A 57,671-nucleotide genomic window follows, 5' to 3' on the forward strand; every position below is an offset into this window, starting at 1 on the left:
GTCTCCCCATGTGAGAGTAGGTCATTTCCAGACGCCAAATAAAACGAAAGCCCTAGCAGAAATGCTAGGGCTTTTTTATTTGGCGGAAATGACACTCTCACATGGGGAAATAGGAAAAGTACATGCAGAGCATGTTTCATACCAATCTGGAAAACTAATACCAATCTGGAAAACTAACTGATCAACTTTGCCCAATCTCTTGAACACATTTACGTGATCCTTTCGCCCTCTCGCTAAACGCATTTCAAGCATGATAAACACTATCAACAATGTCTTGGTAATCTTTGAAAAACCGATTAGCGAGACAATAGTCATCAAAATTGCTGACGCATTCAATCTCATACCTGCTCAATTGCATTAAGAACAAATGAATAAATGGTATGACTTTGGATTGGTTCTGGATTTAATCGATCATACAAGTGTCATGGAATGAGACTAAAATAAGATATTCATCTCAACAAGACCAGAGACAGAAGTATTATGAGTCATGAGGCACCAATGAATAGGGGCAGTATATTCTCTGTTTTTATGACATTTTTAAAACTGGGTTTGACTTCATTTGGTGGACCTATAGCCCATTTAGGCTATTTTCGAAAAGAGTGTGTGGTAAGGCAAGGTTGGGTGAATGATAGTCAGTTCAGCCAATTATTAGCCATATGTCAATTTCTTCCTGGGCCAGCCAGTAGCCAACTCGGTTTTGCTTTAGGTCTTATTCGTGCGGGATGGCTAGGGGCAATAGTCGCGTTTATTGCTTTTACGTTACCTTCAGTATTATTGCTACTTGGTTTTGCCACAATTCTGCCATTACTGTCCAATGTGGCTGGAGAAGCGATTATTCATGGGTTGAAGTTGGTAGCGTGTGTGGTGGTAGCTGATGCGGTGTTGGATATGGCTAACAAACTGTGTCCTGATTTAAGAAGAAAAATGATTGCGGTTTTCGCTGTCGTCAGTTTGATGCTACTAAATTGGATTGGGGCTCAATTAATTGTTGTTTTTGCTGGTGCAATAGCTGGGCTGCTTTTTTGTCGAGACGGGGCTATGACATCAGAATCAATTGTTCATGTCTCTTACGGCCGTTTTATGGGGCTATTTTTATTTTCAATCTTTCTTGTTTTATTTTTGCTGCTGACCGTATTTTCTCAGTCGACAATCTTAGGGCATATTGCTGCAGTATTCTATCAAGTTGGATCGATGGTGTTTGGTGGTGGTCATATTGTCCTGCCATTACTGGAGACTGGAGTTGTGAATACGGGCTGGGTGACAGAAGCTGACTTTTTGGCAGGTTATGGTGCTTCACAAGCGATCCCTGGCCCTATGTTTGCTTTTTCGGCTTATTTAGGCGCTATTATCCCCACAGCGTATTCACCATGGTTGGTGTCTTTTATAGCATTGCTATTTATTTTTTTACCGGGTTTTTTGCTTATTTCTGCTATTTTACCTTGGTGGCAGCGCCTGTGCCATTACCCTAATATTCATTATGGCGTGCAAGGTATTAATGCTGCGGTTGTTGGGTTGCTAGTTGCTGCGTTATTTGATCCTATTTTTATCTCTGGCGTGCAAACTAAAGTGGATTTTGCCATTGTGGTAATGGGCTTTACCCTATTAAGGTTGTTAAAATGTTCGCCTCTATATGTGGTGCTGCTTTGTGTGACATTGAGTCTGGGGATCACTCATATAATGGAATTGGTATGACTGGCTTGATAGGTGAAATAGAGGTTAAAAATCTCAGCTATCAGCAGACTGGCAAGGGGAAACAGCTAAAGCTTAAAAGACCAGAGACATTGGGCTGAATAAGATAATACTGTAACATGAACTCAGAATAATGAGTGCCAGATAGAGATTTAATGATATTTAAATATGGCACTTATTTTTATTTATTTTACTTTTTGCTAAGTGCCGATATTTATCGACACTGCTTAACCCGAGTTCAGGTTGATTATATTCTGCGTTTTTTAAAGGCATAAAGTCCGGCATTGAATAAAACGCTAAAAAAGGTTTTCCATTCACTGAGTTTAGGATTGGGCGGGTTACCTTTTGCCATTTGTGCGAGTTGTTGTTCATACCAAGTAATATTGAGCATGGCTATTTTGTCAATGGTAGGGATACCAGTCGTTAATCTTTTTAAGGCTTGCTCATGGTGTATATCGGACATTAATTTATGAGGGAAGTCAGGATCGATAGCGGTTGTACGTGCAAGTCCAATAAAATCAGTTGCTCCCGTATCCAATGCTGCCTGCATGCCTTTTGCTGAGCGAAAGCCGCCTGTTAATACTAATGGTGTGTTGGTGATCCGTCTGGCTTTTTCTATATAGTCGATAAAATAGGCTTCTCGAGCGTAGGTAGACGTTTTGGCCTTATGGCCCATCATTGAAGGGCTTTCATAGGTGCCACCTGAAATTTCAATTAAATCAATTCCAGCTTCTCCGAGTGCCTGAACAACAGTCATAGAGTCTTCTTCGGTAAAGCCCCCTTTCATGAAATCAGCTGAATTGAGCTTGATACCAATGGGGAATGTTTTTCCCACTTGCTCACGAATAGCCTGATAGACCGCCAATACAAAACGCATACGATTTTCAATTGTCCCTCCCCATTTATCTTGGCGTTGATTATGTTTGGGAGAAAGGAATTGACTGACTAAATAGCCATGGGCACCATGAATTTGTATGCCACTGAAACCAGCTTGTTTTGATAATGCAGCGCTTGTCGCAAACTTTTGGATAATACTCTGGATCTCTTTGTCAGTTAATGCTCTAGGGGTATTGAAGCCTTTTTCTAAACCTTGTTCAAGTGGGATAGCTGACGGGGCTACGGGGGTGTTACAGATAAATTTGGGGATTTGTTTACCTGGATGGTTTAATTGAGTCCACAATTGAGTATGGTGATTTTGCCCTGCTTTAGCCCATGCTTTAAAAGCTGAAAGATCAGATAGTTCATCCAGTACGACATTTTTAGGCTCACCTAATGCGGCCCTGTCGATCATGATATTGCCTGTTATCGCTAAGCCTATACCACCTTGAGCCCAGCGACGATAAAGTGTGTTTAATCCCGTCGTTGGGTTATGGGTGCTATTACCCAGTTGTTCACTCATGGCAGATTTAAACAATCGATTTTGAATGACTTGTCCGCAGTTTAATGTAAAAGGTGAGTTAAGTGTGAGTGGGGCTTGAGGGGAATTTGCCTTAATTGACTTAAGGCTGTTTAGCTCATGGCTGTTTATCGGCTCATGGCTGTTTATCGGCTCATGGCTGTTTATTCGCTCATGGCTGCTCACTTGTGTATTTTGCATTTTCACTCCATTTGAATGTGTCAAATTGTTATTGTTATAAGTGTGATAAGGCGGTCTAATGATCATGACTAAAAACAATAAACATTAGACCGGTCGTCTTTTAATTGGGTGATAAACAGTCCAAGATGTTTTTCAACCCTACTTTACTCGTTTAAAAAGATATTTCAGATTAAATACTTATGATATTAAAGAGTTGCATCATGCAATCTTTCGCTTCAGTTTTGTTTTTGGATATGCGCATTCTGATTAAAGTGCCTTGCCAACTAGACCAATAGAGGTTTGCTATTTGCTCGGCATGCAGATCTTGGCGGATAGTACCTTCTTCTTGGGCTTGCTTAAAAAGCCTACTAAATAGCGTTTGGCAACGTTCAATAGATTGGTTAAGTATTCTGAGAGATAGAGGTTGATTATGATCGATATCGGCTGAAATAGTGGCAATTAAGCAGCTATGAGTATAATGGACTTCTTCAAATTTATCTAAAGTAAACAGAGTGATGACTTTAAGTTTATCGAGTGTATTAGGTTCATTTCCCCCTGTTTGAACAAACTGAGTAATTTGAGCGATGAGATCCTGACTATAAGTCTGGATCAATTCAGCGACAAAGGCATCTTTGCTGCTAAAGAAATTATAAAATGAGCCTTTAGGTACCTTCACAATATCCAATACTTGTTTAATACCGGTGCCGTGATAGCCATAGGCTGATAGTTGAGTAATTCCTGTTTGAATTAATGCGTCTCGTGTTGAGTCACTACGTCTAGGTCTGGGCATGGAATAAAGTATATGACCGATCGTCTTTTAATGGAAGTCTTATTTTTTGTACTGTTATATAGTGCACTTAAATATCAAACTGATAGAACTTTACGATATAGGAATAAGCGTCACTCATTCCTCATTCCTTGTGTCTTGCTGCCATGTCTTTGCCCAATCACGCAAAGGATCTAAGGTGTGCATTAACGAATGCCCCAAAGGGGTTAATTGATAGCCAAGGGGGGTCGATGTTAACAGTTTTGCCTGTGTAAGCTGTTTTAATCTGTCATTTAATACTGAAGGTGACATGGTATCGCATTGGGCTTGTAATGCTCTAAAGTTGAGTGCTTGCTCACGGAGTTGCCATAAGATCCTCATATTCCATTTTCGGCCCAGTAGATCAAATAACGCCATGATGGGGGTACCAGAGCGGGAACCACGAACAGGCGTATTGGGAAGTGGAGTGGTTGTTTTTGTGATCATGAGTATTTTTTGAAATATATAAAAGAGAGTGATTGTAAATATTTTAACATTTTTGCTTCGAAAAAAGTAGCATTTAGGAGAAGGGGAATGTTATGCTTCTAAAATAGTAGCAGCATTGGTTGTGAAAAAGTGCTGTATAATATTCATTTAAAAAGGAAGTGCGAGATGTTTTTAGTTAGGGGCTGTTGATCTTTCGTGGTTAAATTATGTCCGGTATAAGCGTGTTTTAATCGCGGCGGGAGAGGTGACGCCTAGTCACTCTAAGCAAGCTTCTCTCAACAAAGAGTAAAACACGCTTAGACGGATCCTACGGACAGCGTTTGTGGTGCCTTTTTACAGCGTTATCGCTCATTTATGTAGAATAACTACACCGTATAAGCTCTGCCTTGTATAAAGATCCCACAAACTGCTGCAGAAATAATCACCAAAGTTCAACAGCCCCTATTTTAACAATGTGGAAGTAATAACCCCCGAATTAAGGCAACTGCACAGAAATTATCTTGCGCTTGAGTATGAAAAAAATCACTTAATTTTTGGTGGGAGAAAAATACCTGATACTAATGGCATTTTCGGTGGGATTATTATTTCTCAGCATGAAAGTCGTGAAGCACTAGAAAGCTGTCTAGCAGAAGATCCTTTTATCAAGAGCGGCAGTGCCAGTTACACAATAACTGAATTTATACCTGTTATGGCGGCGAATGACTATCGTCATATCTTAGGCGAAGTCAACGCATTGTCATGATAATAATAACAATTCTATTATCGCTAAATGAAACTAACTGAAATATTGCCAATAAGTTGATTTTTAATGATTTATTTGGTGCTTTACACTCATTAACCTGAACTCAGGTTGGTATAGCCTATAAACACTCGTTTTTTATCGAGTGTTTATAGGGATTGAAACTGGGCTTTCGTTAATAGTGAAATTCAATTTCACGCTGAGACAGAAAATCGGGTTTTTGGCTTTGTTTTAGCTGATAGATAACCCGATAACTCAATAATGCTTGAACATATTCACGTGTTTCTTGATAGGGAATGGTTTCAATAAAACTGACAGCATCAAGTTGGCCTTGAGATTGCTTAAGCCATTTTTTGACCCTGTGAGGACCTGCATTGTAACTGGCTGCGGCAAGGATCCTATTTTGGTCAAACGTCTTTTTCAACTTGGCGTAGTAAGCGCTACCTAGTTGAATATTGAATGCTTCATCATATAAAAGCGATTGTTTATAATTCACCTTTTCAGCTTTTGCCGTTGATTTAGCAGTGCCAGGCATTAATTGCATATAGCCTTTAGCACCAGCATGGGAGGTGGCATAGGGGTTAAATGCGCTTTCTCGGCGAGCAATGGCCCTAAGTTCATTAATGTTGATTTGTTGCGTTGTCGCCGCTTTTGAAAAATGAGGGCCTGCGGCGTAGGGGAAGCGCAAATTCATATCATTCCACACTTTTGCTTTGATGCTGGTTTCTATACTTAAATTAAACCACTCATTTTCTAGTGCGAAAAGGGCATATTCTTGTTGCATCGCTTGATTGTGTCGATTGAGCAGCATTAACCATTCGCTGCGAGCATCACGGCTATTATTCATGGCCATGAGTTCAGTGACTCTCGCGAGTCCCGGATCTTGAGATAATTTAGCCCTTAATTTTGGGAGGCTTTTTGTTGATTCATGTTGTAATTGAAAAGGTTTATTTTGCTGTAATGCTGAAAGGTAGCCATAGAAGTGGCGTTGTTGGCTGAGGTTGTCGAGGAGTTTTTTTGCCGTTTTGTCCTGGGCATTATGATATTGTAATAATCGTGCCCGCCAATAGGTCCATCTAGGACTGTTCTGCTTTGCTTGACTTAATAAGCCAATATATAAACCAACTTGTTGCCAATCTTTGTCTTTAATTGCCCAACGAATACGGCGTTCCAGTAAATCATCAATGATAGGATAAGACTGAGTATGCTTGTACTGTTCAGCTAAGACTGGGAGCTGTATATCGATATGCTCTTTTAAATTATCATTCTCAACAATGAGGGCTCGCTTTATTAATGAAAGTTGTAATTTGTGTGCTTTTTGTGCGGTAAAAGCCTGCTGTGCTTGATAGCGAGAAAAAAGCCATATAGCTTGATCTGTATGGTATTTCGACAGTTTTTGTAAGCCTAAATACAGAACGTCTTCATTTAAATAATTAATATCATTTAATGGTGTATCGAGTGAAAAAAATGCCGTGATTTGACTTGGACGTCGGTAGACATCCAGCAGTTGCTGAGCTTCACTTGGGTGCTTTGTGAGCTGTTTTGCTAAATACTGCAGTAAACTGTATTGACCCGCTGAAAACGCGAGTTTCATACGAGACCAAATTAACTCTTGTGTTAATTGACCTGCTTTTTTCCAATCAGAAAACAAAGGATCGCAAGCTTCAGGGCGAGACCGGCCCCATTGCCAAAGCTCTTTAGCACCAGTGTAGGCCACTTTTTTGTGGTTTGTCGCTAACTGTGCTCTAAAAAAATAGCATTGAAGAGTGATACTGTTGGGCGTTGTAGGACTAATAACTAAAAAATCAGCCCAACGTTGCTCCATTCCCACTTGTGATAAATATCGCCCTCTAGCGCGGTTGTATAAAGGCGTGTTTTTCCATTGATTGATAATGGTTAATGCTTTTTTACCAGATAATGTGCTTAAGGTGTTTCTTTGTGATTGATAATCTAAATAAATATGAAGGGGGTAGTTTTCAAGATTAGCTCGAAGCCTTTCATAACGCTTTTTTTGATTTTTTTCTAGGGCTTTTTGAGCCGCTAAATAATTATTTTGCTCGGGGGTGAAAGATTGAGCATAGCTGGATAAACTTAGCCCAAAGGTAAAAAAGAGACTCAATAACCGAATAAAAAACAGTTGTGTCATATTTTCTCCCTGTGATGATACGCTAATGTGAAGGAGCATAGATGATTGCATCAGCAACGCTATGACATCGAGTCATGAGTACCGCGTTTATTTGATGGCCACTGATGATTGAAAGACTCGCCCTGTTTGAGGAAGCTAACACTCTCTTTTATTGCCTTGCTTATACGTATAGACTGTTGCGCCACTTTTGTCTTGTTATTTTTTAATTGGGATGGCATGAGAGTTGATCATTTAAGTGATAGACAAATATGATAAACAAAAAATAGGCTTGTTTATCATATTTCCCGTATGTTGTTAACAATGCTTAATTATGCGTGTCATTTTCAGTGCTAATAAAAGCTTGGTCGAGCAATTGTGGGGCTAATTTCTTACTGGTTGGCACGCCTAATTGCTGCATTTGGTGTGCTTGACGGATCACATTGCCTTTACCAGAAGCAAGTTTATTCATGGCTTGATGGTAAGTTTTATCCGCATTGTCTAATGCTCGGCCGAGTTTTTCCATATCTTCTAAATAGCCGCATAACTTGTCATAAATTTTACCCGCTTGTTTGGCAATATTTTGTGCATTTTGATTTTGGTATTCATAGCGCCAAATGTTGTTAATTGTGCGCAGTGCAACTAATAGGTTCGTGGGGCTGACAAGCATAATATTATGTTCAAGCGCGTAATTAATCAGGCTGGGATCATGTTCAAGTGCCAATAAGAATGCGGGCTCTAAAGGCAAGAACATTAATACATAATCTAAGCTTTTTAAACCATGTAAGGTTTGATAGTCTTTTTGACTGAGTCCTTTAATGTGCTGACGAACAGCAATAATATGTTCTTTAATCGCTTGGTTTTGAATGGTTTCATCATCACTGTTGAAATAGCGCTCATAGGCAACGAGGGTCATTTTGGCATCAATAACCACATCTTTATTATCAGGTAAGTGCACAATAACATCGGGTTTGAAGCGTTTTCCTGATTCATTTTTTAAATCTTGTTGGGTGTGATATTCATGGCCTTCTCTGAGCCCACTGTCTTGTAAAATACGCTCTAAAATTACTTCGCCCCAATTGCCCTGTTGTTTATTATCTCCCTTTAATGCTTTGGTTAAATTAACAGCATCTTGACTCATTTTAACATTGAGTTGAGAGAGAGACTCAAGTTGGTGTTTTAAGGCATTTCGTTCACTTTGTTCATGGGAATAAGACGCTTGCACTTGTGCACGAAAACCTTCCAGTTGTTGCTTAAAAGGGGCCAGTACATGATTGAGCTGAGTATCATTATTTGTTTGAAGTTTCTCACTGCGTTCTTCAAATATCTTATGGGCAAGGTTTTCAAACTGCGTTTTTAACCTATGCTCAGCATTTTCCAGTAAAGCCACTTTATCGTGTAATGCTTGCTGCTCAGCCTCAAATTTAGCCGTTAATGTTTGCTGCATGGCGTTGGCTTTAGACAAACTTAATTGCGCTTCCATTTGTTTGCGTTGAGCATCGGTGATTTGTTGCTCTAAAGTGGGTACTCTTTCACTCAATGCATGGGCTTTTCCCAGTTCAGATAAATGCCATTCCAATTTATTTTGTTGTTGTTGTAACGTATTTTCTTTCTCGTTAATTGTTTGTTGATATTGGGTGATTTCATCTTGTAAGTCGGATTGTATTTTTTCCATGTCTGCTTGCATAGTCGCACGAACGGTTTCCCATTTTCGTCGAGTCTTAATTTGATTTAATAAAGCGCCAATCAATAAAGATAATAAAGCGGTAGCAACAAATGGGACGAACGCTAACAGTGCAGACAGGGTTATAGCAGGCATAAAAATCACTCTTTATATAGATAGGGGAATAGAGTGACATGGGCAGTAATGCTCTGCAAGCCTTTGGATAGATAATTGCTGCTCTCTTGAGCACTTTATTGTTAAATATTTGCAAGTAAGATGGAAAAATAAACCTGTGCTGAACAGAGGTATGAATACTTTTATCTAATTCGTCGGTCTATTGTTATAACGGGAATAGGATCCTCATGTATTAGGAGCGATGATGTTAATTAAAAAAAAACCTTTATGGGATAAATTCAGTCACAGTGATATCACGCCTGAGTCCGTTTACTTACAAAGGCGTCAGTTAGTCAAAAAGTTGGGTTTGTTGGGAACAGGGGCGTTATTGACAACACCTGCTCAAGCAGGTTTGTGGGATTTATTCAGTAATGAAAAGTCTAATACGGCTTTTAAACAAAGCTCACTGAATTTTGAACAACAGACAGAATATAATAAGTGGATTTATGGTGAGTCAACACCTGAAGCAAAAGTCATTTCACATAATAATTTCTATGAATTTGGAACCAGTAAAACCGATCCGATTGAACATGCCCAGTCTTTTAAAGTGAACCCTTGGCAGTTACGTATAGAAGGGGAAGTTGAAAGGCCTTTGGTACTGGATTATGATACTTTATTTAGCTTATTCCCGTTACAGGAACGTATTTATAATTTTAGATGTGTTGAAGCATGGTCTATGGTCATTCCTTGGATTGGTTTTTCATTAGCAGATATTTTAAAAAAAGCAGGGGTGACAAGCAAGGCGACACATGTGGCCTTTGAGACCTTATATGATCCCAATCAAATGCCGGGGCAAAAAAATCGCTTTGTTGGAGGCGGAATTGATTATCCGTATGTGGAAGGGTTAACGTTAGCTGAAGCGATGACAGATTTAACCTTTCTTTCAGTAGGATTATATGGAAAGACACTTCCTCCACAAAATGGCGCACCGATCCGCTTGGTTGTACCTTGGAAATACGGGTTTAAAAGTATTAAATCTGTGGTACGTATCAAGGTGATGGATAGACAACCTCCAACAAGTTGGAATCGTCTTGCCCCCAGTGAGTATGGTTTTTATGCCAACGTCAATCCAAATGTGGATCATCCTCGATGGTCACAAGCTACCGAAAGACGAATTGGTCAAGGTGGATTATTTTCGGCGAAGCGAATTAACACTCTGCCTTTTAATGGCTATGGAGACATTGTAGGGCCTTTGTACAAAGGGCTTAATTTAAAGGTGAATTTTTAATGCGTCTATCAACTAAGCAAATCATGCTGATAAAGTTAATAGCGCATTTAGTGGGTATTTTGCCATTGCTGTATTTGCTTGTGGAAGTATTGAATGGTAATGCCGGAGGAGATCCTGTTCAATATATTATTCACTTTACAGGAATGGGGGCTATTAATAGCTTAATATTAACGTTACTTATTTCCCCTGCGGCAAAGTTTTTTAAATTGGGAAGTTTATTAAGGATAAGGCGGTTAGTCGGGCTGTATACATTTAGTTATGCCAGCTTACATGTATTGGCATTTTTGAGTCTCGATTTACTGTTTGAATGGTCTTTATTTGCGAGTGAGATAGTGAAAAGACCTTACATAATTGTAGGGTTAATCGCCTATATCTTATTGATGGCATTAGCGTTGACATCTTTTACTTTGATACAAAAAAAAATGCGTCATTATTGGCAACGATTGCATAATTGGGTTTATGCCGTTGCAGCTTTAGTGCCCATTCATTTTTATTGGTCTGTGAAGTCTGAAATTATTGAGCCTAGTTTGTATTTATCAGGATTATTTTTTCTTTTATGTTTGCGCTATAAAAAATTTAATATACTGAGTATAAAAAAAGCAAGAGTACCAGATTAGTTCTTTATTGTGGTTGTTCATTTTATACACGGTAATCTTTAAAAACGAGGAGTTTATTTGAGTTACCAGGATAATTAATTATCATTAACTTAATCGCCACAACATGAGAATAAAGCTTTATTCTCATGTTTGAAAGCTACAGACGAGAGAGTGTCTATAATATAAAGCCTGCTATTATAATATGTTCCAAATACCATACTCATTTTAATGATAAAGAAAATGAAGTAATCAAAATGAGCTAAGTTCTCTTGATGGGCATTCGATAAAGAAGTTCAATATACTGACGCAGAATCCCTAAAACATATTGATTTAAATAAGCTAGTTAATGTGTTTCACCAAAGTTAACAGATAATGTTAGACACTTTCTTCTTGCTGTTTCATTATCAGAACAACTTGTTCATATGACAAATTGAGTTGGCGTGATAAGTTAATTATCTTGGTTTTGTAAGTTTGAATATTTTCTTGTTGTGCAATTTGCTCTTTTTCTTCTTCTACCAATTCATTTACTGAATCTTGTAATATCTGTAGTCGACGTAAATTAAAATCTAATGAAGAAATATATTTTTTCATTTGGGCTTTATTTCTAGCTTGTTCTAAATCACTAGTTCGTTTTTTATCGTAGTTATATTGATCTAATGCCGCGATAGCATCTTCTAAATCTAAATTATTGTTCATTTGGGATCACTTAACTTTAGGTGAATGTGTGGACGAGATAAAATTTCTCTCATTATAAAGGGTATTTTTCCATTCTTAAAGCCTTTCTTATTATCTTTTTAACAAGAAACTTCTTTTGATTCTTGTTTTGCGTTTAGACAAGGCGTAATCTGTTTGAAAATACCGCGAATGGATGCCTCAATGTTAGATTTGCTCCCTGATTTATTTGATCATTATTCTGATGGGCTAACGTTATTGCCAATAAGGTTCTTTTCTTACGGAAAGAAAGTCATTTTCTATGGTGAAGTGGTCACAGTGCAATGCATTGACGATAACTCTAAAGTGAAGTCGGTATTATCGAAAAATGGAAAAGGAAAAGTGTTAGTCGTGGATGGCCAAGGTTCATCAAAGGCATTACTAGGGGATATGATTGCAAAATCAGCGCTAGAAAATGAATGGGAAGGGGTTATCGTGAATGGCAATATTAGAGATGTGATGTGTATAAGAACATTGGATCTAGGCGTTCATGCACTAGGAACGCATCCGATGAAGACACAAAAACGAGGTAAAGGCGATATTAATGTTAGTTTAGAGATTGCGGGGATCAATATTCAGCCTAAAATGTGGGTATACGCAGATGCGAATGGTGTCGCATTATCACCAAGAGCGATAGACTTATCGGTACTGACTGAATAATTTTTTGTTTTTAATTGAATGGAACCTCTAATGAAAGTAATAAAATGGCTTGTTATTGCGTTATTTATTTTGTGTGTTGCTTTTGCAGCTTATATTAGTTTATTTTTCAATCCAAATGACTTTAAACCCCAAATCATCGAGTTTGTAAAAGAAAAAACCGGACGTCAGTTGAGCATTAAGGATGATTTAACTTGGACGTTTTTTCCTCATATGGGCATAAAGTTAGGTGGGATTAGTCTTTCTAACCCACAGGGATTTGAATACCCACAGATGTTACAAGTTCGCGAAGCTGTTGCAGATGTTGAGCTGTTACCTTTATTGCAAAAGGCCGTTATTGTCCAACAACTAAAACTGGATGGTTTGACTTTTATTCTAGAAACCCAAGCCGATGGGCATTCAGGTTTAGATGGATTAACCAGTACAAATGAAGCGCAGTCGGGAAGTACCGATACATCGTCAAAGGCCGATATGGCGGCGAATATATCGCGGTTAGAGATTGGTGGTATTGCCATCACAAATAGCCAAGTATTAATGGTTAATCAGCAAACAAACAGCGAACAAGTTTTTTCATTGAATGAATTGACCTTAGGTCGTTTCCAATTAGGTGAATTTGCGACCATTGATTATGAATTGACTGCAAAACTCCCTGATATGGTATTAAAAAGTGAAGGTCAAGGGGCTGTAAGACTTGATAAGCAGATGCAAAATGTGAAAGTGAAAGATCTGGAAATTAAGAATGAGATAAAGACAATAGGCAGTGATAAGCCCGCTTTTCCACTTGAGTTGATACTGCAAGTGGCTGTCGATTTAAAAAACAAGTCATTAAGCTTAGGAATGAATGATATTGCTGCCATGGATTTACATGGCTCGGCCAATATTGATGCTAATTATGGTAAAAAAATACCAGATTTGGCGATTAAATTAGACTTTGATGAACTGAATGTCGATACCTTATCTGCTGCGATGTCAGCCGACACGAAAAATGCATCTAAACAGTCAAAAGAAGCTCCTAAAGAACAGTTAAAAGAGCCTGATTTATCTGCTTTAAAGAAAGTGAATGTTAATGCCGAAGTGACTATCAAGTCAGTGAAGATGAATAATCTTAAATCGACTAATTGGAATATGAAGGCCCAATTACAAAATGGGATCTTGAATATGCGCTCTTTAACTGCTGATCTGTATAAAGGCCAGTTAGTGGCGAGCGCAAGCTTAGATGCCCAACAAGCAATACCGCGTTATTCTTTTAAGAAAAGCATTACAGGTGTTGAAATTAGACCATTGCTTCAAGATGCGGCGGATGTGGGATTATTAGCGGGATTAACAAATTTAAGCATTGAAGGGAAAGGCTCAAGCTTTATCCCTGATAATATTAAGCAGAATTTGATTGCATCTGGAAAATTTGAAGTCGTCGATGGTGCACTTTATGGTATTAATATCCCTCAAATGTTACGACAAGCTCAGGCTAAGCTCACTGGGGCTAATGTGACTGCCGGCAATGAAGAGAAAAAAACTGATTTTACTCGTTTAACAGGGAGCTTTAATATTGCTAAAGGGGTGGTGAGTAATGATGATTTAATCATGGCATCACCTTTAATTCGTATTAATGGACAAGGTAGTGTGAATATTGTGACACAGGCTTTGGATTATCAATTGTTGACTAAAGTGGTTGGTTCATTAGAAGGGCAAGGGGGCCAAGGAAGCAATACCTTAAAGGGGATTGATATCCCTCTTAAAATTACAGGTACTGTTAGTGCGCCTAAATTTGCATTAGACACCGATGCTTTGTTAAAAGGAAAGGTGAAACAGGAAGCCGACAAACTAGAAAAAAAATTAAAAGATAAATTGTTGGATAAACTAGGAGGACTGTAATGACAAAAAAGGCTTGGGTATTATTATGCTCATTATCCATGTTTGGATGTGCGCCAAGTATCAGTGATCCCATTTCTCAAGGAGGAGTGAGTGTGAGTAAACCCGATATGAAGGATAAATTGGCTTCGGAAAAGCAAGCGACTTTACTGACAGGGAAGCTGATCCTACCTGCTCATATTGAGAAAGATCAATCTTTAGTTGTTGTATTAGAGGTGACGAATCCTCAATCTTATGGAGTGCCGTTGCTTTTTTCTTCAGGTAAAAGAGGGGATTTATACCTTTATAATGATAAAGGACAAAAAATTTGGACATGGTCAGAACAGATGATGTTCACTCAAGCATTAAGAGAAACGGTATTGGCTTCAGGGAAGAGTATGAAGGTGACATTTGACATACCAATGAAACTGATGAAGACCTTGTGGGGTAATGATTACACTTTGCAAGCTGTTTTTGCCGGTAAGGCTACGGAGTCGAAAAAGAAAGTGATGGGTAAAGTAAGCCAAAAAGTATCTTTTAAAGGCTGAATACTGCTGAGTCATTTATTGCAGTAAAGAGTGATAAAAAACGCGCTTCATAGAGAAGCGCGTTTTTTATATTGACCATGAAGAGTAAAGTATTAGGTTCTTACTTTTGTCATATCGACATACAATTTCAGCATCTGACCTGGTTGGATATATTTTTGCTTTTCAAGTGCATTCCATTTGACCAACTGGTTGACACTAACATTAAATTTACTGGCTATTCGTGCGAGTGAGTCACCACTTCTTACCTTATAACGTACGGTTCTCATAATCGAATTAGCGCTAGTACGGCCATCAGATGTCCAAATAACCAGTTTTTGACCTATTTTAAGTCGATCCCTAGGGGACATATTATTCCAGCTGGCTAATTGTGATACTTTGACCTTATAGTTGCGTGCAATTTTCCAAAATGAATCGCCTGATTTGACTTGATAGTTGATTTTTGCAGACGCACGTTTACGATTCTGTTTACGGCTGGTGCGTTGTTCTAATGATAGGGCATATTGCTTTGGGTTTTGTGCTGCAATGGGGATTAATAAGTATTTCCCTGCAACTATGGTTGTGCCCTTGATGTCATTGACCGCTTTAAGTGCGCCGATAGTGGTTCGATAATGTTTAGCAATCTTGCCTAAACTGTCACCTGATTTCACTTTATACCTTTCCCAGTTCAACCTATCATCAGGCTCAGTTTGAGATAAGGCTTGTTTAAAGTGCTTTGCTTTACTAATAGGCAAGACCAGTTGATGCGGACCTTGGGGCGCTGTTGCCCATCGATTGAATCCTGGGTTGAGTTTATGCAGTGCGGATGTCGACATGTCTGCTAAATTAGCAGCAACCGCAAGGTCGATTTGATCGCCAACATTCACAACTTCTATCTGAGGCTGGTTTTTAATGGGTTTTAGCTTTATACCATATTTATCAGCATTTTTTATCACATCGGCTAATGCAAGCAATTGTGGCACATAACGTTCTGTTTCAGTAGGCAAATCAAGGGACCAAAAGTCTGCAGATAGGCCTTTACGTTTATTGCGTTTAACGGCATTTAAGACTCGACCTTCGCCCGTATTATAAGCGGCAATGGCATATAACCAGTTTTGATTGGTTTTTTTATACAAATATTCCATCATATCAAGGGCGGCCACGGTTGCAGCAGGCACATCACGTCTGCCGTCATACCACCAATTCATCTTTAAACCGAAGTATTTAGCCATTGGGGAGGTGAATTGCCATAACCCCGATGCTGCTCCAGCAGAATAAGCAAAAGGATCGAAGGCGCTTTCTACCACAGGCAGTAATGCTAACTCCATAGGAAGATCGCGTTTTTGTATTTCGTTAACAATAAGATATAAAAAAGGCGTGGCACGTTCAGAAATGCGTTCTAAGTGCTTGGGATGCTTGATATACCAATTTCGATATTGATTGACTAATTTATTATCGGGCACCGTTAAGTGCATATTTAACCTGATCCGTTGCCAAACATCGGTAATAGCAACGGGGGAAGTCATGGCTTGTTGGCCTTCTTGTGTCACAATTGGAACGGCTGAATACTGTGTTGCCGTTTCAGCTGTCACGGGTTTAACAGAGTCTAATGATTGACAACCCGTTAGCAGAGAAAACCCCCCTGCAATAATAATGTAAGGTGCGCGCATGGAAAACATTTATCCTCAATTAAGGTCCCAAACACTGTAACTTCATTGGTTCTTGGGGACTCGAATAGCGCTGCATTGTATAGTATTTTTTAGACTGTGTCCTTCCATTGACGTAATAGCGCAAAAAACGTGCTTTCTTTAAGGGGTAATTGCTGGAATTTCTGTTGAATTGCGTGTTGAATTGTATCGAAATGGCAGCGCAGAAAAGGGTTGATTTTGCGCTCTAGTCCAATGGTAGAAGGTAATGAAGGTTGATTGTTTTGTCTTTGTATGGCGACTTGTTCCTGATAGCGTTGCAGATCGATATTATTCGGATCAACTAAAAGCGCAAACTTCAGGTTTGCTAAAGTATACTCATGAGTGCAAAACACTTTTGTATCATCAGGTAATTGGCTTAATGTCGTTAAAGAGGAATGCATTTGCTCAGGCGTGCCTTCAAATAAACGTCCACACCCTGCGCTGAATAACGTATCACCACAAAATAAATTATCACCGATTAAATAGGCTATATGGCCTAATGTGTGGCCTGGAATTGCAAAGATATTGACCTCAATGTTTAGGTTTTTTAACGTCATGTTTTTTTCGTTATAAATGGGTTGATTTATTCCCTCAATGTTTTCTGTTGCAGGGCCATAAACCGCAATGGGGACATTATTATTGTGCTGTTTGGTAAAAGCGTTAAGTGCAGTTATGCCACCAACATGGTCGATGTGATGGTGGGTAATTAAGATCCCAGCTAAGTTCAGTTGGTGTTGCTGAAGATAACGAATGACAACGTTAGCATCGCCAGGATCGATAACATAGACTGAAGGGTTATCATCTTGTTTAATGAGCCAAATATAATTATCGTCAAAAGCGGGAAGTGGAATAATAGTTAACATGGCAGTCTGCAATGTGAGCAAAGGGTGTTTGCTATTGTAATAACAGGTGAGTGCTTTTGTATAGCGAAATAGGGGCACTGAATTGGCTTGTTTTTCTTTTTTTAGTTAGAAGTACCGACAAATCTGAATAATTAGGGTTATGATAGGAATATGAAAATGGAGTTGGAGGTGACTTTTGTTGCAGCATTCTACGGTGTTTCCCCCTACAAAGTGGAGCGAACTGCCTAACGGAGAGTCAATTCGTTTTACCGTTGAGCAGGCATTAATGTCTTGGTGGCCAAGAATATTTGGTTATTATTTGCTGAATCTCGGTTCCCTCAGCGCCGATATGGATAAGGCTGGCTTATCGATTCAGAACCAGTATTCTCTGTATGATGCCCCGACGGCCGATATTATGGCTGAGTTGACGCATTTGCCGATCCAAAATACGGCAGTTGATGCGGTTATCATGAACTTTCTATTGGAATTTAATCCAGATCCTTATCGTTTATTAAGAGAGATAGATAGAGTATTAATTGCTGGTGGGTATTTAATTATTGTGGGTTTTAATCCGATTAGCCCTTTATTTGTTGGAAAATTATTATCTCAATATCAACATACTTTGCCATGGAGTGGGCGTTTCTTTACACCTTACAGAGTAAAGGATTGGTTAGGGGTATTAGGTTACCAAGTGGTTAGTGATGAGCGAATGATCCATCACCATTTATTGAGCCGAATGACGCATAAGAAACAATTTTGGCAACAAAGATTAAAATCATGGTTGCCCAGTAGTGGCAGTGTATATGTCATTGTGGCAAGAAAGCTTGAGGTGCCATTAACGCCATTACAAGTAAAAAAAGCCGTAAAGCAGCCTAAGTGGCGTCCGGCAACCGCTGGTCGAGCGAGACCTGCTTCCTCGTTATCCGAGAAAGAATCACTTCAAAAATAAGAATGATGTAATGCGTATAACATTGAAACAATTGATGGTATTTGAGGCTGTTGCTCGTAGCGGGCAAGTGGCTAAGGCAGCTCTTTCCATTAACTTATCGGCGCCAGCAACATCAATGGCGTTGTCAGAATTAGAAAAACAACTTAATGCTCGTTTATTTGAGCGGGTGGGTAATCGATTACATTTAAATGCTCAAGGACGATTATTATTACCCTTAGCCACTCAATCTATCCAAGGTATCAATCATATAGAGCAACTTTTCACTCAACAACAAAATCCTTTATCGGGCGCATTAAGGATCAGTGCTAGCTCAACCATTGGGAACTATTTACTTGCTAAGAGCGCAGTCGCATTTTGTCAGCAACACACTGCAGCAAATGTTGATGTGAATATAGAAAATACTCGAAGTGTGATTGGAGCTGTGCTTAATTTCGATAGTGAGGTGGGCTTTATTGAAGGGGCGTGTGTTGATAGCCGTTTAGAGGTCGAAGCTTGGTATAAAGATAAATTATTGGTTTTTTGTCACCCAGCTCACCCATTAGCAGGAAAAAAGGTTAATGCGGGAGAGATCACTCCATTCCCTTGGGTTATGCGAGAAGAAGGCTCGGGGACTCGAGAATATTTTATCAATGCCGCGCATCAATTGGATATACAGCCCATTGAAAAATTCAGGTTTTCTTCTTCTGATGCGGTGAAGCAAGCAGTGAAGCAAGGTGGAGGGCTGGGTGTATTATCAGAACTTACTTTAGAAAAAGAGTTAGCACGTAAAGATTTCGGTGTGATCCAAGTAAAAGGCTTGGTACTTGAGCGGCAATTTTATCGAATTAAGCATAAAGATTGCCAGTTTACAGTGTTAGCCAATACTTTTATGCGCTTTTGTGATGACTTTTTGCGGTTAGGGGCTTATTCATAATGGATTATAGCCTATGTCTTTTTGTATTGGGTTGGCTTCTGCGGCTTGCCTCGCTAAGGTATCACAGCGCTCATTATCACTATGACCACTGTGCCCTTTTACCCAGCGCCAATCGATATCGTGCGGCAAAATAGCATTGTCTAACCGTTTCCAAAGATCTACATTCTTTACGGGTTGTTTACTTGCGGTGAGCCAACCTTTGCGCTTCCAACCATGGATCCATTGCGTGATCCCTTGGCGCATATATTGACTGTCGCTGGTTAAAATAATCTTGCAAGGTTCTTTCAATGCCTCAATGGCAATGATTGGGGCTAATAATTCCATGCGATTGTTTGTGGTTAATGCGAAACCTTCCGCAATTTCTTTGACATGTGACTTATATTTCATCACTATGCCATACCCGCCAGGGCCTGGGTTTCCTAGGCAAGAACCATCAGTATATATAGAGAGTTGTTTCAGTTGGGTCATCGAATTGATACCATAGTCATTATTGGCTCGCTGAGCATTGTACTTAAATTGATTTTAATAGTGTAAAAAATTTTATGAATATCATTTCCACTGCAAAACGCCAAGTTATCTTAGATACGGAAACGACAGGGATGAACCAAGGTGGAGGGGCCATTTACCTTGGTCATCGAATTATTGAAGTGGGTTGCGTCGAAGTGATTGACAGACGGTTAACCGGAAGGCATTTCCATGAATATATTAATCCTCATCAACTGATTGATGAGGATGCCATTAAGGTACATGGGATCACCGATGAGTTTGTGGCAGATAAACCGAGTTTTTATCAAGTTGCTCAGCGTTTTATTGAGTTTATTGATGGGGCAGAAATCGTCGCTCATAATGCTAACTTTGATGTGAGCTTTATGGATCATGAGTTTTCATTACTGCAGCCAATGGGGCCAAAAACGGCTGATATTTGCCAAGTGGTGGATTCTCTTGCGGTAGCAAAATTTTTGCATCCAGGCCAGAAAAATAACCTTGACGCATTGTGTAAACGCTATGGCATTGATAACTCCCGTCGTGAATTACACGGTGCATTACTCGATGCTGAAATCTTAGCGGATGTTTATCTGCTCATGACAGGTGGACAGACCAAGTTTAATTTATCCAATGAAAAAGCGGGTCAAGAATCCGGTGGAATTAATCGCTTGAGTACTCAGCGTGCCGCATTAAATGTGATTTTAGCGGCTGAAGATGAATTATCTGCTCACGAAAATCGACTGGATATTGTGGCTAAAGCGGGTGGGTGTATTTGGCGAGAATAATGTTCAGCTGTTGTGAGTAATATTAGCCTGTAACGATGCTTTATTGGTGAACAGAAGAAGTGAGTGGTTATGGATAGCAGTTTAAAGGGAAGACGACATGTTTACTGTTTTATTATTTTTTTATTATGCTCAATTGAGACCGGGCTAAGCTTTGCGTCTTCTAGTGAGCCCCATCAGCTTGATGCCCATGTATTTGGTGAGAAAAGGGTTGAAAATGCAAGTGAATTAAAGAATCGATTTAGAATTGATCATAAAGTGTCTGGATTGACCTTATTTGTGCAAAGAGAGTTTGGTTCAGCACCTGTGGTGATTGTCTTACCGGATGGACATAAATGGTATGCTGATCACCATCCGACACACGTCAAGTGGGCACAGGGACAAGCAGGAGATATGATTATTATTGCAGATCCTATGCCTGGACCTTGGCAGTTGTTAGGGCAAATTAATCCGGGATCGACGATCACTAAAGTGTCTGATTTATCGATTCAAATCGATCCTATTCCGCAACCCGTTTTTCAAGGGGAGCGTTTAAAATTAACCGCTTCTTTGACCAATGAGAGTGATAGGTTGCGTTTACCTGGGCTTGATTACCTTATCAAATGGCAAGCACGCTTTATGAGTGCTGGAGACTCGCGAGATGAAAATTTTGCGTTGGGCAGTATTGATGTCGGTCAATATTTAGATAATGGAGAAGCGTTTGATGAAGCGCCAGATGACGGCGTATTTACAAGTTTACTGGACTTTAATCAAGCTTGGGGAGATTATATTTTTGAGGTGAGGATGTATAACGCGATTTTTGAACGAGTACATCAACTCGCGTTTAGGTTATCGAAAAGACCCATCAATGTTCATTTTATATCTGAACTTTCTTCTAGTGACGTGGAAAGAAGTGTGTTACTTGATGTCGATGATACGGTTCTTTCTTTGGCAAACACACAAGTGATGTTGGAGATAATTGGACCGACAGGCATTAGAAAAGTTGTTGAAATAAAAAATATTGTTGAGGGGCTGACATCGATAAAACTCCCTAAAGTCACTCAACTTGGAGGGTACCGTGTCAATGTGACTGCTGTCAGTACAGTGAAAAAGAGGGGGGCTAGGCAGCCTAATCATTCAACTGCCCGTAGAGAAATCTATTTAACACTGCCAGCATTATTTTTTAATTTGATCCAACTTCCACCTCATTTAACATCTGAAGAATTGATGGCGGTGAATTTAGAGCATGCTGTGATAGCGGAGGAAATGGCTAAACGTCGAGCATTAATGTGGATTATTGCGGGGAATGTCACGTTATTATTACTTGTGGGGATTATTTTTGGTTGGTGGTATAGACGTAAGCAAGCCATTAAAGCCAAGCTTGCTCAACAGCGAGGTTTTAGGCAGAGCCAAACGGAAATGAGCATGATGCTCGATGAGATAGATTTAACCTTGCCTGATGGCAAATTCTAGACTGGGCAGCTTAGTTAATGAAATGAATAAAGCTAAGCTGTATTATTGGTAGTCGATTTACATTGTTTTGTTCTAAATTTATTCGTCTTGGTTGTTTTTTGAGTGATTGAAAGGCTTAGGTTAAAAAAGTCATTGACGCTTAGGGCTCACATCCGTATTATTCGCTGCAACTTGATGTGGAGCGGTAGTTCAGTTGGTTAGAATACCGGCCTGTCACGCCGGGGGTCGCGGGTTCGAGTCCCGTCCGCTCCGCCAGTCAAGTTAACCAAATTTTATATTAATCGATTTATGTCTATTAGTGAAAAATTGGAGCGGTAGTTCAGTTGGTTAGAATACCGGCCTGTCACGCCGGGGGTCGCGGGTTCGAGTCCCGTCCGCTCCGCCAATACATCGACAAGCCCTAACAGAAATGTTAGGGCTTTTTCGTATTGGATTCAAAAATAAAAGAAAATTAAAAGAGCGGCCACTATTAAGCATCCATGCTCTACATGACATCAGTGCCTCCATGCAGTTCTCAGCCCTGATAAGAGTTCAGTTGTGCAGGTATTGTTCCATACATTATTCAACAGTCACCCTATCCTTGGGGATTTTAAGGCTTTTTATTAGAGAAAGTCGGCCTGTCACGCCGGGGGCCGCGGGTTGGGTTGTCATAAAGAGCAAGTCCGCTTCACAACATTTCGATAAGCCCTAACAGCAATGTTAGGGCTTTTTCATGTTTGTCGTATTTATTAATGTTTGTTGTTGTGACGTTGCGGGTACATCCGCCTCAGCTTAGCGTTCGTAAGCTCACGGTCTATGCCGTACTCATTCACCAACATAATGACTATATTGAAGGTGGTTATGCTTGATAACTGACTCCATTTATGGACGTTTTAACATTTTTGAGTTTATTATTGTGAAAAAATGATATTAGTTTTTAGGAATAGCATTACCCATAAATTCAATATGAATGCTATCGACTAAACTTAAATCAATGTTACTGGGCTCTCTTAATGAAAAAGACCAGGTGGAGAAGGGAGTGGGTTCGAAATAAGCAAAGCTGAATTGATCAGCAATGCTACCATCTGTAATGAGGTTATATTGATTAGAAGTTGGACTGGTATCAAGGAGTTCATAACCGAATAAACGATAAAGAGGATTGGCATTAAACGTATATTCATTGTCTTGCCAGCGATCTTGATACTCTCCATTACTCTCAATATCAATAAAGTAGTCTGTGTTAATAGGTAGTTGACTGCCTTGTAAGACCACTCTTATTGTGCTTAAACGTACTCTATCGAATAAGCTAAATGCGCTATGCTCTTGGCTTATATGTACACTCAATGAGCCATCAGCAGCAAAATCAGCTAATTGTTGAGGATCGGTGATCTCAATGCTGTTGATGTAGAAATTTTGTGGTGAAGGCGTAAATCGATTAAGCGCTTGAGTATACTCATCATCGAGTGTGGCTAAATCAAGTTTATATTCTAAGTAATCTTTATTTAGAGAAGGGCTGACCTGACTCTCATTTAACCCCCAATATCGAAATGCGGCTTCATAGTTTGCAAGTGCAACAAACATAGGGCGTTTTAGACTGTTTAAGTTACGATAAAAAAGAGTTTCAAGTTCAAGTAAAGCGCTTTGTTCATCCTCAATATTTGCCAGCAAGCTTTCAATGCGTGTGAGGTGATTTTTATTGACTTCAGCCGCAATTAATAATTCGACTAGGCGAGATTGTTCTTGAGCAATATCGATTTGTATCGCATTAATTGATTTACCATAAACGATGAGTTTCTCAAGTTCAGCCAAGTAACCTGCTGCCCCCACAACACCTAGACTACTGGCCCAGCGAAGGTGAGAGCGAACATCAATCAATAAGACTTCCCAAGCATTATTACTTTCATGCAATGAAGGAATATTAAAGGTTAAGTTTTCAAAACTGTCTGCGACTTTATCATAGAGGAGATCACGTTTTACTGTCGTGGTGAGACTGGCCATGCCATTGACGGCTCCTGTGACTTTTTCAAGTACACCTGCCACTAGCTTTATTTTGAGAGCTAGCTCTGTTAATTGTACGGCTGTATCAGGAATATCTGCAGCTAATGAATTGAGTCCTTCGACATTACCGACAAATGCGCCCGCCATGGCCGATCCAATAGAACTCACTGCGGTAAAGACTTCTAAGGCAACTTGTAATTCTTGTTTTGTTTTCCAATTCTCAAGGCCAATAAGGAAGGCTGAGCGGGCGGAGAAAACACTGGACTCTTGGGCAGAAAATTCTTGTTTAATATTGGCAAGTGCATTTTCTAATTCGGTAATATTGAGTACCGCTTGATCTGCAATAGCCGCTTCAGCACGAATAGCATCTTCCATGTTGTCTAGCATGAGCTCTGCTTCAACTTTTCGCACATTGGCAGTTTTACTTTGATCAACAAAACGTTCATATTGACTCTGATAATCTTGCATCGTATCTAAATAACTGGCATAGGTGGCTTGGTATAGCTGCCTGTCCAAATAAGGAACATAGTTTTCACTTTGGCTGGAAAACTCAATGAATTGTTTTAGGTTAGCGGTTTGCAGATAGAGATTTGCAATAAAAGGATTATCTTGTAATACAGTGGGAGATAATCTGAGGTGGCTTTCTAACCATGAAAGCATGTTCAAACTTAAAGTGGGATCTTGATCATACATTGAGGCAGCCATATCAAAACTTTTTTCAAAGACAGTTTGATAGCCTTCAAGGTTGAGTTGAAGGTAGCCACTTAAGTCCCCGCTAATGTGTTGAGTTTGATGTTGACCCGTTAGTTGTGTGATCAGTTGACCTTGACCTAATGGGCTGGCTTGAAGAGGCGTAAGATCGTAATGGCCGTCAGATTGGATGGCGAGAGTGCTCAAACTTGCCGTTAACTCTTGAGTAAATATACCCACCATTTCATTGCTTTGGGGATCGCTGTCTAATGTTATGGTGCCATTGCCTTCTCCATTAATTTGTCGTGCAAAAATGAATAAAGATTGGTTTTTTAATGGGAGTAGAAAATGATTGGGCACGCTAATTGTATCGGCGACAATAACGATGCTGGTTGGTTTTTTTGAGCCAATCAGTGGATCACTTAAGACATCTGATAAATTTATATGTAAATCAGCAACAATCATAGCTGTTGAAGTGATCGAATAGGTGTGTTCTGAAAAATGTTGAGGCAGTGAAGTGGGCTCTGTTAAGCCATGAAAATCGGTCCAATTGTTTGCTTGTGACTGTACACTAAACAATAAGCTGGTGGCCAATAAACTTGTCGATAGTCGGCGTGTGGGGAGCTTATATGGGGTCAATAAGCGAGTCGGTAATAAGGTGCGCATAGACATTCCTTCTGATATGGCTTGAGGTTTTTTTGTAAGTGCATTTAGATTATTGGAATATGAAGATCGTACTAAAATGTAAATACGATCATTTGAAGAAATAAGGCTAGGGGCGATTGATCTTTTGTGATGATTTACACAGTAATTCTTGAGCGCTTTATATAAGGTAAAGCTTATGCTGTGTCGTTATTCTCGGCTTTGTTTCCAGACGTCATGCTATTTTCTCAGTTTGATGTTTAGCTCTTGGTTATTCTGACAATAAGAGACATTTCCTATATCCATATAGATCAGGTTAACAAATGTCGTGTTCACATCGATGTGAATATTGACATAAGGCCATACATCAGTAAGCGAAACGCTGTCCTCACTTTCTTATTAAAGCCGGAACCATTTAAACGTGATTTACTCTGTGTTGTCGGCCTCTTCTTTATTAAAGAAAAGGTTTAACAGGCGAGGCTACATGCACGACGCCTTGATTAAAACACGTTTGTTTGGCGGTAACTTAAATCACTAAAGAGTGGCTGCCCTTAACGATTATTCATCAAGTTACAAAGATTCATCTTCAACGATGATATAAGCATTTTGAGCAAATTCTGTTGCTTTTTCGGATATTTCCTGCCATTCAGTTTGAATTTGGCTGACCGTTAAAGAAGCAGTGATACTTGCCACTAGGGCTAAGGCATTATCTAAACCATTTTCGCCTTCTGTAGAAGCAATATGCTCTAACATTGCGTCAAAATCGGCATTAATGCCTTGCCAGTGACCTTTAAGTTTATTGATATGAGTGATAGCGGCGCGAATTTTATCTTCCATCCCTACAATGCTTGCATATGATTTTTGATAAGAGACGTAAATATTTTCTCTATAAGTTAATTGTTCTTGAAGTGCCTTTATATCATTTTTCAATTGATTTCTTTCTTTGCGGGCTTTTTCGGCTTTATCGCCATAAATGCCAGCAACAGGAGCTGCAGCAAGAATACCGTAAACGGGAACCCAAGCGTAAGTTACCGTTGTTGCTGCGATGGTAACGTATTTATCATATTCAGCATTAAGCTGATTGACCCTAGCTTGAATTTCTGCGATTTGAACTTTTAGCTCACTTCCATCATCTTGTAAGTAATCAGCATGGGTCGTTCTCAGTGTATCAAGTTGACCACTTTGTAAGGCGATATCAGCGGCAAAATTGAGTAAATCGGCTTCGGCTTTCGCCGTGTCAGCTTCACGGGTGACAGCATAAGATTTTAGAATATTTAATAATGAAATTGAAACTGCTCTTTGTGTTTCAGCTGTGGCTAAATCCCCGGATAATGCAGCTGTTTTCATGGTGACTAAGCTATCAATTAAGGGCTGCATAAACATGGCATGAATGTCAGCATAATTACTGAGTTCAAGCGCTAAGCTGACAATATTAGGGTATAAGGTTCGGTTCCAATTATCTGCGGTAGTGTTAACGGAGACATATTCATCCAGTAAAGGCTGAAAAGTGGTGAATGCCACATTACTTGGAATGACAAAAGCGTTAATCATGGAGGCTTCAGTGATGGGAAGGCGCATGGCTTCTTCAACGTAGGCTTGGATAGTGTACCATTCTTCTTGTTTAAGTAAGAATGCATCAGATTCAAGATCAATAAATTGACCATTGGTGCCAGCGACAGTGTCATAATCAATGGGGTCGATAGTCGTGGCATGGAGTGGAGCCATGACGCTAGCACTAATTAATGAAAGGGCAAAAACAGATTTAATTATTTTTTGAGTTGTTTCTTTCATTGTTATACTTCCTTATTGAGTTTTTATTTAGGGCAATATTAAGCGTTAGTTTTTAAATGTATTTTTTATTGTTATAATAAAGATAATTATAATAAAATAAAGTACTTCATTGGAATATGATACATTCTTAATTAGAATATATGTATCTCTCAATATTGTTTAGTTAAAAACAATAGATGGTTTTTTTAAACTGTTTTTATTGATAATAGGGTTGTTAAAAAAAATATCGTTGTAGTGTTTAATAAAACATTTTACCTTTAATGGGACAAAATGGTTTTGTGGATATACAGCGTGTATTGGAAATGCCACTGGTGAATATTCTGGCAGCAGAGGGATAAGCTTTCCGGCTTGTATATCTTCATCAATTAGCCATTGAGGGAGTACGGCTATCCCTAGGCCGGCAACTACAGATTGTTTGAGCACATCACCAGAGCTGGATTTTATTGAACCATGAATTGTAATACTGGCTTTATTTTTTTTATATATAAAATTCCAATGGTTAAACTCCCCTCTTTGAGTAAAGCAGAGACAATTATGCATCTTGAGATCATCTAACGTTTGTGGTGTTCCATGTGATTCTAGGTATTGGGGACTAGCGACTAACACTCGTTCACAAGAACCAATTTTTCTTGCTATTAGGTTAGAGTCGGCTAAATGACCGATTCTAATGGCCACATCAATACCTTCATTAACTAAATCAACTCGACGGCCTAAAAGATCAATATCAAGATTTATCATTGGATATTTTTTTTTAAATTCGATTAAATGAGGAGTAATAAATACTCTACCAAAGGTATCTGGTAAACTCATTCGTAAATTACCTGTTGGCATTAATGTATTTTCTTTTATTTCGTTTTCTGCTATTTCAAGCTCATTAAGAATACGTATACATTGTTTATAATAATTAGATGCGACATCAGCAAGTAATATTTTTCTAGAGTTTCTAATGATAAGTTTTGTCTCTAAGCTTTCTTCTAAGGCTGCGATTCTTTTACTAATAGAAGATTGTGTCATATTCATTTCAGAAGCGACGGCAGTAAAGCTGCCTAATTGAATGATACGGACGAACACTTTCATTGATAAAAAACGATCCATTTATTCACTCCATTATGTTCCTACATATTTTTATACCTGTGATCAGTTTTAATGGCTAATAAAAAATAAAATGAAGTGTGTGAATGTTTAACGTTTTATTAACGTTTTTTGAGAGCAAATAAAGAATAAACTGAGAATAAAAAAAAACTTGTGATATTAACGTGTGTGTAACAAGAGGGTGTAATATGTATCAGTTTGATATCATTGGTATTATTTTGCAATCAATTATGTTTAATAAATGTTTTGCATGTGTTTGCATTATGTTTTGTTTTGGGGTCTGACCTGTTTGTTTTTATGGTTTTAAATTGATTATTATTTTAACTTATTCAATCAATAATGCTCAGTATGAGAATTATTTGATAAAAATGGTTGTTTGGCCAGCGAAAGTGCGCTGGCCTTAATGCGAATAAGGGAGGAGTAAAGGCGGGTGGAGCTATTTTATAAAGTTAACTTTTGCAAGCTCACCATTATTTTGTCGAATAATGACAGTTGAAAAGGCTTTGGTGACAGAATAAATGACCATATAACGACCGGTTAAAAAAGAGTCAGCATGGATAGTCCATGGTGCCATGTTGATGCCGTAACCATAAGGAATCGTAAAAGCAGAAACTTCGCTTTCGCCTTTATGATTTTTCTTACCGATAATGAGGTAACCGCCTGCACTGGGATCCAGTGGCATATGAAAATGGGGCCTATCATGGACTTCTAAGTAGGCTCCACCACCCATGATGGGATCAAATAGATATTCTTTTGCATAATCTTCACCGATAGCGGTAATGGTTAAAGGAATATTAGCGTCAGTATCAAAGCTGAGAGTATCACCTAATGGCACAAGGTGGCAGCCATAATAAGCAAGGTGTGCAAACGTGGCTTCGGCTACGGGGATATTTAAACTCTTGGTGCCTTTTGGTAGTAAATATCGACCATTCCCGCCAAGAATATTAGCATCATCAATAGTCAAATCAATATGGCTTATCCATTCTCCTTCTAGTGTGAGGTGGGGAGGGCAAATGGGTGAGACTAATGGAGCCACAGCCTTATCTTTAGCGGGTGTAAAACCATTTAGCGTTAAAGTATACGTTTGTTTTGGCGCAGCATAACCAATAAAATTTTCGGTACGCATATAAGCGTTATCGGTATTTCCTTCACGATTAACTAATAAAGCAGGAATGTCATTAATGAGATCGGCCGGTAGAGTGCGTAAGCTCTGTAAGCAGTCTGATTGCAGGAGGGTCGTATCGATACACATGGTTTGTTCCTTAAGCTTGATATTGGGTCATAGATAGAGGGATGGGAGTGATATGAAACTACAGATCATCTGATATGGATCAAGTAGTTGGTTTATATGTTAAACTTGATGTTTTTTTGAACATGGCAATGCCCAAATACGCAAAGGCAATAGACAATAATGGATTTAGCCAATTAAGTATGGCCCAAGGGGCATAATCAAACACGTTCACTCCCAAACTGGATGAAAAGAAAGCACCTGCAGTGGTCCAAGGGATTAAGGCCGTCGTTAATGTTGCTCCTTCTTCCAGTGAGCGGGACATGACTGACCTATCAAGTGACTGATCGTCAAAGGCTTCGCCAAATAAACTTCCCCCGAGAATGATAGACATATAGGCTTCTCCCATGGCAACATTGCCAATAAAACAGGCCAATATTGTGGTAGCCACTAAGGTGCCAGTACGCTTTACTTTTACAAGAATGCCTTTAATTAAAACATGTAAGAAACCAAAGTGATTTAAAATGCCTCCCAAAGCGAGCGCCATTAACGCTAAAGACAGTGTCCACATCATTGAGGCCATTCCGCCGCGATTAAACAAAATATCTAAATCATTAAGGCCAGTACTGAAGTCGCCGCCTTTATATAAAGAGGCCAGTACAGCGCTCAAATCCGCATTTTGAAGCCAAATGGCTAATATGACGGCAACAGTGGATGCGCTTAACATTGCCACTTCAGCGCTGTACTTTTTGAGACTCATAATAATCATCACGGCTAACGGGAGTAAGCTGAGCAGGCTAACGGAGTATGTGTGAGTAATGGCGCTTAAAATAATACTTAAGTCAATTTGAGTATGGCTATTTTGGCTATAAAAGATGCCTATGAAGCTAAAAATGATGAGGGTGATTAAAAATGCAGGACCTGTCGTGTAGGTCATGCTTTTTATATGGCGATACAGATCAGTACCTGATGACATTGCTGCAAGGTTAGTGGTATCTGAAACCGGTGACATTTTATCGCCAAAGCTGGCACCTGATACGACCATGCCTGCAATAATTGGTATCGGCAGTCCCATTGTTTGGCCTAGGCTAACCAATACGACACCAGCAGTGCCTACAGTGCCCCAACTTGTGCCTGTTGCAATTGACATTAGGCTGCACAGGAGTAAACCTGCGGGTAAGAAAATACTCGGTGAAATAAAGGTTAAACCGTAATAAATCAAGCTGGCGAGCGTACCACTTTGAATGAGCGCCGCGATCAAGACGCCAATTAATAAGAAAATATAAATAGCGGGTAAAGCCGTTTGGATCCCTTTATTCATTGCCTTACGAATGGAAGTAAATCTATCTTGACTCAAAGGAAGTGCACTGAACCCTGCAATAATCAGACTGATGAGCATGAGACTATGTAAGCTAGTGTGTAAATAGAAATGGCCAAAACCAATCACACAGATAATGGCTGAAAAGGTCACTAAGGACTGTAAGAAACTGGGTGTTTTCAAAATGCCACTCCTAAATTTAGGGTTATATCGTTATTTCAAGCTAGCAAAACTTAATTGAATCTTCTATCCTAGTTTACTTAACAACGCATTAGTAAAAACTTATAGCTATGTTTATTCTACCTTCATTACAGGCTTTAAAAATATTTGAATGTGCCAGCCGGCATGATAGTTTTACTCAGGCTGCAGATGAGCTAGGGATCAGTCAGAGTGCGGTAAGTCAGCATATAAATAATCTTGAAATACGAGTGGGTTTTAAAGTCTTTAATCGTGAAAGTAAGTGTATTATTTTGACGCCATCTGGGCGTGCTTTATTAACCTCTGTGACGGTTAATTTACATCATATACAGCAAACTATTGAGATTGAAAGGCGTAAAAAACATAGTAATGAGTTAGTTATATCGACCCCTCCCGGTTTTGCTATTCGCTGGTTATTTCCACGTCTATTGGCATTTAATCAAGCATTCGAACATATTAAAGTGACAGTGAATACAGTATCTGATCCCCTAAATTTTAATCTATATCATGCTAATGTGGGCCTTTTTTATGGCGAAAAAGACATCGAATATGTTAAAAGTGAGGCTTTATTTGAAGAGCATTTATTTCCTGTTTGTTCCCCTGATTTTATGCATCAGCATAATTTACAGCCACCTTTGAATTTAAAAGCATTAAAAAAACTTATGACGCTACCCTTATTAGGAGAGGAAAGTACGCAGCATAATCGGGACACTTGGCGTGATTGGGCTCAATCACAGAATCTCTCTTTTTCAAATAAACAACCTCTTCGTCAGTCTCTATCCAATATTACCTTGCAGCTTGCAGAGCTGGGTCACGGGGTGGCGATGGGGCGTACCTCTTTAGTGATGGATGCTTTGAGTCGTGGCCAACTCGTGGCACTGACGAGAGCGGAAATAGACAATCCTTGTCATTATCATGTAGTCCATAATCCCATGATGCCAATAAGTGACAGTTTGGCCACTTTTATCACTTGGCTGCAAGAAGAAGTGAAAGCAATAAGTGTCGCAGCCCCTAATTAAAGATCCCTTTAATGATGTAGAAAAAGACAATAGACAAAGCGGCACCAGCGGGGAGGGTGACAATCCAAGATATGACAATATTGCGCACAACGCCCATATTAATTGCAGCAATGCCTCTGGCCATTCCCACTCCTAATACCGCCCCAACTAAGGTTTGAGTTGTTGAAATGGGTAAGCCTGTACCAGAGGCGATAACCACCGTTGAAGCGGCAGATAATTCGGCGGCAAAACCTCGACTGGGTGTGAGGTGAGTAATATGAGAACCAATGGTTCTCATGACCCTTTGACCAAAAATGGCCAAGCCTAAAACAATACCGAGTCCGCCTAGGGGTAAAATCCACCAGACTAAAGGAGATTGACTTGCAATGACCCCTCCACTATTCACGATAGACACAATGGCTGCTAATGGTCCTATGGCGTTAGCGACATCATTGGAACCATGTGCAAAGGCCATACAGCAGGCCGTCATGATCATGAGTATGGCGAAAACACGTTCAACATTAGCAAAGTGACTATCTTTATCGGCTTTTGGATCTAATGTTAATCGACTAATCGCAATAATACCGATAATCGTGATTAACACGGCAATACCAATAGCAATGGTGTAGGATTCTACATTACCCACATTGAGCCCAATATGTGATAACCCTTTTTTTAAGGTAACAAGGGAAATAACAAAGCCTGCGAGTCCCATATAATAAGGAACAAAACGTTTAGCATTTCTCAGAGGATCGTCAGTATCAAAGATGAGTTTTTGAACACTTTGAAAGATAATATAAGCCAGCACGCCAGAAATGGCTGGGGTAATGATCCAAGAGCCGACAATGCCACTGACTTTACCCCATTCGACGGCATCAGGGCTGACGCCCACAGCGGCAAAACCAATGATGGCCCCCACAATAGAATGGGTGGTGGATACAGGCCAGCCCAAGGCTGAGGCGGTGACTAACCAGACACCTGCGGCCAACAAAGAAGCCAACATGCCATATACAAGATATTGTGGAATATCGACAAAATATTGAGGGTCAATGATGCCGCTGCGAATGGTATTTGTGACTTCCCCTCCCGCTAAATAGGCACCAGCGAATTCAAAGATCATGGCGATAATGATGGCTTGCTTTATTGTGATGGCTTTTGAACCAACAGATGTCCCCATCGCATTGGCGACATCATTAGCGCCTATTCCCCATGCCATGAAAAAGCCAAAAGCTGCTGCAATTCCAATTAACCATGGACCATTTGTGATTAATACATCAACCATATCTTAACTCCAATAACATTTGGCTATGCGCGGGCTAACATCAGCTCCAATCGCGCACCAACACTTTCGGCTAAATCGGCTAAATCACCTACCCATTCAATAATTTTATAGACTAACATGACATCGATAGGGTTCAGTGTGTCTTCTATTTCAAATAGTTGCCTGCGAATAGCGACTTGCAATATATCAGTATCTTCCTCGATACTATCAATTTTCCTGATCATTTTTTCTACAAGGTTGACTTCTCGACCTGTAAAACCAGTTTCAAGTAGATCTTCCAGTTCATTAATGGCTTCTTTTGCCATCGTGACGGCATCAAGGCTTCTATTAAGGTAGGCTAAGAAAGGGGAGTGAATTTGTGTCGGTAGCATTAGCTCGCGGCCTAGAATACGTCCAGAAATGTCTTTTGCTTTATTGGCTATTCTATCCTGATGACTGAGTAGTTCTAATAAATCGGTTCGTTCCACAGGCATAAAGAGCCCGCCGGGTAAGGTTAAACGAATTTCTCGTTTTAAATTATCCGCTTCTTTCTCAGTTAAATTGATTTGCTCTCTTATTTTCACTGCATTATTCCAATCACTCGATAGGGCAGCGTTGAAAAATGGAGTGAGAAGGCAAGCACAGTCATGAACTTTGTTTATATGCTTTTGGAGTGGTTCAATGGGCGATTTTGCAAACACGTTTAAAATAGAGTTGATGGGCATGGCCGTTTACCTATTTTTGATGATGCGACTTTAAGAAAAATCGAGGGCATGTTAGCGTAAGCTTTATGCAATTCAAATGATAAAACAGCTTTTATGGCTATTTTTCGCCCTTAAACACAATGCTTCAACATCAAAGTGTAAGTAAAATTAGCTAAATCACAACATTAAATAGCACAGATAGGTCAATGGCTAACAAATTATCTTTTTATTAACTTATTTAGCGGTTATGAACACGTGTGTGGTTTGTTTTTGGCAGTATTGTTTACGCAGCTGACTTGAAGGTTGTTGCTTTCAATCTGTGTCAAAATGCCCTTCTATTTGGTGTAAATAAGCGATTTGTTTGAGATCCCACGTCTTTTTACTGACAGGCGAAGTTAGCCAAGTCTTTAACATTTCTTCAGCAAGGGGAATTGAAGTACTTCGAATACTCAGAACCAGTATGTTGGCATGGTTCCATAATCTTGCCCCTTTTACTGTTTCACTGTCGTGGCATAAAGCGGCGCGTATTCCATTGACTTTATTCGCAGCAATACAGGCTCCTGTACCTGTCCAACATAAGCAAATGCCAAAGGCTGCTTGCTGACTGGCTACTTGTTCTGCCGCTTGTTGGGTGACTTCGGGCCAATTGGCTGCTTGTTGGTCTTTTAGCGGGCCAAAATAGCTCACCTCATGGTTTTCCTTTTTCAGATAAGCTGAAATAAAGTCAACAATGGGTGCATGTTCATCACTGGAAAGGGCTATTTTCATTGTATTCCTTTATGAGAAAATATGTTTTGAATGATTAATAAAGCCACATGCGACTTCGCCAGTATTGATTGGCGAAGCCTTTTGTGGTTATTTGCAATTTACTGGTTTTGTAGTATTTTTGTCATTACTTTAAGCTGGGATAAAATTATATCACTTAAATAGTCACTAAAACTTGGGCCGTGGTTTTGCAACATTTTAGGGAACATCGAAATTGGGGTGAGTCCTGGAAAGGTGTTAATTTCATTCAGTAAAATTTCATTATCTGCTGTTAAGAAGAAATCAACACGGGCAAGGTGCTTTAGTTTCATGCCTTTAAAGGCTTTAATGGCGTAATGGCGAATACTGTCGGTGATATCAACCGATAGCCCTTTTGCAATCACCTCCGTGGTGGCGTGGCTGTTGGTATCGTATTTTTCATCAAAGGTATAAAAGGTATCGGCTGCGCAAATAATCTCACCGGGTAAGGTGGCAATGACTTTGCCTTGATACTCGTAGACGGCGACTTCTAGTTCACGCGCTTGAATGGTTTTTTCAATAATGACATAGTTTGAGTAGTGAAAGGAATCTGCTAATCGTTCACTCAGCTGGGTGATATCATCCACTTTATAGCAACCCACTGAGGAGCCTTGCGATGCAGCTTTGATAAAAATTGATCCCCAATTGTGTAGCGCTTGCTCAGCTTTATCAATGGCAGTTTGATTTAATTCGCTTAAAAACAATGAAGGAGTATTAGGAATATCGAGAGCGCTAAACCACATTTTTGCCGTCACTTTGTTAAAACAATGGCGGCTAGATTCGGCATCACAGCCAAAATAAGGTAACTGGATTAAATCGAGGTAAGATTGTAAATCTCCCGTTTCGCCAGGGTAGCCATGAATACAAGGGATCACATAATCAATGGGCCAATTGTCACTATTTCCGTCATGGAAATGCAATTGCTTTTGATTGGTGATGTCACACCTTTTTCCATTCTCAGTACGATATTGTCCTTGGGGTAATAATTCAACGCGAGTGACATTAAACTGAGGGAGTTGAGCTAAGGTCTGCTGAAAAAAATCAGCTGAAAGGAGTGAGATAGCATGCTCATCACCACCACCACCGCAAATAAGCAGTAGGTTTATCAGTTTCATAAAAATTCCTCATTCCTATAAATAGTAGAATGCACCTTTATCCTTGAATGAAAGGGCAATTGTGTTAAGGCCATTGTTGATGGAGGCCGATATGTCTCACTGGGTTATGGCAATCGCTGTAGGCTAAAGATGAAAATAAAGTGGCATTATAACCTTATCTCACTTAATCCCCAACTGTTCCTTCTAGAGGGATTGAGTGTCATTTTCCCACAAGCGAGCGGCTAATCCTGATGCCCTCTGAGTGGCTTTTAGCGATGCATTTTCAAAGACTTTTTCACTACCAAGGCAAATGAAGCGTGCTTTAGCGCGGGTGATCCCTGTATAAATTAGTTCTTTCGTTAACAGTTGCTTTTGGGAAGGGCTAGGGGATACTGGAAGCACTAAGGCGACTTGCTTAAATTCACTGCCTTGGCTTTTATGGACAGTCATTGCAAAGCAAGTATCATGCTGAGGTAAGCGTGCGGGTAGGACACTGAGCATGCTGCCGTCGGCTTGAATAAAGTGCGCCATTAATTTATCGTTACGGTTTTTATCCGGTAAAATCAGACCGATATCACCATTAAATAATCCTAAGTTGTAGTCATTGCTTTGAATGATAATCGGCCTACCCGCATAAAACTCCTGGAGTGGCTGAATGAGTTTAGCTTGCCAAAGGGCTTGAGTCACACTTTGATTGATGCCATCTACGCCATATTCACCACTGCGCATGGCACAGAGAATACGATAATCATTGAAAGCATAGATTATGGTTTCGCTTGATTGCAGTTGGTGGTGCACCATGGTCAAATAATGGCGATAAGCGGATACACTTTGTTCAAGTAAGGTGGTTAACCCGAGATTGCCCTTGGCGTGTAATTGATGTGATAGCCAGAAAAGCTCTTGATAACCTTTTTGCCATACTTGTTTAATTTTTTGCTTATTGGCTTGGTTCACGGCATTGGCCAATTGACCTATGCCTGCATCCCCTTTAAAACGGTGGCTGTGCATTAACATACATAAACTGTCGCCAATACTGGGGCGATCAGCTTGGGTATTGTCATCAATAAAGGCACTTAAATCCTTGTTGCATAATTGCGATAATGCCATTGCATGGGCCTGAGAATAACGCATCCGCCATTGACTGTTGGTGTGTGCGTTGGGAGCGGCTAAGCCTGCGCAAATATCTGCAAGTACGGCGCCGGCTTCTACTGAGGCGAGTTGATCTTGATCCCCGAGTAATATCAGCCGTGCATGTTCAGGCAGTGCATATAATAATTTGTGCATCATAGGCAGGTCCACCATTGAGGCTTCATCAACAATGAGTAAATCCAGTCTTAATGGATTGCTTTCATTAAACCTAAACTGATGAGAATTGGGAATAACGCCTAATAAGCGGTGCAGTGTGGCTGCTTCTTCAGGGATCTGCATTAATGCGGTGAGATGAAGCTGGGTTTGTGCCGAGCTTGTTGGCCAATGGCTGATTTCATCAGCCAGTCGCATTTTAGAAGCTTTAATGGACTCACTTAAGCGTGCTGCAGCTTTACCTGTGGGGGCAACCAGTTTGATATTTAGGATCTGTGGGGCATCAGTTATTGCGCTTACTTGTTGTAAACATAATAAAAAGAGTAGTTTAGTAACGGTGGTGGTTTTACCCGTTCCCGGTCCGCCTGTGATCACAGCCAGCTTCTTTGTTAAAGCGGTGGCAGTGGCAATTTTTTGCCAATCAAATTGTTGCTCATCCTGCAGGGACGCATGATCAGCTTGTATATTTGCTGGATAGAGTAAGTCCAGCGTTGTCGCAATATGTTGATACTCATGGGGGTTAAGTTTGTTGCTATTATCAATGGCTAATAAAGACAATTTATCACTGACTTGTGTTTCAAATTGATAATAACGTTGTAAGTATAAGTAGCCGTTATCGAGTATAAGAGGGGCTGTGTATGGACGTTGAGGTGAAAGCTGTATATTGGAGATGGCCGTAAAATGGGATAATGCCGTGATGACGTCTTCCATTGAAGCCGTAATTTGACACTGACTTATCCTTTCTTGCATGGGATTATCAAATTGAATATGCGACAGTGGTAAGCAAGTGTGCTGCTGGGATAAATACTGACTCAATAGGGCACAAATAAGCAAAAATAAAGGTGACTCTTCTTGGTGAATATGACTGAGTTCCAGTGCAAAATGCCTATCTAGTGGTGTTAAACGGCCTTCTTCTTCCCATTGTTTTAATAAGTGGGGTAAAGGTTGATGGGTTGCGACCCCGTCTCGTTCAATTAACATGTGTGAAGTGGGCCCATGTTGAGTGGTAGAAAGATTGGAATCATTCATAATAATAATTCTTGTTGGACTGGTGTGTGCTTTTGTGCTGAATTGACACTGTTAGTATGTCCTTCAAATAATTGATCCAGTGCCATAATAAGTGCTTTAGGTGGTTTATCATAAAAGACGCCAGATAATGAATGTGCTTTTGACATACCGCGTAAAAATAAATAATAACTGCCGCCCATATGTTGATCAAAATCATAATTTGCGAGGCGTAATGTGAGGTAGCGATGTAAGGCGAGGGTATATATGATGTATTGTAGATCATAGCGATGATCGACAATGGCTTGAGCCATTGCCTTGTGATGATAATGCTCAAAGTGTTTACCTAAGTGATTAGATTTATAATCGGCGATAAAAAATTGGCCTTGATATTCAAAGGTTAAATCAATAAACCCTTTTAACATGCCTTTGAGATCATCAAATTGTAACTGAGCACTGTAACCATACTCAGTCAGTAATGCATTGAGCTTATTTGCATTAAGCGTTTCAATGGGAAGATAAAACTCCATTTCAACCAGTTTAGCGGAGGCAGGTAATATGGATAATGATAAGTCACTATCTTGAGATAAAGGGGCGATTAATAAATCTAAATACCAAGTCTTGAGCACATCAAACCAACTTTCATCAATACCATATTGGCTCATGGCTTGAGGAAGGTGCAAGGTTAAATCTTGTTCTGCGTTTGTAAAATCAATGAGTTCAAGTACTAAATGCATAAAGCTTCCCGCATTGGCTCCTCGCTCAAAGGTAAATCGGCTTGGCACTTCTGTATCGTCTTCATCAATGATGATGATCTCTTTAAAGCCTTCATCATCCGCACCCGGAATGACTTTTTCATGGCCAATATTTTTAATGAGTCCAGAATAACTGCCGACACGCCAAGGCGTTGATAATACACGTTTGAGTGGTTTTGGCGAGAGTATCGCCTCTGTTTGGCAAGCAGCAATAAACGGTGTACAGGGGATCGTATCGGCAATATCATTTATACTGATGGCATCACAGAGTAATGCATTGGCTGCGAATTTAAGATCAACAAATTCACAGTTTTTATCCTTTATGCCTAATAAGTATCCGATGGCTGTTTCATGTAATTGGCTCTTAATACCCTCTTTTTTTGTGAATTTACTTTGATTGGCTATGGATAAATAACAGCGATACACAGGCCGAGTCAATGCCACATAAAGCAAGCGTAAGTCCTCGGCGAGGTTTTCCTGTTTATAAGCGTCAAACCCTTCGTCGGTTTGCAATAAATCCCAGATAAGTTGCCCATTTTTATGGTACAGCATGGTACTGGGTTTTCGGCTTGAGCGAGCAAGGCTCACAAAGGGCAGAAAACACACTGGGTATTCCAGTCCTTTACTCTTATGAATGGTGACAATTTGCACTAAGTTTTGTTCGCTTTCTAAGCGTAATTGGTTTTCTTCTGCCTGTGTATTGTCAATTAAGGTTTGCTGATACCAATTGACTAACGCATTACAGCCATCCAGCTCAGTGGATTTTTGCTGTAATAATTCCGCTAAATGCCGAAAATCGGTGAGTCGGCGCTCGCCGTTATCACTGTCGAGCAGACGTTCGATGAGTTTCGTCTCTCGAGCCAAAAAGAGCAGGGCGGGCATGATCCCTCTCTGGCTCCATAATTGGTGAAGTTGAAAAAATTGTTCTAATAAGACCTGTCTCACTTCTTCATCAAGATTAAAAGTGTGTATTTGCTCGCAGCTGTAACCTAATAATTGTGTTGCCATGGCGCTGCGCAGGGCTTGTTCATTTTTAGGTAAGGCCATGGCATGTAAAACAATCGCCATTTCTCGTGCTTCAAGGGTGTCATAAACACTGTCTCGACTGAGAAATACGGCACCGATTTGGCGTTGTTCGAGCGCCTTCTTCATGACGCCGGCTTCATTTTTATCTCTGACTAGAATGGCAATGTCTTTTGCGATTAAGGTGCGATGTTCAATAACGCATTCATTTTGTTGGGCGCCGTTGAGTAACCTTGCTATTTCCTCTGCACTGTCTTGGGCAAGCTGTTCTCTTGCAGTGACTTTATTTAATCCTTTTTCAGGATCTTCACTGAGCAGTTGAATACGCAGCGCACTGCTGGCTGAGCGGGGGCCGTCAAGATGAGGGGGCTGCTGATAAGTATCAAGCAGCACTTTTTCTCCTTTACTGTCAGCGGTATTCACGGCTTCAAAGGGAATCGATTGACTCATAAAGGCATTATCTTGATGACTAAAAACCCGGTTCACCGCATCCACCATGGCTTGACTGGAGCGATAATTAGTGTCTAAGGAGTAATGCTCGGTGATCTGTTGTCTTGCGTCGATATAGGTGTGAATATCGGCGCCGCGAAAGGCATAAATCGCCTGTTTAGGATCGCCGATCATCAATAACCCGATGTGATCTTTAGAGACTGTTTTTTGGTAAATTTGGCTGAAAATGGCAAATTGTAATGGGTCGGTATCTTGGAACTCATCAATGAGTGCCACAGGAAACCGTTTAGCAATATGTTTTGCCAATACATGATGGGCGTGAGTGAGATCAATGTCGCTGTTATTGTTATTTTCATCGTTATTATGATCAGAGCCGACATCGTGATTAGCATTAGTGCCTTTGGCGGATGAGGATATGTCAGGGTTAAGCGCATGAGCCAAGGTCAGCAGCAAATCATCTGGCGTCATTAAGTTACGCTCATTTTTTTGCTGAATAAACCGTTGTGAGATACCTTTTCTTGCTTGGTATAAAAAAGCGGGTACTAATGCCTCAAAAAGCTGATAAAGCTGCTCAATATGTGCTAATAAAGGGGCCTCACTGGCTGAGGGGATGGGGTGTTTCTTGGTTAATTTCAGTTCACTGAGTGCCAGTTGAGACAAGACTTTTATGGGGGCTGGGCGTTGGGGGGAGGCGGCCCAATTATCTAATTCGTCCAGCATCTTAGTCAGTTTAGGATAATCATCACTGCCCTTACCAAAACGCTGCCCACTTAAGGGTAAGGCTTTAAGCATTTCTTCAAGTGCATCTCGTTCTTGAGGCCATTGAAGTAAAAAGCGATTTAAGCTTTGAGTCAAACGTGTTGATAATGTATCAAAGGCCATGGGTTTAGGTGTGGCAACGGCGAGACTGGCCCCTAGTAATGAGCGTAATTGTTTGCCTAAGTTTTCAGGATCTTTGATGTTTTTTTGAATAACGCCGGCAATATTTTCCGGTAATGCATAACATTGTTCTCGCCAAAAATCTCGAACAGCGTGATGGAAGAACTCACTGTCATCTAAGGTAAATTCCGATTCAAATAAGAGCGAAGATTCAAATGCGAGATCGGCTAAAATGCGTTGGCAAAAACCATGTATGGTAAAAATAGCGGCTTCATCAAGGGATTTTAACGCTAAATCTAAGCGCCTGAGTCCCATGGCTCGTTCATCGGTGGGTGTTTGAGCATACAATTGTTGAACAAAATCATCTTCAACTTGGAGCCCCATAAAGCATTTAAAGCCAATTTGTACCCGTTTACGGATCCTATCTCTCAGCTCTGCGGTGGCAGCATTGGTAAAGGTTACCACTAAAATTTGCTCGCAACTTAAGGGTTTATCAATACCCACACCCAAGAGCAGCCTTAAGTAAAGCCCTGAAATAGTATAAGTTTTACCTGTTCCTGCACTGGCTTCAATTAAGCGACTGCCTTTAAAAGGTAAGGTCAGTGCATCGAGGCGCTGTGACAAAATGGGCGCTGAGCTCATTGTTAAACTTCCTTTTCTGTCGATGTGTTGCAGGTCAAGTCAATGGACTCGACATAATCACTGAGGGTTTTAAGCGGTCCTGATTGGTATAAGCTTAATAGTGGTGACACGAGTGTTTGGCTAATGTGGCCAAAAGTGTCTTCTCCAAAGTCCTCTGGAAACTGATATAGCCTGTGAAAGTGAGGATCATTGGCATCGCCAAATTGCGTTTGCTCATCGAGCCATTGTTTTTTGGCGGCGCCGAGTTTATCAACATGTTCACCTTGGGCTTCCGTATAGGCATAGGAGGTATTGGGAATAAAAGCGAGTGGTTGCTGTTGACCTAAGTAAAAATACCTTATCCAAGTATGTAATTGCAACGTTGCTTGCGCTGCCGTTAAACGGTCAAACGCATGGAAGTTACCGGCATCGAGTAAGTAACTGGGGCGATTTTTTCCCATGGCATTGAGGCATAAATGTCTGAGGTAGACACGAATGAGATCTTTGGCTTTGGCCGTTCCAGGGCGGTAATTGACTAATCCTTTGGGATGCATATCATCAATGCGGCCGGTTAACGTGAGGCCAAGCGGCTCAAACGTGAGCTGTATGTCACAATGCTGTTTATCTGTTTGCTCTGACGTACCGCTTAGATAGTGAATTCTGTCAATGAGCGGTAACAGATCTTTTTGATATTCATTGAGTAATAAAGTATCAAAGGGGGATAACGGTAAATCGCCACTGGCTTGCAATTTATGGTAAAACTTGGGATCCGGCTGGCTGAGGTCTTTTTTGAGGGTATCTTCAAGAATGATGGTTTGTAATTTATGCCTCTCAAGGCTATTTAATGAAAATGGCTCATCATTATGATCCATTTGTATATTGAGGTGTAAGTCGACTTTTAAGCTACGTTTAAAGAAATATTGTGCTGGATTGCGGTAAAACCGAATGAGAGCCGATAAGTCTAAGCTGTCTAACTCAGCCTCTTGCCTATGAAGGTTGGGCTGAGCAATAGAGGCATGCTCAGAGATAGGTTCAAGATCTTTAAGATTCGTTTGCATGTTTTTGCCAATAAAAGAGTGATAAAGTGACGAAATGACTTCACTCTCGTTTGACTCTGCATCTTTTTGATTGTCATCATGATGGCTGGGCGCCGTATGAGGGCACCACTGGGCTGCATAGCTTTGCTGCAGTGGGTAGCCGTTTTTATCAGTGCTTGATTGATACAATGTTTGATCAAAAGGTTGTAAAGGCATTTTTTGTAATAACTGCTGTGCTATAGTTTGCTCAACCTGACTGATGTCAGTTTGAGCAGCATCTTGGCAATGATAGGCTTCTGGTAAATAGCAAAGCTGGCAATACTCAAGCAGTTCGGACACCAACATCGATGGAATACGCTCAGAGTTATCACGATCGCTGTGGCCAATGTAACTGATATACAATTGTTCTCTTGCAGACAATAGGGCTTCTAAAAATAAATACCTGTCATCAAGCCTTCGAGAGCGGTCGCCTTTACGGGCGCCAAAATGTGCGACTAAGTCAAAACCAACAGGATATTGAATTCTGGGGTAAATACCGTCGTTCATGCCCAATAAACAGACCACTTTAAAGGGAATGGAGCGCATTGGCATTAACGTACAAAAGTTAATGCTGCCCGCAAGGTAGCGCTGACCGACTCGAGATTCCGATAAGGTTTGTTTGAACCAAGCATGCAAGACTTCAATATTGATGGCTTGTTGATGTTGAGCGTCGGTGAGTTCTGTGGTGAGTTTGCATAAAGCATCGCGCACGGTTTGCAGTTGCTCTCGTTCATCTTCATCCACATCATAGAAATCATTTAGCATCGCATCAAGTTGTGCTTGTCTTTGGGGGATGGGGGTTGCGTTGGCCAGTAACGATTGGTGGGTATCGATGGTTTCGATGAAATTAAGCAACTTACCTAATGCCTGTGCTGATTGCCCCTCGATACCTTCAACGGCCAAGGTGTCATGATATAAAGGAGAGGCGTCGCTAAAGGCATAGCCTAATAGCAAACGTTTAATGCCAAAAGCCCAAGAATTTTGATTAAATGGCGGTAAATCTTGTTTCATTCGGCTTTTTTCATCGCGCCCCCAGCGAACATTAGCTTGCTCTAACCATTGCCTGATCAGGCTTAAGTCATCATTATCGAGTCCAAAACGCCTTAAGACAGCCGGCACCTCTAAAATACCTAAAATATCCGTTAATGCGAACCGGCTTTGATTAATATTCAATAGATGTAAGAAACTGTTTATTAAAGGTGATTCTTGAGCTGCACCTCTATCTGCTATGGCGTAATGGAGGTAATGTGCTCCTTGTTTGGCCGCAAAAACAGCATCAATATAGGGGGCATACGCGGCCACATCGGGCATCATGATGACGATATCTTTCGGTGATAACTCAGGGTTGGTGCTCAGCATCTCGAGTAAATGATCGTGTAAGGTTTCAATTTCTCTTAATGGACTGTGGCAACTTCGTAGAGTGATTGAGCTATCATCCTGTTTTAATTGACGTCTGCCTTTGAGGCTTAAATACAAACTGGCATCAGGCCCTAAACTTTGGCCGCGAGTTTCAAGGTTTAAAATATCAGATTGTACACCTGCGAGCAGTGAACCTTGATCTTGGTTGGCCTTGGAAGAATCTAGCGTGAGTGGATCAATAAAGCAGTCAAAATTAAATTGGGTATGACTTTCAGGCAGAGAGAGGATCAGATCAAGCAGTTCACGGCCCATTTTTCCGTTATTGGCTAAGAGGGGATTACCGACTTCAAGTTTATCTTCCCATAAAGAATCGAGTTGCTTTTTCCCTGTGTACTCAAGTGCCATTCTTGCACGTAATTTAGGATCGATAATATCGCCCCAATAGTGTTGGCAAGGACTTAGGCTCAGCATGACCACATCAATCCGTTTCGCTAAATGATAAATGACGTCTAAGGTTTGTGGTGCCATAGAAGAAATACCAAAGACAAATAATCGTTTGGGTAAGGCGGATAAGTCGGACTGAGGATCATCAAGTGCTGCAAAAAGTGCTTGATGTAAATTAGCTCTGTGATATTGACTCTGTTGTAAGTCATTGGCATTGAAATCAATCAGCTCACGCCATAATTCTGGTTGCCATCTTTGTTCTTCACTGAGTGTTATTGGGTGTTCATTTTGCTCCCACGCGGCAATCCAATCTGGGCGATAGACCAAGTATTGATCGAAAATATCGGCGATACGTCCAGACAGTTGATAGAGCTTTAGTGGGTGCTGATAACCATCAAGTGAGTGAAGCTCAATAAACTGCTCAGTATGTTCTGTCTCAGAGGTTTGCGTTTGCACTAAGTAATCGTTAAGTGGCTTAAAGGTTTCGCGGTTTAATAAACGGGGCAGTAAATTCATGAGCTTCCATGTCATGGCCGCTTTGGTAAACGCATTTTCTTTAGGTACATCAACTAGCAAAGTGTGACATAACTGCCAAATAAAACTTGAAGGTAGGGGAAATTCTAATACGGCGGCAATATTATTGTGTTTCGCAATTTCTAATCGCAACCAAGTCGACATTCCTGGGCTTTGCACTAATATATGCTCAGGTTGCAGGCAAGACATTCCGGGAAGGGGGCTTGCAAGCTCTGTGGCCAATTGTTTAGAAAGGGCTTCCATCATGTTAGATTGGATCAAATAGAGCATGGGGGAGTGAGGCCTTGGTGTACGAGAAAAAGAGATACTCTATTTTATACTGAAATGCCGTTCAATTGTCTCGACTTTTATGTCATTTGATGAGCAAATCCATTAATTGCCGGTGTATATCACCTGAATTCGGAATAATGAGTGTCATAAAATATAAATAATTCATTTAAATTTAATAACTTAATGCCATTATAACGATTCTTTTCTTTTTCATTTGACTCAATACAGTTACTTTTGTCTATATCAAGGCGGGATCTCGTGTCTAATAGCAGGCAATTAGTCGAAAAAACAACACAGAGAGGGGGGAAAAATAGCACTATGTAGGCACAGCTTATCCTGAGTTCAAGTGACATCGCTAAATCAATATAAAATGACATACTCAGCAGGAATGAAAAGCGATGTAGGTAAGGCGAATAGTTGCAATACGTTAGGGCGTTATTCGCCACTATCCACCGCAGTTTGATGAAACTGCGGTTTAATGTAACGGCTTTGTTCTCGATGGGCTGATTAAGTCTTCGTTTACTGTTGTGCGTAGACTGAAGAGTAAGGTTGTAAAGTGGCATAATTAAAATCAAGATTCATCATGAGTCTTTCGTTTGCTTCAATATGGCCGGTAGTGACGAATTGACATGAGGAATAGGTGGAAAGCGCGATATCCTCAAAATAGCCTTTGGGATTGGAGTCTATTACTTCCATTTCTATTGGAAAACCATCGTTATTTAAAGAATAGGCTAATAAAACCCAGCCTTTGACTTGTTCTTTAATGGCTTGTTCAGGAATAGCCTGACGATGATCGCAATTAATAGGAGAGGCTTTAGCAATAATGTTTGGGGCATCTCTTGGATCAGTACAGACACAAGCTGACAGTCCAAGTGCGCCAAATAATAGAACGAGGTACTTCATCAAACTCTCCTTAAACATTGGCGATAACAATGATGATTGTTAACTTGCTTCGCTTCCATATTGCTGAACATTTAGGTACTAAATGAGTTGCAAGTCAATGCTGTCTACACATTAAATGTTACTTTAAAGTAAATTTCAAGTTGTTTTTTATTTTATAGGCTCAGGAACTAGCCAATCAAATACCGCTATGGCGGTGTGATGGTTAATATTGTTTATCAAATTCTCTATTCTTTATTTTAGTCTTTTTAACTTTTGATTCACATGTCAGTATGCTTTATTCAGTATTTATTAAAATAAGTTAATGATTTTTTTGTTAACGATTAATCCATATTTTGTAATGAGTATTGAGCATTTAGCCTCTCAAATCGATCGTGATATTAAAGGATAAAATTAATGAAAAAGTATTTTGTTATCGCTATTCTTTCCATGCTGAGTCACAGTGCATTTGCATTGTGTTGGGATTATAAATTCACCCCTATGGGCACTAAAAGTACTAAAGGCTACGATTATCAAGAAGCAGGAGCCCCCACTTATAATGATGCGCAAACAGGGCAGTTTAATGTTGTCACATACAATGTGGATGGATTTCCAAATTGTATTGGTGGCAATACCAAAAGTGATTTTAAAGATCTACTCTCGCAATTGAATACAGCCAGTTATGACATTGTTTTATTACAAGAAGTGTTTAGTCCTGATAAGCATGATTTTCTCAAGGATGAAGATCGTATCGAAGTGACACATTATCCGTACCGCTCTAAGCATTGGAGGGGGGGAATAATTTCTTATGGTGACGGATTACTCCGTCTTTCTAAATTCCCCTTTGATATGAACCAGCGGGATGATGATGATTATTCATTAGCCAACTTTGAATCTGAAGAATTTATTTCATGCCATGGCGATTTAACGGACGGTAATCCTGATTGCTTAACTGAAAAAGGGTTTACAGTGGCTAAGATGGAGATCAATGAAGGCTTTGAAGTGCACGTATATAATACCCATATGGATGCGGGGCGCAGTGATGATGATATGGAAGCAAGACGAGGACAGATGCAGCAATTAGCTGACTTTATCAGTGCGTATTCGAGCCATGCTAGCATTGTGTTGGCTGGGGATTTTAATATGAAATGGGCCGATCATTCCCAGTCGAATGCACATTTAGACATTTGGGAGGATTTTTTATCGCAAACGGGGATACGTTTGGCTTGCCAAGATTTGATAGAAGAGGGGGATGATAACATTGCTAACTGCAGTGAAGATGCGCGGGCGAATACCGATCAAATTGGCTATGCAAATCGCAGTGAGACTCATACATTAACCTTAAGTGATTATCATGAACTTACTCAGTTTACTGAGCTGAGTGATCATGAGCCAATGTATGCGTCTTTTACTTGGGTCAAAAATGTTGATTAACTGTCTGTGAAATAGAATGCCTGAGGTGAGTCAATTTACCGTGTTTCAGGTATTATTATTGATGAAAACTGACAGACTGAAAGAACACAGGGGATAAATAAATTTATTGTGGTACAATTTTGCTACTCTTGAGTTATTCCAAAGTCATTAAAGATGCTGAAAATTTCAATGCATAACCTGTTTTCGTTTAAAAAATTAGCACAGACATTCATCACGAAATTACCTACTTTACTGTTAACCAGTCTCATTCTTTTTTCTGCGACTTTATCAGCTGCTGAAGTGACTCAATTGGATGAGAGTCTGGTTCGCGTGGATAATCGCTCTACGGCGCAGCGAAACGAAGGGATTAAAAAGGCCTTTGATAATGTTGTGCTAAAAAATTCTGGGTTACAAAGTGCGCTTAAAAACCCTTTAGTGATGGCAAAGCATAATAATCCCAATGCCTTGATGACTCAGTATGGTTATCAAGAAAAAGAGGGACAATTATACCTAAAAGTGAATTTTGATAACCGCCGCATTGTGGACTTACTCAGACAAGCGAATTTACCTGTGTGGGGTAAGCAGCGTCCCTTGACATTAATTTGGTTAGTCAGTGATGATGAAATGGACCAACGCCAGATTATGAGCGATGGTTCCAGTAGCCAAGTAAAACAAGATTTCTCACGTCAAGCGAGTAATCGTGGTATGCCCTTTCTATTTCCTTTGATGGACCTTGATGACTCTATGCGCATTAGTGTCAGTGATGTCAGAGGGATGTTTGTGGATACGATTGCAAAGGCTTCTCGGCGTTATCAAGCCGACTTTTTTATTATGGCATCGATACAAAGTAATGGTAACAGTGTGAACTATGCACTTAGTCTTTACCCTAAAACGGTTGATGCAGCCTCAAGTGCGCCATTGTTGTCGATGAACAGTGATGCGCAAAATGTTAACTTGGCTATCAGTGCGATGATGGCGAAAATCAGTGAATATTATGTGGATCAATATGCGACTGTGGACTCTGGAACACAATTAACCACTCAAGTGACGTTCTCAGGTGTTAATAATATTAATCAACTGGTGGCGCTTGAGCACTATATTGGACAATTAAGAGCCATAAAGTCAGCACAACTGGTTAAAATGAAAGGGGACACTATTACTTATGACTTCTCCCTGTTTAGTACCCAAGCTGATTTATTTCGTGTCATGGATTTAGAGCCAAGGCTGACGCCTCTTTCTAAGGCTGCGGAACCTCAACTGGCGGCGGCAAGTTCTACCGCTAATAATACGACGGGTAGCATGAATGATGATGTACCAGCGTCAAATACCATGAGGAGAGGGATAGAGATGCCTACTGAGAGCCTGAAACCTTTTTCTGTACCGACTGCGACGATTTATCAATGGAAAGGACATTAGTCTCCGTGCATGTTAACATAGAGGCAGTAAATATTATTAACGTATTGAGACTTATCTGAGTGAAGTCAAGTTCGCCTTTACAATTATCATTGCCTGTATCTCTGCCTGATGATGAAACGTTTCACAGTTATTATCCGGCTGCTGGTAATGATGAACTCATTCAATGCTTGCAAGATTGTGCCCAAGGAAAAGCAAAACAAGCCGTTTTTGTGTGGGGACCAGAAAAATCAGGCCGCACCCATTTAATGCATGCTGCTTGTGCTCAGGCTAATGATTTAGGCCGCAGTAGTTTTTATATTCCGTTAGGCATACATGCCAGCATTTCTACTGCTTTATTAGAAGGCTTAGAGAATATTGATTTGGTTTGTATCGATGATGTGGATGCCATTGCAGGCCATCCACTTTGGGAAGAAGCTATTTTTGATCTTTATAACAGGCTGATTGAGCAAGCTCACAGTGCCTTGATTGTGAGTGCAAAAGTATCACCGACTGACTCAGGTTTTGTTCTCCCTGATTTAGTGTCACGCATGCAATGGGGATTGAACTATCAATTACAGCCTATGGCAGATGAAGAGAAACTTGCCGCATTGCAAAGACGCTCGGCCATGCGAGGCTTACAGTTACCAGATGATGTTGGGCGATTTTTATTGAACCGTTTAGCGCGAGATCTGAGAACCTTATTTGACGTACTCGATAGACTCGATAAAGCCTCACTCATCCACCAAAGAAAATTGACCATTCCTTTCGTCAAAGAGATGCTGCGCTTATAGTGGCTTCAAGGTTGTTTGACACTCATTAACCTGAATTTGCGTGAACCAAAAAGCCCATTAGAAAATCATGGGCTTTTTGTCTTTTTGATTGAAATAACGAGGGAAGTCAATGATTAACGTTCACCACTGAATGTTAACGGTGGATGAGTAATGAGTGGATTGCTATGCTCTCCTGTGACTGGTGATATGTTGTTGAGTTTGTCCATGTCGTTGTTTGTATTGATAGCCTTATTGAACAGGCTGTTGACTGACGTGTTGACTGACGTGTTAGTTGTCAGTGTTAAGCTTTGTGCCCATGTGGAACCAGACGTGAATGAAATGGGCGCGGGCAGGGCATTGCGGATCACTTGAGCATTTATTGTGGGTAAAATAGAGGCGCCAATCAGCGCAAATCGCTCAGACACTTTGTCTTCACCAATACGGCCACGTTGTCCCCAACTGAGGGTGATATTATTGGCCGTCGCATTAGCGGGTTTATCGGTGACGGCAATATCTCTTTGAATACCAAACCGATAACTCATCATGGCTTCTTCAAATAGCATGGCCATGTCTTCTTGTTGGCTGCTATAAGCATAATAAGCATTGGCATGATCTTGACTAAAAAAACCACTGATATCATCCGGTGTGTAGGCTTGCTGTGTGCTTGTTGCATCTTCACCTTTAAAACTCACATTAGCCAAATCGAGTAGAGGCGCGCTGGTGAGTGGACTTTGTTGCATCAGTTTCGTTGAAATCAACAAGTCTGCTTTACTTATCCATTCAAAGTCATCGATGAGTTTAGGACCTTGTAATTGGCTATGCAGTTCGACAGGGAAATAATCATTAGCATGAGCTAACTCATGGTATAGCAAAGAGGCTAACTCGGGTGTGAGTGAATCAAGGGAGCGTGCACCTCTATTGGCGATAGAGTAATATTCAGAGGCATAATCATTATCTTTGACGTATCGCCAAGGGATCAAGAAATTGAGCGATTCACCAAACTGACTTCGATAATCTGACTCTTCGCTAATGGTATCTCGCTGGCTGGCCGTGAGCCATAAATTATCAGGATCTAAATAGATGGCGCCCGTTAACGCCCAATAAAAAGAGGGGCGAATATCGGTGCTTATCACGATAGCGGTGACTGATTGCAATAGCGTTAAGAAATCACCGTGAGGATCCATTTGCTCAAGAAATTGCATAAAGTTATCAGCCATCCATTCATGGGAGACTAATAAACGGGCTTTAATGGCGGCTTTCATTGCATCCTCACTGTCTTGTTGACCAATTAAGGGCAAGGTTGATAATAAACAGCTTTCCGTCAACTCGTTGTGATAAACGCATTGCTCAAGAGCATTGGCATAAGGCGAGTTAGCCTGATAGGCAAAGGTGTGAGCGATGGCTTGTGGAAAGTAAGTCGATGTAATGGGATTTTCAGCTGTGATCAGTATGTGTACATCATCAATGACGGTGGTTCCATTAATGGTGGCAATGGCGCTTAATGTACTGAGGGTGTCTGTAGTGACGTTAGGTGCGGTGAATAGGGGTCTATCTATTTCGCTAAAATCAACCAATAAATCAGGACCTGTGGCAATACACCAAGTTAAATCCGTCATGGCTGCAGTATCGCTCATCAAATGGTGGCGCAGGCTCACAAGAGTGCCTTGGGGGGCTTGATGACTGACTCTGACTTGGGCATTGTTTGATTTGAGTGCGTTGACAGTAATATTGACACTTTCTTGCCAAGTTAGCTGGGCGGCATCTTGCGCTGTGTTTATTTCAGTCACCGTGACTTGCAAAGTATAAGTCCCCTCATCGCTGGCTTCAAAGGCTAATAAAGGACTGTGGGGGGAAAGCAACGTGAGTGGTTCGCCATCGAGCTGTTGCCAAGTATAGTGATAATCAGCGCTGTTGCGGTTTATTTGCGCTAAAATAGCACCAGATTGCTCCGCGTAATAGGCAGGTTCGATTTGAAATGCCAGGTCTGAATCGGTGTTAATCAAAGTCAAACCTGAGTTTGTGGCTGCAGTGTCAGTTAAGGTTTCACACCGAGCAACATTGGCATTTATATTGTTACTCGGGGCGCCATTATCTAAGGTATCATTATTATTGCTGTTGGTATCGTCACCTCCGCCGCCACAGGCGGTGAGGGCAAGCGTTAAGCTTAAGCTCAGCAGAAGGCGAGATAAAGAAGAAAGTTCCATTTGAGACTTGTCCTTATTTAATTGTTTTTATTTTCTATTTATCTAAATTTTTCAAATTGACATCAATATAACATAAGTGATCTAGCTTGGGTATGTGGGCTAAAATTGTGAGTTCCCACTCACATTGGGGCTTATTAAAAACTAGCGTTTGGCCTCAGTGGTATTAGTGAGTGTGTTTCAACTTGTGACCTTATTGGTATTGATTGCCTGCCGCAGGCTTATGTGCGAATACAAAAATAACTCGCCGTAAATATGTCCCTATAGGCTCAAACGGAAACATCCGTGTTTCCGATGGTTATTTTTATATTCACACTGATTTTAAAAGCGAAAAGCGAAAAGCGAAAAGCAAAAAGCACAAGTAGTATGTTTCTTCGAATGGGTTTTTCTATTGGTATTTAATCCATTAAATTGTGATTGGGTTCAAGGTCTTTGTTTTTAGTTATTCTTGTTCTAAACATTTTGCTTACAAAGGTAACGGTGAGGTGGTATTTTGCTTGGCTAGCGTAAAGACGCTGGGCTAGCAGTGTACTCTGGTTTAGTGATTTGTTTGAAAAAACTGTTTCAAAGAATTGGCTGTCTGGAAGATTATCCTGCTGTTGAATAAGCTGTTATGTTTCTATGGAGGTTTCATTGCCAATCGTAATTGCATTAGTCATATTTGCTTTAGTGGCTCCATTTTTACTAAAACTTTATGTCACTAATATTCCAGGTGAAATTATCGGGAGCATTGATGGTTGGTTGAGTTTTCTTGGTGGGTATTCAGGAGGAATCTTGGCATTCCTAGCTGCTTACATGATATTCAATAAGCAAAGAACTGAAAATGTCAGGCCATTTTTGATTACAGAACCACTATTGGCCAATAGCAATTCAAAATCATGCCTCTATTTTCTTGAAAAATATGATATCAAAGTTGATCCAAACACTTATAAAACTAGCGATTTAAATCGGGACGATACCTTTATAGATTTCGCACTCAAAAATATTGGTATAGGCCCAGCTTTAGATGTCAGTATATTCAATTCAAAAGGCACAAAGATTGCTTTAGCGGATCGATCTACTGTGTTTTTCCAAGAGTTTGATTCTTTAGGACATGTTACACCTAATGAGCATATGAGCTGGATATTTTGCATTGACTCAAACTTAGCTGATAAAAATGGTGAATATAAAGAGGAGCTTACTTTAAAATACATGGATATATTTAAAAATAAACATACTCATAAGCTCCATATTTTCCTTAACAAGCCAAGCGGTAAAGCGGGTATTAGTTTAAAAACATAACAAGCTGTTTAACAAACAACCAAGCCACCCATTGTTAAATAGCGATATACGGATCTAAAATTATTCGGACATATATAGACGCTCCCGTTGAGTCAGGCCTGTTTTGACTTTTGAAAGCCAAAGACATCTAGCCAAGGACTTAATAGGCTTTGGTTATTCAAATTAACTATACCTCTTCAGTGCGTAGTCAGTTGTTGTCTAGTCGATAAGGCTGAGGACTGGTTTTATGGCATGGCTCAAAAAATAGCCTGCCAACTGGTTTAAAACTAAAGGCCATATTTTTGTTCGAAATAATCAATAAAATCATATAAAATATAGCGGATTATAGATGTGAAGTATTACATTTTTTGCATCTATGCACAGGACAAAATAATAATGGAATATTTATGGATTTTATCAATCAGTATCAGCAGCAAGGATTAACTCAACCTATTAGCATTAAACCCACTCTAAAAATGCATGCATTATTATGGGGAGGAGGATCATTTCTTTTAGGCGGGTGTGTCGTCGCATTATTTAGTGAGGAGCTTAAAACACAATTAATCGGATTAGGGGGCGGGCTATTTTTTGGATTTGCGATTATTATTTGTGCCAGTGCATTACTTAGAAGTCAATCGAGAGGATTAGTCGAATTTTCAGAAGATGGCTTATGGCTTTCTACGATAGGGATGACTTTACCTTGGCATTCACTGGGTCCAGCTTGGGTGAATGTGACTAAGCATGATGGGGGGAAAACGAAAGATGTCGTGTTTATTGTTAAAGACATCGACCGTTATATTACCAACCTGAGTTTTATTCCACGTATTCACTTAAGGCTCTTGAAACGGACGTTGGAAATAGGTAAAGGTGGGTCAATCGATTTAGGCTTAGGGGCTTTATTTCATTTTTTAGATGAAAAAAGTGCCTTTAAAAAATTAACTCATCAGCTTGAATATGCTCGTGATCAAGCGCAATCGGATCCATCGGCGATACTATTGAATATTCCAGTTCCTTTTCGACTTGGTATTGATCCTCAGTCATTGGTTGCAATCATCAATTTAGAGCAATCAAAACAAACGATGGATATTGATTCAGCTAACAACTCAGGATTTAAAAATCAGAATATTTCTAATGGAAGTGCAAGTTGAGTAGATGATCATGTATAAAAGGCATTTTTCAGGTGTATAGGGAAATCATTACGGACAATATTCAAGGGAAAACCCCTTTGTGGCAGGTTTTTTGGATCCAGAATGTGTTAATTGGTGGCATGTGGCAATGTGCGTTTAATGTTGGCTGGAAGGGGTGGGGTTATCTTGTTCGTGGGGCTTACATTGTTATCTTTTGTGTTGTTTTGTTCTCATTTCTTAAAGGTTAGAAAGCGGCGTTGTGAACGGCCATGATTATTCTGAGCTTTAACATGTAAAAAAATCTTGGATGTGAAGCCATACTCGGTCACTAAACGGTATTCACTTTGCCGTTGCCTAAACAAAAAAAAGTGGGGCAATCTGCTCACACTTTTTTATATTGATAAAAGCCGACTCACTTAATCCACCAATCAGGTTTTTAAAATCTGTTTCATCTCAAACAAAATGTCAGAAATTAAACTCACCGCACCATGGTGTAATTCTTTTTCATCTGTTGCGAGTAACAATAAATTCGCCGTCGATGATGCTTGACTCAATTTTCTACGTACATCTTCATTGTCTTCTTGGCTCAGCTCAGGCATAGGCACATTGTCTTCACAATCGGGATCAGGAATAAAGGCAGGCTGATCATCTCGGCCAATCATAAATTCCTCATTCGACGAGTCTTGTACTAAGTAGTGGCGACTAATAAAACCAAATAACTTACATAACTTGCGTGTTGAAGGCTCACTTGCACCGCTTTGCCACTGGCTCACTTCCCCCTCTTTCACGTCCATGATTCTCGCTAAGTCAGCCACACTTAAATCAAAGCGCTTCGCAATACTCTTTAACTCTGTCACAGCCTTACTCCCTTAATTCTTTGTTTTTGGCTCATCCCCGCCTTTACTGCAAAATAACTGATCATCACCAGCACAACTATTTCCGAAATACTGATAGGCAAACGTATATAACGATATAAGTCGTAAAAAAACGCAGGCTTCAAATCAGCAAAAGCACTGCCTAATGCCCCTTGATAGATCAACTCTTCAATCCCTGTCACTAAATTAAGTACAACAGCTATTCCATACACACCCAGCAATAAATATTCTTGAGCGAAGCGCTGATAATACACATTCAGCTTGAACACCTTCGCTATGGGGCCGCGATACCAAATCAAAGCCATCACTAACGCATCGAATCCAATATAAGTAAAATAAAAGCCCCAATTAGGTACTTGAGTTAATAAATATTCATTCAACCACAATACATCTATCAATTTCATCACAGCGGGTATGGCAATTAAATACGCCCAATTGGGGAAGCGGCGGCACATGAGCACACTCATTGCTAACGCCAAAGCTAATCCTACATTAGACAACCATGCCCATTCTTCAAATAAAATAGTTATAATAAACAATAAACTAAAAATACTAGCAACCACAAAGGCTCCTAGCCATAACAGCGACTTGTGCTTAGCAAAGTAAATCACTCCCGAGCTGATCAGGCCAAGGCCTATCAGCACAACAACAAATACATCCATGCTAATCCCCTAGCTTCTAACAAAAACAGCACTCACCTCACGTTTAGGCTGAGTTGTTCCACCACCCGTCATAGGCACTGGCGGTATCCATCCTTCCTCATCATCCAATAAAGCAAGATTCACCTCACTTCTTGGTGGATTATTCCAACCATTCCCCAACGGCGATGGCGGTACCCATCCTTCCTCACTGTCTAATAAAACAAGATTTAATAATTCAGGTTCACCAGAGCCACCACCACCCAAAGGTAAAGGCGGCACCCATCCTTCCTCACCATTCAACAAAGCAAGATTCTCATTAGGCCTAGTGGGTTGAGTACCACCTCCACTCATAGGCACTGGCGGCAACCAACCGGCCTCACCACCGCCCAATAAAGCAAGATTCACATTCTCATTAGGCCTTGTAGGATTCCCACCGCCACCACCACCCATAGGTGTCGGCGCTGGAATACTCACACTTAGGGGGCCGAGGGCGATGGCTTTTGACAAGGCTTGGCTGATACTTGATGTTGCTTGCGCATTGTGCAGGCTTACCAATAAATCGGCGGGGCTGAGCGCTTGGGTTGAAAGGGTAATGCTGACCACTTCGCTAGGTTGAGGTAAAGCTTGAGCCACATCAAGATTGTCAATATTTTGAGGCATGTCCATTATCATTATTCTTATCCTTGCGGGTTGCTTACCGCTAATATCATAGGTTTCATAATCGGCTTGCTAAGCATTTATTTATCAGTCAATATCATTTAGCGCTTATCACTGATAACGTAACAATTAATCACGTAACAATAATATAAATTGACATTTGAAATAAGTGCTTAACAAATAAATCTGATTTATTCGATAAATAGTAGATAGTTAAACAGGCAAAATGTCAAATAGTGACCGCCTATTTTCTTATTAATAGCAAGTGTTAAATCGCCTTGTGTGCCTTGTTTTACCTCATTAGTCATAAAAAAATGCACAGAGAAAAAGACACGTTAAAAACACAGAACGAATGGCTTTTTTGATCAATTGAAGTGCATTGGCGTGTTGTTTACTGCATGTTTGACTTCTCATGAGCAGGTTTTTAGCGGGTTATATTTCGTTTTATAACAAACCTAGGGCCTGTTGATTTTTGGTGATTAAATTATGTTCAGATAAACGTGTTTTAATCGCGGCGAGAGGTGTCAACGCCCCCTAGTGGATACCTGACAATGAATGTTATAAAAAGCTCAGGCAGTATTTATTCGTTATGATAGGTCGACAGTGGTAAAGTGAATAACAAATATAATGGGGTATTTTTATGTTTGCATTTAAAATCCCATCCATTGACTATAAGTTAAGAGAATGTCATGACCCAATCAATTTTAATTACTGGTTGCTCCAGTGGCATTGGCCGCTTTTGTGCCGAGCAACTGCATCAGGCTGGATTCAACGTAGTGGCCAGTTGCCGCAAACTTGACGATGTGAGGACCCTTCAAGCGCAAGGGCTAAGTTGTGTGCAAATGGATATGACAAGTACAGACTCGATTAGAATTGGGCTTGCAGCTGCCTTAGCGCTAACGGGGGGGACCATAGATGTGCTGTTTAACAATGCCGCTTATGGACAAGGCGGTGCTATTGAAGATTTATCAACAAATACGTTGCGCCAGCAATTTGAAACGAATTTATTTGGCCTCCATGAATTGACGCGAGCCGTTATTCCACTGATGTTAGCGCAAGGCTCGGGTA

At 40.3% G+C, this 57,671-nt stretch carries 46 protein-coding genes and 2 tRNA genes (1 of these 48 running past the window's edge); 22 read left to right on the forward strand and 26 right to left on the reverse strand.

The window, feature by feature from the left end:
* Together Q0976_RS18020 and chrA are read left to right on the forward strand one after the other, a co-directional pair.
* Positions 1-181, forward strand: a 181-nt coding sequence (locus Q0976_RS18020; protein WP_299495267.1) for a hypothetical protein, incomplete at its 5' end; no start/stop codon positions are given.
* 299 nt (positions 182-480) lie between these two features.
* Positions 481-1,692 carry a chromate efflux transporter gene (gene chrA, locus Q0976_RS18025; protein ID WP_299495268.1) on the forward strand — a complete coding sequence of 404 codons (1,212 nt, stop codon included), beginning with the start codon at positions 481-483 and terminating at the stop codon, positions 1,690-1,692.
* A 244-nt stretch (positions 1,693-1,936) separates the two neighbouring features.
* On the opposite strand, the gene Q0976_RS18030 is transcribed toward chrA, so the two are convergent.
* The 3 genes from Q0976_RS18030 to Q0976_RS18040 all read right to left on the reverse strand — a co-directional run bounded on the left by Q0976_RS18030 (position 1,937) and on the right by Q0976_RS18040 (position 4,517).
* Positions 1,937-3,286: an NADH:flavin oxidoreductase/NADH oxidase family protein gene (locus Q0976_RS18030; RefSeq protein ID WP_299495269.1), complete on the reverse strand. Its 1,350-nt coding sequence runs from the start codon at positions 3,284-3,286 to the stop codon at positions 1,937-1,939.
* Between the two features lie 169 nt (positions 3,287-3,455).
* On the reverse strand, positions 3,456-4,055 hold the full coding sequence (locus Q0976_RS18035; protein WP_299495270.1) for a TetR/AcrR family transcriptional regulator: 600 nt from the start codon (positions 4,053-4,055) through the stop codon (positions 3,456-3,458).
* Between the two features lie 114 nt (positions 4,056-4,169).
* Complete coding sequence (locus Q0976_RS18040) at positions 4,170-4,517, reverse strand: helix-turn-helix domain-containing protein (protein WP_299495271.1); 348 nt, start codon at positions 4,515-4,517, stop codon at positions 4,170-4,172.
* 454 nt (positions 4,518-4,971) lie between these two features.
* Between Q0976_RS18040 and Q0976_RS18050 the strand changes: the two genes are divergently transcribed.
* Positions 4,972-5,259, forward strand: a complete 288-nt coding sequence (locus Q0976_RS18050) for a YciI family protein (RefSeq protein WP_299495272.1) — start codon at positions 4,972-4,974, stop codon at positions 5,257-5,259.
* Between the two features lie 172 nt (positions 5,260-5,431).
* Here the strand turns inward: Q0976_RS18050 and Q0976_RS18055 are convergent, their stop codons facing one another.
* Positions 5,432-7,402: a transglycosylase SLT domain-containing protein gene (locus Q0976_RS18055; RefSeq protein WP_299495273.1), complete on the reverse strand. Its 1,971-nt coding sequence runs from the start codon at positions 7,400-7,402 to the stop codon at positions 5,432-5,434.
* A gap of 304 nt (positions 7,403-7,706) precedes the next feature.
* Positions 7,707-9,197 (reverse strand): DNA recombination protein RmuC, encoded by a 1,491-nt coding sequence (rmuC, locus tag Q0976_RS18060; protein WP_299495274.1) that lies wholly within the window; start codon positions 9,195-9,197, stop codon positions 7,707-7,709.
* A gap of 223 nt (positions 9,198-9,420) precedes the next feature.
* On the opposite strand from rmuC, the gene msrP reads away from it, so the two are divergent.
* On the forward strand, positions 9,421-10,443 hold the full coding sequence (gene msrP, locus Q0976_RS18065) for a protein-methionine-sulfoxide reductase catalytic subunit MsrP (protein ID WP_299495328.1): 1,023 nt from the start codon (positions 9,421-9,423) through the stop codon (positions 10,441-10,443).
* Positions 10,443-11,060 (forward strand): protein-methionine-sulfoxide reductase heme-binding subunit MsrQ, encoded by a 618-nt coding sequence (gene msrQ, locus Q0976_RS18070; protein WP_299495275.1) that lies wholly within the window; start codon positions 10,443-10,445, stop codon positions 11,058-11,060. Before msrP ends, msrQ begins: the two co-directional genes overlap by 1 nt.
* Positions 11,061-11,414: 354 nt before the next feature.
* On the opposite strand, the gene Q0976_RS18075 is transcribed toward msrQ, so the two are convergent.
* On the reverse strand, positions 11,415-11,735 hold the full coding sequence (locus Q0976_RS18075; RefSeq protein ID WP_299495276.1) for a hypothetical protein: 321 nt from the start codon (positions 11,733-11,735) through the stop codon (positions 11,415-11,417).
* Between the two features lie 180 nt (positions 11,736-11,915).
* Here Q0976_RS18075 and Q0976_RS18080 point away from each other — a divergent pair, with 180 nt between their 5' ends.
* From Q0976_RS18080 to Q0976_RS18090, 3 genes are read left to right on the forward strand one after another with little or no spacing between them, the layout of a single operon-like run.
* Positions 11,916-12,410, forward strand: a complete 495-nt coding sequence (locus tag Q0976_RS18080; protein WP_299495277.1) for a putative 4-hydroxy-4-methyl-2-oxoglutarate aldolase — start codon at positions 11,916-11,918, stop codon at positions 12,408-12,410.
* Positions 12,411-12,440: 30 nt separating this feature from the next.
* The gene (locus Q0976_RS18085; RefSeq protein ID WP_299495278.1) at positions 12,441-14,279 is read left to right on the forward strand and encodes an AsmA family protein; all 1,839 of its coding nucleotides are present in this window, start codon (positions 12,441-12,443) and stop codon (positions 14,277-14,279) included.
* Positions 14,279-14,803: a BsuPI-related putative proteinase inhibitor gene (locus Q0976_RS18090; RefSeq protein WP_299495279.1), complete on the forward strand. Its 525-nt coding sequence runs from the start codon at positions 14,279-14,281 to the stop codon at positions 14,801-14,803. The genes Q0976_RS18085 and Q0976_RS18090 overlap by 1 nt, the downstream gene beginning before the upstream one ends.
* 92 nt (positions 14,804-14,895) lie before the next feature.
* Here the strand turns inward: Q0976_RS18090 and Q0976_RS18095 are convergent, their stop codons facing one another.
* Positions 14,896-16,449, reverse strand: a complete 1,554-nt coding sequence (locus Q0976_RS18095; RefSeq protein WP_299495280.1) for a LysM peptidoglycan-binding domain-containing protein — start codon at positions 16,447-16,449, stop codon at positions 14,896-14,898.
* An 89-nt stretch (positions 16,450-16,538) separates the two neighbouring features.
* Positions 16,539-17,330 carry a hydroxyacylglutathione hydrolase gene (gene gloB, locus Q0976_RS18100; protein ID WP_299495281.1) on the reverse strand — a complete coding sequence of 264 codons (792 nt, stop codon included), beginning with the start codon at positions 17,328-17,330 and terminating at the stop codon, positions 16,539-16,541.
* A gap of 175 nt (positions 17,331-17,505) precedes the next feature.
* Between gloB and Q0976_RS18105 the strand changes: the two genes are divergently transcribed.
* Positions 17,506-18,258 (forward strand): class I SAM-dependent methyltransferase, encoded by a 753-nt coding sequence (locus tag Q0976_RS18105; RefSeq protein ID WP_299495282.1) that lies wholly within the window; start codon positions 17,506-17,508, stop codon positions 18,256-18,258.
* 10 nt (positions 18,259-18,268) lie between these two features.
* Positions 18,269-19,171: a LysR substrate-binding domain-containing protein gene (locus tag Q0976_RS18110; RefSeq protein ID WP_299495283.1), complete on the forward strand. Its 903-nt coding sequence runs from the start codon at positions 18,269-18,271 to the stop codon at positions 19,169-19,171.
* On the opposite strand, the gene rnhA is transcribed toward Q0976_RS18110, so the two are convergent.
* Entirely contained in the window at positions 19,166-19,639 is a 474-nt protein-coding gene (gene rnhA, locus Q0976_RS18115; protein WP_299495284.1) for a ribonuclease HI, read from the reverse strand. The two genes, Q0976_RS18110 and rnhA, sit on opposite strands and share 6 nt — an antisense overlap.
* Before the next feature lie 74 nt (positions 19,640-19,713).
* Here rnhA and dnaQ point away from each other — a divergent pair, with 74 nt between their 5' ends.
* From dnaQ to Q0976_RS18140, 5 genes are all read left to right on the forward strand, one after another.
* Complete coding sequence (dnaQ, locus tag Q0976_RS18120; protein WP_299495285.1) at positions 19,714-20,442, forward strand: DNA polymerase III subunit epsilon; 729 nt, start codon at positions 19,714-19,716, stop codon at positions 20,440-20,442.
* Between the two features lie 69 nt (positions 20,443-20,511).
* Positions 20,512-21,891, forward strand: coding sequence for a TIGR03503 family protein (locus tag Q0976_RS18125; protein WP_299495286.1), 1,380 nt, complete (start codon positions 20,512-20,514; stop codon positions 21,889-21,891).
* 178 nt (positions 21,892-22,069) lie between these two features.
* A tRNA-Asp gene (locus Q0976_RS18130) sits at positions 22,070-22,146 on the forward strand.
* Between the two features lie 53 nt (positions 22,147-22,199).
* Positions 22,200-22,276, forward strand: a tRNA-Asp gene (locus tag Q0976_RS18135).
* A gap of 331 nt (positions 22,277-22,607) precedes the next feature.
* Complete coding sequence (locus tag Q0976_RS18140) at positions 22,608-22,739, forward strand: hypothetical protein (RefSeq protein ID WP_299495287.1); 132 nt, start codon at positions 22,608-22,610, stop codon at positions 22,737-22,739.
* Positions 22,740-22,800: 61 nt separating this feature from the next.
* Here Q0976_RS18140 and Q0976_RS18145 read toward each other — a convergent pair whose 3' ends face one another.
* The 5 genes from Q0976_RS18145 to nhaC form a co-directional block, all read right to left on the reverse strand.
* Complete coding sequence (locus tag Q0976_RS18145) at positions 22,801-25,224, reverse strand: hypothetical protein (protein ID WP_299495288.1); 2,424 nt, start codon at positions 25,222-25,224, stop codon at positions 22,801-22,803.
* 546 nt (positions 25,225-25,770) lie between these two features.
* Complete coding sequence (locus Q0976_RS18150; RefSeq protein ID WP_299495289.1) at positions 25,771-26,991, reverse strand: alpha-xenorhabdolysin family binary toxin subunit A; 1,221 nt, start codon at positions 26,989-26,991, stop codon at positions 25,771-25,773.
* A gap of 159 nt (positions 26,992-27,150) precedes the next feature.
* Entirely contained in the window at positions 27,151-28,086 is a 936-nt protein-coding gene (locus tag Q0976_RS18155) for a LysR family transcriptional regulator (protein WP_299495290.1), read from the reverse strand.
* A gap of 433 nt (positions 28,087-28,519) precedes the next feature.
* The gene (locus tag Q0976_RS18160; protein WP_299495291.1) at positions 28,520-29,335 is read right to left on the reverse strand and encodes a hypothetical protein; all 816 of its coding nucleotides are present in this window, start codon (positions 29,333-29,335) and stop codon (positions 28,520-28,522) included.
* Between the two features lie 79 nt (positions 29,336-29,414).
* Entirely contained in the window at positions 29,415-30,812 is a 1,398-nt protein-coding gene (nhaC, locus tag Q0976_RS18165) for a Na+/H+ antiporter NhaC (RefSeq protein ID WP_299495292.1), read from the reverse strand.
* A 107-nt stretch (positions 30,813-30,919) separates the two neighbouring features.
* Between nhaC and Q0976_RS18170 the strand changes: the two genes are divergently transcribed.
* Positions 30,920-31,846: a LysR substrate-binding domain-containing protein gene (locus tag Q0976_RS18170; protein WP_299495293.1), complete on the forward strand. Its 927-nt coding sequence runs from the start codon at positions 30,920-30,922 to the stop codon at positions 31,844-31,846.
* Here Q0976_RS18170 and Q0976_RS18175 read toward each other — a convergent pair.
* From Q0976_RS18175 to Q0976_RS18210, 8 genes are all read right to left on the reverse strand, one after another.
* Positions 31,839-33,107, reverse strand: a complete 1,269-nt coding sequence (locus Q0976_RS18175; protein ID WP_299495294.1) for an inorganic phosphate transporter — start codon at positions 33,105-33,107, stop codon at positions 31,839-31,841. The genes Q0976_RS18170 and Q0976_RS18175 overlap by 8 nt on opposite strands.
* Positions 33,108-33,130: 23 nt before the next feature.
* The gene (locus Q0976_RS18180; RefSeq protein WP_299495295.1) at positions 33,131-33,811 is read right to left on the reverse strand and encodes a TIGR00153 family protein; all 681 of its coding nucleotides are present in this window, start codon (positions 33,809-33,811) and stop codon (positions 33,131-33,133) included.
* 291 nt (positions 33,812-34,102) lie between these two features.
* The gene (locus Q0976_RS18185; RefSeq protein WP_299495296.1) at positions 34,103-34,558 is read right to left on the reverse strand and encodes an RpiB/LacA/LacB family sugar-phosphate isomerase; all 456 of its coding nucleotides are present in this window, start codon (positions 34,556-34,558) and stop codon (positions 34,103-34,105) included.
* Positions 34,559-34,656: 98 nt separating this feature from the next.
* Complete coding sequence (locus tag Q0976_RS18190) at positions 34,657-35,688, reverse strand: D-alanine--D-alanine ligase (protein ID WP_299495297.1); 1,032 nt, start codon at positions 35,686-35,688, stop codon at positions 34,657-34,659.
* Between the two features lie 183 nt (positions 35,689-35,871).
* On the reverse strand, positions 35,872-37,950 hold the full coding sequence (gene recD, locus Q0976_RS18195; protein ID WP_299495329.1) for an exodeoxyribonuclease V subunit alpha: 2,079 nt from the start codon (positions 37,948-37,950) through the stop codon (positions 35,872-35,874).
* 44 nt (positions 37,951-37,994) lie between these two features.
* Positions 37,995-41,723, reverse strand: coding sequence for an exodeoxyribonuclease V subunit beta (recB, locus tag Q0976_RS18200; RefSeq protein WP_299495298.1), 3,729 nt, complete (start codon positions 41,721-41,723; stop codon positions 37,995-37,997).
* Positions 41,724-41,725: 2 nt separating this feature from the next.
* Complete coding sequence (gene recC, locus Q0976_RS18205; protein WP_299495299.1) at positions 41,726-45,385, reverse strand: exodeoxyribonuclease V subunit gamma; 3,660 nt, start codon at positions 45,383-45,385, stop codon at positions 41,726-41,728.
* A 519-nt stretch (positions 45,386-45,904) separates the two neighbouring features.
* Positions 45,905-46,288, reverse strand: coding sequence for a hypothetical protein (locus Q0976_RS18210; protein ID WP_299495300.1), 384 nt, complete (start codon positions 46,286-46,288; stop codon positions 45,905-45,907).
* A 393-nt stretch (positions 46,289-46,681) separates the two neighbouring features.
* On the opposite strand from Q0976_RS18210, the gene Q0976_RS18215 reads away from it, so the two are divergent.
* The 3 genes from Q0976_RS18215 (at position 46,682) to hda (ending at position 49,863) form a co-directional block, all read left to right on the forward strand.
* Entirely contained in the window at positions 46,682-47,698 is a 1,017-nt protein-coding gene (locus Q0976_RS18215) for an endonuclease/exonuclease/phosphatase family protein (RefSeq protein ID WP_299495301.1), read from the forward strand.
* Positions 47,699-47,851: 153 nt separating this feature from the next.
* Positions 47,852-49,093, forward strand: a complete 1,242-nt coding sequence (locus tag Q0976_RS18220; RefSeq protein ID WP_299495302.1) for a DUF2066 domain-containing protein — start codon at positions 47,852-47,854, stop codon at positions 49,091-49,093.
* A 59-nt stretch (positions 49,094-49,152) separates the two neighbouring features.
* Positions 49,153-49,863 carry a DnaA inactivator Hda gene (gene hda, locus Q0976_RS18225; RefSeq protein ID WP_299495303.1) on the forward strand — a complete coding sequence of 237 codons (711 nt, stop codon included), beginning with the start codon at positions 49,153-49,155 and terminating at the stop codon, positions 49,861-49,863.
* A gap of 113 nt (positions 49,864-49,976) precedes the next feature.
* On the opposite strand, the gene Q0976_RS18230 is transcribed toward hda, so the two are convergent.
* Complete coding sequence (locus Q0976_RS18230; RefSeq protein ID WP_299495304.1) at positions 49,977-52,046, reverse strand: hypothetical protein; 2,070 nt, start codon at positions 52,044-52,046, stop codon at positions 49,977-49,979.
* A gap of 630 nt (positions 52,047-52,676) precedes the next feature.
* Here Q0976_RS18230 and Q0976_RS18235 point away from each other — a divergent pair.
* Both Q0976_RS18235 and Q0976_RS18240 read left to right on the forward strand, forming a co-directional pair.
* A complete protein-coding gene (locus Q0976_RS18235) occupies positions 52,677-53,324 on the forward strand; it encodes a hypothetical protein (protein ID WP_299495305.1) in 648 nt (215 codons plus the stop codon).
* Positions 53,325-53,710: 386 nt separating this feature from the next.
* The gene (locus Q0976_RS18240; RefSeq protein ID WP_299495306.1) at positions 53,711-54,451 is read left to right on the forward strand and encodes a hypothetical protein; all 741 of its coding nucleotides are present in this window, start codon (positions 53,711-53,713) and stop codon (positions 54,449-54,451) included.
* 407 nt (positions 54,452-54,858) lie between these two features.
* On the opposite strand, the gene Q0976_RS18245 is transcribed toward Q0976_RS18240, so the two are convergent.
* Genes Q0976_RS18245 through Q0976_RS18255 form a run of 3 tightly spaced genes read right to left on the reverse strand, consistent with a single transcriptional unit; the run spans position 54,859 to position 56,618 of the window.
* On the reverse strand, positions 54,859-55,287 hold the full coding sequence (locus tag Q0976_RS18245; RefSeq protein ID WP_299495307.1) for a helix-turn-helix transcriptional regulator: 429 nt from the start codon (positions 55,285-55,287) through the stop codon (positions 54,859-54,861).
* Positions 55,284-55,967, reverse strand: a complete 684-nt coding sequence (locus Q0976_RS18250; protein ID WP_299495308.1) for a hypothetical protein — start codon at positions 55,965-55,967, stop codon at positions 55,284-55,286. The genes Q0976_RS18245 and Q0976_RS18250 overlap by 4 nt, the downstream gene beginning before the upstream one ends.
* A 9-nt stretch (positions 55,968-55,976) precedes the next feature.
* Positions 55,977-56,618, reverse strand: a complete 642-nt coding sequence (locus Q0976_RS18255) for a hypothetical protein (RefSeq protein ID WP_299495309.1) — start codon at positions 56,616-56,618, stop codon at positions 55,977-55,979.
* 674 nt (positions 56,619-57,292) lie between these two features.
* Here Q0976_RS18255 and Q0976_RS18260 point away from each other — a divergent pair.
* On the forward strand, positions 57,293-57,671 hold the beginning of the coding sequence (locus Q0976_RS18260) for an SDR family NAD(P)-dependent oxidoreductase (RefSeq protein WP_299495310.1). The gene runs 449 nt beyond the window's last position; only the first 379 of its 828 coding nucleotides appear in the window; the start codon lies at positions 57,293-57,295; the stop codon falls past the right edge of the window.

This window comes from uncultured Shewanella sp. (genome assembly GCF_947501665.1).
Lineage (GTDB): Bacteria > Pseudomonadota > Gammaproteobacteria > Enterobacterales > Shewanellaceae > Shewanella.

Excerpts from the sequence above, each read along its gene's own strand:
- Q0976_RS18080 (WP_299495277.1), top strand. The coding sequence starts at position 11,916 with ATGTTAGATTTGCTCCCTGATTTATTTGATCATTATTCTGATGGGCTA.
- Q0976_RS18150 (WP_299495289.1), bottom strand. The coding sequence starts at position 26,991 with ATGAAAGAAACAACTCAAAAAATAATTAAATCTGTTTTTGCCCTTTCA.
- Q0976_RS18125 (WP_299495286.1), top strand. The coding sequence starts at position 20,512 with ATGGATAGCAGTTTAAAGGGAAGACGACATGTTTACTGTTTTATTATT.
- Q0976_RS18250 (WP_299495308.1), bottom strand. The coding sequence starts at position 55,967 with ATGGATGTATTTGTTGTTGTGCTGATAGGCCTTGGCCTGATCAGCTCG.
- Q0976_RS18240 (WP_299495306.1), top strand. The coding sequence starts at position 53,711 with ATGGATTTTATCAATCAGTATCAGCAGCAAGGATTAACTCAACCTATT.
- Q0976_RS18110 (WP_299495283.1), top strand. The coding sequence starts at position 18,269 with ATGCGTATAACATTGAAACAATTGATGGTATTTGAGGCTGTTGCTCGT.
- Q0976_RS18055 (WP_299495273.1), bottom strand. The coding sequence starts at position 7,402 with ATGACACAACTGTTTTTTATTCGGTTATTGAGTCTCTTTTTTACCTTT.
- recC (WP_299495299.1), bottom strand. The coding sequence starts at position 45,385 with ATGCTCTATTTGATCCAATCTAACATGATGGAAGCCCTTTCTAAACAA.
- rnhA (WP_299495284.1), bottom strand. The coding sequence starts at position 19,639 with ATGACCCAACTGAAACAACTCTCTATATATACTGATGGTTCTTGCCTA.
- Q0976_RS18095 (WP_299495280.1), bottom strand. The coding sequence starts at position 16,449 with ATGCGCGCACCTTACATTATTATTGCAGGGGGGTTTTCTCTGCTAACG.
- Q0976_RS18155 (WP_299495290.1), bottom strand. The coding sequence starts at position 28,086 with ATGGATCGTTTTTTATCAATGAAAGTGTTCGTCCGTATCATTCAATTA.
- rmuC (WP_299495274.1), bottom strand. The coding sequence starts at position 9,197 with ATGCCTGCTATAACCCTGTCTGCACTGTTAGCGTTCGTCCCATTTGTT.
- dnaQ (WP_299495285.1), top strand. The coding sequence starts at position 19,714 with ATGAATATCATTTCCACTGCAAAACGCCAAGTTATCTTAGATACGGAA.
- Q0976_RS18175 (WP_299495294.1), bottom strand. The coding sequence starts at position 33,107 with ATGGTTGATGTATTAATCACAAATGGTCCATGGTTAATTGGAATTGCA.
- Q0976_RS18075 (WP_299495276.1), bottom strand. The coding sequence starts at position 11,735 with ATGAACAATAATTTAGATTTAGAAGATGCTATCGCGGCATTAGATCAA.
- Q0976_RS18170 (WP_299495293.1), top strand. The coding sequence starts at position 30,920 with ATGTTTATTCTACCTTCATTACAGGCTTTAAAAATATTTGAATGTGCC.
- chrA (WP_299495268.1), top strand. The coding sequence starts at position 481 with ATGAGTCATGAGGCACCAATGAATAGGGGCAGTATATTCTCTGTTTTT.
- Q0976_RS18145 (WP_299495288.1), bottom strand. The coding sequence starts at position 25,224 with ATGCGCACCTTATTACCGACTCGCTTATTGACCCCATATAAGCTCCCC.
- Q0976_RS18230 (WP_299495304.1), bottom strand. The coding sequence starts at position 52,046 with ATGGAACTTTCTTCTTTATCTCGCCTTCTGCTGAGCTTAAGCTTAACG.
- gloB (WP_299495281.1), bottom strand. The coding sequence starts at position 17,330 with ATGTTAACTATTATTCCACTTCCCGCTTTTGACGATAATTATATTTGG.
- Q0976_RS18085 (WP_299495278.1), top strand. The coding sequence starts at position 12,441 with ATGAAAGTAATAAAATGGCTTGTTATTGCGTTATTTATTTTGTGTGTT.
- msrQ (WP_299495275.1), top strand. The coding sequence starts at position 10,443 with ATGCGTCTATCAACTAAGCAAATCATGCTGATAAAGTTAATAGCGCAT.
- Q0976_RS18090 (WP_299495279.1), top strand. The coding sequence starts at position 14,279 with ATGACAAAAAAGGCTTGGGTATTATTATGCTCATTATCCATGTTTGGA.
- Q0976_RS18215 (WP_299495301.1), top strand. The coding sequence starts at position 46,682 with ATGAAAAAGTATTTTGTTATCGCTATTCTTTCCATGCTGAGTCACAGT.
- Q0976_RS18190 (WP_299495297.1), bottom strand. The coding sequence starts at position 35,688 with ATGAAACTGATAAACCTACTGCTTATTTGCGGTGGTGGTGGTGATGAG.
- Q0976_RS18255 (WP_299495309.1), bottom strand. The coding sequence starts at position 56,618 with ATGATAATGGACATGCCTCAAAATATTGACAATCTTGATGTGGCTCAA.
- Q0976_RS18220 (WP_299495302.1), top strand. The coding sequence starts at position 47,852 with ATGCTGAAAATTTCAATGCATAACCTGTTTTCGTTTAAAAAATTAGCA.
- recB (WP_299495298.1), bottom strand. The coding sequence starts at position 41,723 with ATGAGCTCAGCGCCCATTTTGTCACAGCGCCTCGATGCACTGACCTTA.
- Q0976_RS18030 (WP_299495269.1), bottom strand. The coding sequence starts at position 3,286 with ATGCAAAATACACAAGTGAGCAGCCATGAGCGAATAAACAGCCATGAG.
- msrP (WP_299495328.1), top strand. The coding sequence starts at position 9,421 with ATGTTAATTAAAAAAAAACCTTTATGGGATAAATTCAGTCACAGTGAT.
- Q0976_RS18210 (WP_299495300.1), bottom strand. The coding sequence starts at position 46,288 with ATGAAGTACCTCGTTCTATTATTTGGCGCACTTGGACTGTCAGCTTGT.
- recD (WP_299495329.1), bottom strand. The coding sequence starts at position 37,950 with ATGTTAATTGAACGAGACGGGGTCGCAACCCATCAACCTTTACCCCAC.
- Q0976_RS18185 (WP_299495296.1), bottom strand. The coding sequence starts at position 34,558 with ATGAAAATAGCCCTTTCCAGTGATGAACATGCACCCATTGTTGACTTT.
- Q0976_RS18180 (WP_299495295.1), bottom strand. The coding sequence starts at position 33,811 with ATGCCCATCAACTCTATTTTAAACGTGTTTGCAAAATCGCCCATTGAA.
- Q0976_RS18040 (WP_299495271.1), bottom strand. The coding sequence starts at position 4,517 with ATGATCACAAAAACAACCACTCCACTTCCCAATACGCCTGTTCGTGGT.
- Q0976_RS18035 (WP_299495270.1), bottom strand. The coding sequence starts at position 4,055 with ATGCCCAGACCTAGACGTAGTGACTCAACACGAGACGCATTAATTCAA.
- Q0976_RS18160 (WP_299495291.1), bottom strand. The coding sequence starts at position 29,335 with ATGTGTATCGATACGACCCTCCTGCAATCAGACTGCTTACAGAGCTTA.